The organism is Collinsella vaginalis (genome assembly GCF_900176655.1).
Taxonomy (GTDB): Bacteria; Actinomycetota; Coriobacteriia; order Coriobacteriales; family Coriobacteriaceae; genus Collinsella; species Collinsella vaginalis.
This window is the reverse complement of sequence record NZ_LT838842.1, coordinates 272520-330190: the sequence shown is the minus strand read 5'-3', so window position 1 is coordinate 330190 and position 57671 is coordinate 272520. Positions and strand designations below refer to the sequence as shown.

Annotated in this window: 42 protein-coding genes, 1 tRNA gene and 3 pseudogenes (1 of these 46 only partly in view); 26 read left to right on the top strand and 20 right to left on the bottom strand. The window is 64.2% G+C overall.

Translation table 11 applies throughout. From position 1 onward, the window contains the following. The 3 genes from CAP13_RS01385 to CAP13_RS01375 all read left to right on the top strand — a co-directional run. Positions 1-847, top strand: partial view of an ABC transporter ATP-binding protein gene (locus CAP13_RS01385; RefSeq protein WP_085829881.1) — the 3' end only. It extends 929 nt beyond the left edge of the window; the window shows 847 of its 1776 coding nt (coding positions 930-1776); the start codon falls outside the window, past its left edge; it ends in the stop codon at positions 845-847. Further along, positions 844-2706, top strand: coding sequence for an ABC transporter ATP-binding protein (locus CAP13_RS01380; protein ID WP_085829880.1), 1863 nt, complete (start codon positions 844-846; stop codon positions 2704-2706). The genes CAP13_RS01385 and CAP13_RS01380 overlap by 4 nt, the downstream gene beginning before the upstream one ends. 172 nt (positions 2707-2878) lie before the next feature. After that, on the top strand, positions 2879-3646 hold the full coding sequence (locus tag CAP13_RS01375; protein ID WP_085829879.1) for a tyrosine-protein phosphatase: 768 nt from the start codon (positions 2879-2881) through the stop codon (positions 3644-3646). 243 nt (positions 3647-3889) lie between these two features. Here the strand turns inward: CAP13_RS01375 and CAP13_RS01370 are convergent, their stop codons facing one another. Beyond that, a complete protein-coding gene (locus CAP13_RS01370) occupies positions 3890-4780 on the bottom strand; it encodes an ROK family protein (protein WP_085829878.1) in 891 nt (296 codons plus the stop codon). Between the two features lie 466 nt (positions 4781-5246). Between CAP13_RS01370 and CAP13_RS01365 the strand changes: the two genes are divergently transcribed. Then, positions 5247-7427 (top strand): LTA synthase family protein, encoded by a 2181-nt coding sequence (locus tag CAP13_RS01365; RefSeq protein ID WP_085829877.1) that lies wholly within the window; start codon positions 5247-5249, stop codon positions 7425-7427. A 482-nt stretch (positions 7428-7909) separates the two neighbouring features. On the opposite strand, the gene CAP13_RS01360 is transcribed toward CAP13_RS01365, so the two are convergent. Next, entirely contained in the window at positions 7910-10348 is a 2439-nt protein-coding gene (locus CAP13_RS01360) for a THUMP domain-containing protein (protein WP_085829876.1), read from the bottom strand. Between the two features lie 707 nt (positions 10349-11055). On the opposite strand from CAP13_RS01360, the gene CAP13_RS01355 reads away from it, so the two are divergent. From CAP13_RS01355 to CAP13_RS01340, 4 genes are all read left to right on the top strand, one after another. Beyond that, positions 11056-11907, top strand: coding sequence for an HAD family hydrolase (locus CAP13_RS01355; RefSeq protein ID WP_085829875.1), 852 nt, complete (start codon positions 11056-11058; stop codon positions 11905-11907). Positions 11908-12303: 396 nt separating this feature from the next. Further along, on the top strand, positions 12304-12762 hold the full coding sequence (locus CAP13_RS01350) for a MarR family winged helix-turn-helix transcriptional regulator (RefSeq protein ID WP_085829874.1): 459 nt from the start codon (positions 12304-12306) through the stop codon (positions 12760-12762). Further along, positions 12755-14542 (top strand): ABC transporter ATP-binding protein, encoded by a 1788-nt coding sequence (locus tag CAP13_RS01345; RefSeq protein WP_085829873.1) that lies wholly within the window; start codon positions 12755-12757, stop codon positions 14540-14542. Before CAP13_RS01350 ends, CAP13_RS01345 begins: the two co-directional genes overlap by 8 nt. Continuing rightward, positions 14529-16484 (top strand): ABC transporter ATP-binding protein, encoded by a 1956-nt coding sequence (locus tag CAP13_RS01340; protein ID WP_085829872.1) that lies wholly within the window; start codon positions 14529-14531, stop codon positions 16482-16484. The genes CAP13_RS01345 and CAP13_RS01340 overlap by 14 nt, the downstream gene beginning before the upstream one ends. Before the next feature lie 591 nt (positions 16485-17075). On the opposite strand, the gene CAP13_RS01335 is transcribed toward CAP13_RS01340, so the two are convergent. Continuing rightward, on the bottom strand, positions 17076-17720 hold the full coding sequence (locus CAP13_RS01335) for a GntR family transcriptional regulator (RefSeq protein ID WP_085829871.1): 645 nt from the start codon (positions 17718-17720) through the stop codon (positions 17076-17078). A gap of 177 nt (positions 17721-17897) precedes the next feature. Here CAP13_RS01335 and CAP13_RS01330 point away from each other — a divergent pair, with 177 nt between their 5' ends. The 5 genes from CAP13_RS01330 to CAP13_RS01310 all read left to right on the top strand — a co-directional run bounded on the left by CAP13_RS01330 (position 17898) and on the right by CAP13_RS01310 (position 25161). Further along, positions 17898-18674 (top strand): dimethylarginine dimethylaminohydrolase family protein, encoded by a 777-nt coding sequence (locus tag CAP13_RS01330; RefSeq protein ID WP_085829870.1) that lies wholly within the window; start codon positions 17898-17900, stop codon positions 18672-18674. A gap of 71 nt (positions 18675-18745) precedes the next feature. Beyond that, positions 18746-20230, top strand: a complete 1485-nt coding sequence (locus CAP13_RS01325) for a basic amino acid/polyamine antiporter (protein ID WP_085829869.1) — start codon at positions 18746-18748, stop codon at positions 20228-20230. A 1048-nt stretch (positions 20231-21278) separates the two neighbouring features. Beyond that, the gene (locus CAP13_RS01320) at positions 21279-22136 is read left to right on the top strand and encodes a MurR/RpiR family transcriptional regulator (protein ID WP_085829868.1); all 858 of its coding nucleotides are present in this window, start codon (positions 21279-21281) and stop codon (positions 22134-22136) included. Positions 22137-22324: 188 nt separating this feature from the next. Continuing rightward, positions 22325-23758 carry a 6-phospho-beta-glucosidase gene (locus CAP13_RS01315; RefSeq protein ID WP_281248970.1) on the top strand — a complete coding sequence of 478 codons (1434 nt, stop codon included), beginning with the start codon at positions 22325-22327 and terminating at the stop codon, positions 23756-23758. Between the two features lie 23 nt (positions 23759-23781). After that, on the top strand, positions 23782-25161 hold the full coding sequence (locus tag CAP13_RS01310; protein ID WP_085829866.1) for a PTS transporter subunit EIIC: 1380 nt from the start codon (positions 23782-23784) through the stop codon (positions 25159-25161). Between the two features lie 400 nt (positions 25162-25561). On the opposite strand, the gene CAP13_RS01305 is transcribed toward CAP13_RS01310, so the two are convergent. From CAP13_RS01305 to CAP13_RS01295, 3 genes are all read right to left on the bottom strand, one after another. Continuing rightward, on the bottom strand, positions 25562-26638 hold the full coding sequence (locus CAP13_RS01305) for a YitT family protein (RefSeq protein WP_085829865.1): 1077 nt from the start codon (positions 26636-26638) through the stop codon (positions 25562-25564). A gap of 99 nt (positions 26639-26737) precedes the next feature. After that, complete coding sequence (gene menA / locus CAP13_RS01300) at positions 26738-27862, bottom strand: 1,4-dihydroxy-2-naphthoate octaprenyltransferase (protein ID WP_085829864.1); 1125 nt, start codon at positions 27860-27862, stop codon at positions 26738-26740. Between the two features lie 678 nt (positions 27863-28540). Continuing rightward, positions 28541-28804 (bottom strand): 4Fe-4S dicluster domain-containing protein, encoded by a 264-nt coding sequence (locus CAP13_RS01295; RefSeq protein ID WP_143764862.1) that lies wholly within the window; start codon positions 28802-28804, stop codon positions 28541-28543. A 284-nt stretch (positions 28805-29088) separates the two neighbouring features. Between CAP13_RS01295 and dnaK the strand changes: the two genes are divergently transcribed. From dnaK to CAP13_RS09795, 6 genes are all read left to right on the top strand, one after another. Then, positions 29089-30990, top strand: a complete 1902-nt coding sequence (gene dnaK, locus CAP13_RS01290; protein WP_085829862.1) for a molecular chaperone DnaK — start codon at positions 29089-29091, stop codon at positions 30988-30990. Between the two features lie 2 nt (positions 30991-30992). Further along, positions 30993-31772 (top strand): nucleotide exchange factor GrpE, encoded by a 780-nt coding sequence (locus tag CAP13_RS01285; protein WP_085829861.1) that lies wholly within the window; start codon positions 30993-30995, stop codon positions 31770-31772. Between the two features lie 99 nt (positions 31773-31871). Beyond that, positions 31872-32813 carry a DnaJ C-terminal domain-containing protein gene (locus CAP13_RS01280; protein WP_085829860.1) on the top strand — a complete coding sequence of 314 codons (942 nt, stop codon included), beginning with the start codon at positions 31872-31874 and terminating at the stop codon, positions 32811-32813. A 48-nt stretch (positions 32814-32861) separates the two neighbouring features. Beyond that, positions 32862-33278 (top strand): heat shock protein transcriptional repressor HspR, encoded by a 417-nt coding sequence (locus tag CAP13_RS01275; protein ID WP_085829859.1) that lies wholly within the window; start codon positions 32862-32864, stop codon positions 33276-33278. Between the two features lie 798 nt (positions 33279-34076). Further along, positions 34077-36680: an ATP-dependent chaperone ClpB gene (gene clpB / locus CAP13_RS01270; protein WP_085829858.1), complete on the top strand. Its 2604-nt coding sequence runs from the start codon at positions 34077-34079 to the stop codon at positions 36678-36680. Positions 36681-36780: 100 nt separating this feature from the next. Beyond that, on the top strand, positions 36781-36951 hold the full coding sequence (locus CAP13_RS09795; protein ID WP_179184871.1) for a hypothetical protein: 171 nt from the start codon (positions 36781-36783) through the stop codon (positions 36949-36951). A 159-nt stretch (positions 36952-37110) separates the two neighbouring features. Here CAP13_RS09795 and CAP13_RS01265 read toward each other — a convergent pair whose 3' ends face one another. The 3 genes from CAP13_RS01265 to CAP13_RS01255 all read right to left on the bottom strand — a co-directional run bounded on the left by CAP13_RS01265 (position 37111) and on the right by CAP13_RS01255 (position 39343). Then, positions 37111-37530 (bottom strand): hypothetical protein, encoded by a 420-nt coding sequence (locus tag CAP13_RS01265; RefSeq protein ID WP_085829857.1) that lies wholly within the window; start codon positions 37528-37530, stop codon positions 37111-37113. A gap of 123 nt (positions 37531-37653) precedes the next feature. Continuing rightward, a complete protein-coding gene (locus CAP13_RS01260) occupies positions 37654-38667 on the bottom strand; it encodes a DUF5692 family protein (RefSeq protein WP_085829856.1) in 1014 nt (337 codons plus the stop codon). Between the two features lie 43 nt (positions 38668-38710). Then, the gene (locus CAP13_RS01255; protein WP_085829855.1) at positions 38711-39343 is read right to left on the bottom strand and encodes a TetR/AcrR family transcriptional regulator; all 633 of its coding nucleotides are present in this window, start codon (positions 39341-39343) and stop codon (positions 38711-38713) included. A gap of 81 nt (positions 39344-39424) precedes the next feature. Between CAP13_RS01255 and CAP13_RS01250 the strand changes: the two are divergent. After that, positions 39425-41110: pseudogene (locus CAP13_RS01250) on the top strand (FAD-dependent oxidoreductase); the annotation flags it as partial. 97 nt (positions 41111-41207) lie between these two features. On the opposite strand, the gene CAP13_RS10460 reads toward CAP13_RS01250, so the two are convergent. Further along, positions 41208-41714, bottom strand: a complete 507-nt coding sequence (locus tag CAP13_RS10460; RefSeq protein ID WP_143764861.1) for an ATP-binding cassette domain-containing protein — start codon at positions 41712-41714, stop codon at positions 41208-41210. Next, positions 41704-42333 carry a FecCD family ABC transporter permease gene (locus CAP13_RS10170; protein ID WP_245798857.1) on the bottom strand — a complete coding sequence of 210 codons (630 nt, stop codon included), beginning with the start codon at positions 42331-42333 and terminating at the stop codon, positions 41704-41706. The genes CAP13_RS10460 and CAP13_RS10170 overlap by 11 nt, the downstream gene beginning before the upstream one ends. Positions 42334-42465: 132 nt before the next feature. Between CAP13_RS10170 and CAP13_RS10165 the strand changes: the two genes are divergently transcribed. The 3 genes from CAP13_RS10165 to CAP13_RS01225 all read left to right on the top strand — a co-directional run bounded on the left by CAP13_RS10165 (position 42466) and on the right by CAP13_RS01225 (position 44524). Next, complete coding sequence (locus CAP13_RS10165) at positions 42466-43191, top strand: 4Fe-4S binding protein (protein ID WP_245798850.1); 726 nt, start codon at positions 42466-42468, stop codon at positions 43189-43191. Between the two features lie 113 nt (positions 43192-43304). Next, the gene (locus CAP13_RS01230) at positions 43305-43658 is read left to right on the top strand and encodes a hydrogenase maturation nickel metallochaperone HypA (protein WP_085829851.1); all 354 of its coding nucleotides are present in this window, start codon (positions 43305-43307) and stop codon (positions 43656-43658) included. Positions 43659-44448: 790 nt separating this feature from the next. Then, positions 44449-44524: transfer RNA gene (locus tag CAP13_RS01225), tRNA-Arg, on the top strand. A gap of 202 nt (positions 44525-44726) precedes the next feature. On the opposite strand, the gene CAP13_RS01220 is transcribed toward CAP13_RS01225, so the two are convergent. The 3 genes and pseudogenes from CAP13_RS01220 to CAP13_RS10450 all read right to left on the bottom strand — a co-directional run. Next, positions 44727-44924, bottom strand: coding sequence for an ATP-binding cassette domain-containing protein (locus CAP13_RS01220; RefSeq protein WP_085829850.1), 198 nt, complete (start codon positions 44922-44924; stop codon positions 44727-44729). 129 nt (positions 44925-45053) lie between these two features. Then, positions 45054-45248, bottom strand: a pseudogene (locus tag CAP13_RS10455) (hypothetical protein); the annotation flags it as partial. Further along, positions 45227-45679, bottom strand: a pseudogene (locus CAP13_RS10450) (radical SAM protein); the annotation flags it as partial. The pseudogenes CAP13_RS10450 and CAP13_RS10455, both read right to left, overlap by 22 nt. A 134-nt stretch (positions 45680-45813) precedes the next feature. Between CAP13_RS10450 and CAP13_RS01210 the strand changes: the two are divergent. Further along, positions 45814-46542 (top strand): MerR family transcriptional regulator, encoded by a 729-nt coding sequence (locus CAP13_RS01210; RefSeq protein WP_085829845.1) that lies wholly within the window; start codon positions 45814-45816, stop codon positions 46540-46542. Positions 46543-46632: 90 nt separating this feature from the next. Here CAP13_RS01210 and CAP13_RS01205 read toward each other — a convergent pair whose 3' ends face one another. Genes CAP13_RS01205 through nirJ2 form a run of 3 tightly spaced genes read right to left on the bottom strand, consistent with a single transcriptional unit; the run spans position 46633 to position 49091 of the window. Next, entirely contained in the window at positions 46633-47049 is a 417-nt protein-coding gene (locus CAP13_RS01205) for an LPXTG cell wall anchor domain-containing protein (RefSeq protein WP_179184870.1), read from the bottom strand. Then, positions 47033-48055, bottom strand: coding sequence for an ABC transporter substrate-binding protein (locus CAP13_RS01200; RefSeq protein WP_085829847.1), 1023 nt, complete (start codon positions 48053-48055; stop codon positions 47033-47035). The genes CAP13_RS01205 and CAP13_RS01200 overlap by 17 nt, the downstream gene beginning before the upstream one ends. 34 nt (positions 48056-48089) lie before the next feature. Further along, on the bottom strand, positions 48090-49091 hold the full coding sequence (gene nirJ2 / locus CAP13_RS01195; RefSeq protein ID WP_085829846.1) for a putative heme d1 biosynthesis radical SAM protein NirJ2: 1002 nt from the start codon (positions 49089-49091) through the stop codon (positions 48090-48092). A 119-nt stretch (positions 49092-49210) separates the two neighbouring features. Between nirJ2 and CAP13_RS01190 the strand changes: the two genes are divergently transcribed. Next, on the top strand, positions 49211-49939 hold the full coding sequence (locus tag CAP13_RS01190; protein ID WP_085829845.1) for a MerR family transcriptional regulator: 729 nt from the start codon (positions 49211-49213) through the stop codon (positions 49937-49939). A gap of 90 nt (positions 49940-50029) precedes the next feature. Here CAP13_RS01190 and CAP13_RS01185 read toward each other — a convergent pair whose 3' ends face one another. Then, a complete protein-coding gene (locus CAP13_RS01185; protein ID WP_097677653.1) occupies positions 50030-51379 on the bottom strand; it encodes an LPXTG cell wall anchor domain-containing protein in 1350 nt (449 codons plus the stop codon). Positions 51380-53738: 2359 nt separating this feature from the next. On the opposite strand from CAP13_RS01185, the gene CAP13_RS10445 reads away from it, so the two are divergent. Beyond that, positions 53739-54329 carry an FAD:protein FMN transferase gene (locus CAP13_RS10445; protein ID WP_085829842.1) on the top strand — a complete coding sequence of 197 codons (591 nt, stop codon included), beginning with the start codon at positions 53739-53741 and terminating at the stop codon, positions 54327-54329. Here the strand turns inward: CAP13_RS10445 and pknB are convergent. Both pknB and CAP13_RS01165 read right to left on the bottom strand, forming a co-directional pair. Beyond that, positions 54238-56163, bottom strand: a complete 1926-nt coding sequence (pknB, locus tag CAP13_RS01170) for a Stk1 family PASTA domain-containing Ser/Thr kinase (RefSeq protein ID WP_085829841.1) — start codon at positions 56161-56163, stop codon at positions 54238-54240. The genes CAP13_RS10445 and pknB overlap by 92 nt on opposite strands. Before the next feature lie 11 nt (positions 56164-56174). Further along, positions 56175-57671: peptidoglycan D,D-transpeptidase FtsI family protein (locus CAP13_RS01165; RefSeq protein WP_143764868.1), on the bottom strand; the 1497-nt coding region annotated here is incomplete at its 5' end.

The following is a 57671-nucleotide window of genomic DNA, read 5'->3' as shown; positions in this document are numbered from 1 at the left end:
GCTCGATTGCGAGCCGAGCATCACCTCTCCTGAGGGTGCCGCCGCGCAGGAGATCACCCCTGAGGCGCCGGCGTTTCACCTCGATCATGCCACGTTCGCCTTCGGTGCTGCCGCGAGCCCCGCCGTGGACGGCGTCACGTTCGAGCTGCCGCAAGGAGGGACCTTAGGCGTCATCGGCGGCACGGGATCCGGCAAATCAACCCTGGTGTCATTGCTGCCGCGCCTGTACGACACCACCTCCGGCATCGTTGAGGTGCTGGGGCGGGATGTGCGCTCCTGGCAGCTCGAGGAGCTGCGCCATGTGATCGGTCTGGTACCCCAGGCAGCGGCGCTCGTCTCTGGCACCATCCGATCCAACCTCACCTGGCGGGACGCCGACGCATCCGATGACGCTCTGTGGGCTGCCCTTGACACCGCCCAGGCCGGCGAGTTCGTGCGCAAGTTACCGGAGGGCCTCGATGCCCCCGTCGAGGCAGGCGGCAAGAACTTCTCCGGCGGGCAGCGCCAGCGCCTGACCATCGCCCGTGCGCTGGTGGGCAAGACGCGCATCCTCATCCTCGACGACTCGGCCTCCGCCCTCGACATGCGCACCGATGCGGCGCTCCGCCAGGCGGTGCGTGCCCGGTCGCAGAGCTCGTCAACGCCGCTCACCACGGTCATCGTCTCCCAGCGCATCTCCTCGGTGCGCGACGCGGACCTCATCTGCGTGATGCGCCGCGGCCGCGCCGTTGGCCTGGGGACCCATGACGAGCTGCTCGAGACCTGCGACGTCTATCGCGAGATCTGCCGCTCGCAAGGGTTGGACGCACCAGATGCAGGTCGCGATGCAGGGAGGGATGCCCGATGAACCCCTATGCCTCAACCGGATCCGTCTCAACGGTGACCGCGAGCGCGGCGGACCGCGACCATCGTGATGATGCGAACGGGGGAGGCCCGGGCGGCGCCCCTGAGATGCCAACCGGCGAGGTCACCCGGCGTTTAATCGCCTGCATCCGCCCGCACCTGGCAGCATTCGTCCTCTCGTTCCTCTCGGCGCTCATCTCGGTGGCGCTGCAGCTGTACGTGCCGATTCTGATCGGTCGGGGGATCGACCTCATCATCGCTGCGGGCCATGTGGCCTTCACCGAGCTCTGGCCTCTCCTGGTCGAGCTCGCGGCCGTGGTGGCGGGAGCTGCCCTCACCCAGTGGGCCCAGGGCTACCTCATCAGCCGCCTCGCGTATGTGACCGTGCGCGACCTGCGCGTGCAGGTGAGCGAGAAGATCAGCCGGATGCCGATCTCGTTCATCGACGCGCACCCGCACGGCGACCTCATCTCCCGCGTGGTGAACGACGTCGATCTCGTGGGCGATGGGCTCCTGCAGGGGCTCACCCAGCTCTTCACCGGTGTCGTCACGATCGTCGGCACGCTCATCTTCATGCTCAGCCTGTCGGTGTCGATGGCGGTGGTGGTGGTACTTGTGACACCGCTCTCCATCGCGGCGGCCTCGGCGATCGCGCGGTTCTCAAACCGCAGCTTCACCGCGCAGCAGAGCATCCTGGGCCAGGTGGGCGGCCATATCGAGGAGTATGTGGGCAATCAGCGCCTCGTCTCGGCGCTCGCATACGGCGGCCGTGCCGAGGAGGCGTTCGACAACCTCAACCGCGCTCTCTACACGGCGGGGGAGCGGGCGCAGTTCTTGAGCTCGCTGTCGAACCCCGGGACCCGCTTCATCAACAACATCATCTACGCGGTGGTGGCGGTCATCGGCTGCCTCGCGGTGATCACCGGCTGGCCCTCGACGCTCACCGTGGGCGGCGTCCAGGTTTTCCTTTCCTACGCAAATCAGTACACGAAGCCGTTCAACGAGGTCACCAGCGTGATCGTGCAGATTCAGACGGCTGTGGCGAGTGCGGCACGCGTCTTCTCGCTGCTCGATGAGACCGAGGAGCGCCCCGACGCCGCGGATGCCCTCGCCATCAGGGACCTGCAGGGCGCGGTCAGGTTCGACCGCGTCGCGTTCTCCTATGTGAAGGACCGCCCACTCCTCACCGATATCGAGATCAGCGCAGCTCCCGGTGCGCGCTACGCCCTGGTGGGGCCCACCGGCTGCGGCAAGACGACCCTCATCAACCTGCTCCTGCGCTTCTACGATGTCGATGCGGGCGCGGTCACGCTCGACGGTTACGATATCCGCAGCCTCACACGGGAGAGCCTGCGGCGCAGCTTCGGCATGGTGCTGCAGGACAGCTGGCTCTTCGAGGGGACGATCCACGACAACATCGCCTACGGCAAGCCCGATGCCACGCGCGAGCAGGTGGTGGAGGCGACGCGGCGCGCCCACGCAGACGGCTTTATCGAGACGTTGCCCGACGGGTACGACACGCTCGTCGCGGAGGATGGGGGCTCGCTCTCCCAAGGCCAGCGCCAGCTGCTCTGCATCGCCCGCGTGATGCTCACGGACCCTGCGATCCTGCTGCTCGACGAGGCGACGAGCTCCATCGACACCCGCACCGAGGCGCAGGTGCAGGCCGCCTTCGATGAGCTCATGCGCGGACGGACCAGCTTCGTGGTGGCCCACCGGCTCTCGACCATCCAGGGGGCCGACTGCATCCTCGTGATGCGCGACGGCGCGATCATCGAGCGGGGGACGCACCAGGACCTGCTTGAGCAGCACGGATTCTATGCGAGCCTGTACGAGGCGCAGTTCGCCGGGTCTGAGAGTTGAAGGCGGTTCAGTGCGCTCAATGACCGGTAAACGACATAAATCCATGAAATAACCGTTGATTTGCAAGCCCTTTGTAAGGCGAAAGGTGCAGTCAGAGGTGCATCATATTCAATCGGTATAGTGAAGTGTCGGAAGTCTCAGGGACCGGTTGCCGCCAGGCGTTAGGGGCCGCATGTCGAGAGCTGTTGAGTTTACCCCCGCACAGCTGCCGTTGCGCGGAGCGAGCAACGTGCGCGACCTGGGCGGATATCCCTTTGTCGACGAAGAGGGCCGGGAGGGGAAGACCGCGTTCGGCGCCTTTCTGCGCGGGGCGTCGCTGAGCCGGGTGCGCCGTCGCGGCCGCGCGATGCTTCTCGATTACGGCCTCTCGCGCGTGGTCGACCTCAGAAGCGCGTTCGAGCTGCGCCATTGGCCGAACCCGTTCTCAAAGCGCCCGGCACCCGGTGTCGAGTACGTGAGCGTCCCATTGCTCGATCAGCTGAACTCCAATGGTCTGACCGGGCCGTTCCCCGATCGCATGCATGATGTCTACCGCGATATGCTCGATGAGGACGCGGAGAGCATCGCCCAGGTCATGACCGCGCTCGACAGTCCGGGCTGCACCCTGTTCCACTGTCGTGCGGGAAAAGACCGCACCGGGGTCATCGCGATGCTGCTGCTGGGAATGGCCGGGGTGGATGACGCGCACATCATCGCCGACTACGAGGCGACCAACCGATTCATGGGCCGGAGCCTCGGGGCTCAGCGCGTGGGCGCTTCGATACTCCTGCGCCGGAGGATGCCCCGGTGCCTGTTCGAAGCGGCTCCGGTTGAGATGGAGCAGACCCTCGCGTACCTGAGGGAGCACTACGGTTCGGCGCGCGCCTACCTTGAGGAGCAGGCCGGCTGCGAGCCGCAGCTGCTCGACCGCCTCACCGCGCGTCTTCGGGGTCGCGCATAAACCTGCTCTGTTTGGCTGTTTATGGAAGACGGGTTAACGGATTGCCGAAGGCCTGCAGGCGCTCGCCCCCTGAATGCGTGAGTCTCCGATTGAAAATGAAGAAGAATCAGGTCGACCCTTCACATCGGAGGGTCGACCTGATTTCATCCGCGCTATTCGGAATCTTTGCTGTCCTGCGGATCGGGCGTTCCCGGCACCGGTTTGCGGCGCTGCGTCGCGGCAGTCGAGAAGAGCGTCCTCGGATTACGCGGAGAGCGCCCGGTGGGCGAGCGCCAGGCAGCCCTTGATGCCCTGCTCGCCATCGAGGCTGTTGTTGACGATGTAGGTGTCGATGTCCTCGAGCTCTGGGGTGACGAGATAACCGTTCAGCAGCTCAGCGGCCTTCTTGCGGGCAAGGGGCACGATGGGGGTGTGGTCCGCCACGCCGCCGCCGATGATGATCTTCTTCGGCGAGTAGCAGAGCGTGTAGGTCGTCAGCGCCTGCGCGAGATACCCGGCGAGAAGGTCCATGGCCTCAGGATCGTCGGCGAGCTCGCTGGCCCGCTTGCCTCCCCAGCGCTTCTTCACGCCTGGGCCGGCGATGAGGCCCTCGAGGCAGTTGTCGTGATACGGGCAGCCGCTGTGCTCACCGATGGTGTCGCGGGGGTCGCGGCTCACGAGCACATGGCCGCCCTCGGGATGCAGCATACCGTGCAGGAGCTGGCCGTTCACCATGACGCCGGCGCCCACGCCCGTGCCGATGGTGAGATAGACCACGGAGGAGAGGCCGCGCGCACAACCGAAGGTGGCCTCGCCCAGGCAGGCGGCGTTGACGTCGGTGTCGTAGCCGAAAGGGACGTTCAAGGGGGCGGCGAGGTTCCCGAGCAGGTCGAAATAGCGCCAGGAGGTCTTCGGGGTCTCGAGGATCTTCCCGAAGTGCTTGGAGGCGGGGTCGACGGCGGTGGGGCCGAAGGCGCCCACACCCAGGGCGGCGATGCCCTTGTCCTCGAACCAGGCGACGATCGCGGCCGTCGTCTCCTCCGGCGTGGTGGTGGGGATTTCGGTGCATGCGGCGATACTGCCGTCGGCGTATCCCGTCGCGCACACCATCTTCGTACCGCCGGCCTCAAGGGCTCCCAGCAGCTGTTGATCCATGAGCAGCTCCCTTCCAATGGGGCATACAGGTCATGCTCTCCTGTTAAACATGCCCATCATACGTTGTTTCGAACTGAGATTGACGACAACTGACAAATGCTGTTCAGAGTCATGCTTCGCCGAGGCGCAACGCCCCCGTCGGTGCCCTCTGGCGGTCGCTTGGCGATGACAAGGGCGTTGACGGCGAGGTGTTCTGAGGTCAGGGCGCTCTGGTGCCCCAAGCTGTAGGCCCCACGCCGCAGGCGTCGGCTTCTGGCTGATTTTGGGTGCGGAGCCCCATGGGGCTATGGTCGTTTTCTGTGGCGCGTGCGCGTTCTCGCGCGCTCACCGATCATGTAGATGACCGCTTTGTAAGGTTTTGCAGGTGAAATTGGGATGTGCCTCGGCTACCATAAGCGGGTATTGTCATGAGGACGTTTCTATCCGTAGACGGAAGCGTATATGAATCAACGCATGGGAGTCTAGCATGCTCGTGGCCATCATTTCCCTTGTCGCCTTCGTGGCGACGGTGCTCTGCGCGTGGCGGCTGCGCCGTGCGGGTGCGCATACCGGCGAGCCCGTGCCGACGGTCGGCATGGTATGGGGAGGCGTTTTCGCGGTCATCCAGGCATTCATTGGCGTGTACGCCGCCCTTGGCCTGGTGGCTGATGACCCGGTGGCGGCCGTCATCCTCAATCTCGTGCTCTCCGGCGCCGTATTGCTTAGCGTTTCCCGCCGACGCGTCGCCGCAGCGCTCGCTCGAATTCCGTATCCGTTCGTGATCAGCGTTGTCCTCGTGCTGTTGGCGGCCCTCTTCGCCGTGCTGGCACTCGAGGTTCCCTCCAACCATGAGGTGCAGAACATGTATCCGCTCTGCCTCCTGTTGGAATGGGGGCTCATCGCGGCCCTACTCATGGGGCTGTTCTTCCTGGTGCAACGCCGGGGAGCCGCGCCCGCGGCATTCGTGGTCGTCTTCCTCGCCATCGGTATCGCACAGTACTTCATCATCACCTTCAAGGCCCAGCCCATCCAGCCGGGTGACCTCTCTGCGCTCTCAACCGCTGCAGCCGTGAGCGCAGGGTACCAGTACCTGCTCTCGTCGTACTGCCTCTACGGAGTTGCGTTCGCGGTTGTGGGCATGGTGCTCTGTCAGGTCGCCGGCATCCTACGGCCCGAGCGCGATATGTTCTCCCGGAGGCGCCTGGTGGTGAACCTGCTGGTGGGCGTAGCCTGCCTCGGTGGGCTCACCGCGCATGTCACGCTCATCGACTACTACAACGACCTCGGCATACAGGTGTACACCTGGCGACCCCTCGAGAGCTATTATCGCGAGGGTTTCCTGCCTTGCTTTATCTCGTCGGCCCAAGCCATCGCGCCACGGAAGCCCCACGGCTACACGGTTGAGAAGGCCCAGGAGCTGCTCTCCGAGTACGCGGCGGCCTATGACGCCGACGAGGGGGCGACCTCTGAGCGCGCAGCTGCCACCGCACAGTTCGACGAGGAGAAGCCCACGGTCATCGCCGTCATGAACGAGACCTTCGCGGACCTCTCCATCTACCAGAACATGCATGCCAACTACCAGGGTCCTGAGTATTTCAAGAGCCTGAGCGACACCCTGCAGCGCGGTCGCCTGTACGTCTCGGCCTACGGCGGCGGCACCGCGAACAGCGAGTTTGAGTTCCTGACCGGGAATTCGATGTCGAACCTCGGGTCCGGGGTGTATCCGTACACGATCTACGATCTCTCACGTACGGAGAATCTTGCCCGGCAGTTCAAGGAGATGGGGTACACGACCACGGCCATGCACCCCAACCATGCGACCAACTGGAACCGCGAGAACGTCTACCAGCAGTTCGGGTTCGACTCGTTCCTCTCGATCAACGACTTCCAGGGTTCCGACACGCTGCGCGGCATGGTCACCGATCGCGCCACGTACGACAAGATCGTCGACCTGCTTGATTCAAACGCCGATCCGCAGTTCATCTTCGATGTGACGATGCAGAACCACTCGGGCTATGACACAGGCCTCCTGCCCGCCGACAAGCAGCAGACCTACCCCATCGACGGGATGAGCCGCCCTGATGTGGACGAGTACCTCTCGCTCATCAAGGAGTCCGACGACGCCCTGCGCTACTTCATCAACCGCCTTCGGACGATGAATCGCAAGGTGGTGCTCGTCTTCTTCGGCGACCACCAGCCATTCTTCCCCAACACCTACAACGATGCCTGGTTCACCGGAGAGGATGAAGCGACGCACGCCGAGCGCCTCTGGCAGACGGATTACATCATCTGGGCGAACTACGATATCGCCGGCCGGAGCACGGGTTCAACCGTGGACCTCTCGACAAACTACCTGAGCGCCTCGCTCATGAACCTGATCGGCGCGCCGATGACCGATTACCAGAAGGCCCATATCGAGCTGCAGAAGGTGATCCCGGCGATCAACGCGACAGGCTTCGAGGATGAGAATCAGCGCTGGTACCTGGCCAGTGCTTCAAGCGACGCGACACTCGGTGAATCGCTGCGTACAGCGCGGAGCGACCTCGCGACCTTGCAGTTCCTGGAGCTGTTCGGTGACGGCACGAGTGTGTACGCCAAGGTGCTGCAGCAGGCGGCCAATGAAACGAACCCGAACCTGTCGCCCAACGGGGCGGCGAAGCGCGACTAGCGAGGTTACCTGCAGATCGGCGCATGAGTGCGCGTGCGGCCGCGCCTGCGACATGGTTCGCGGGCGCGGCCGCAGTGTTTTAGGCGGTCTGGAATAAAAATCGGTTGGCGTGGCCAAAAATGCCGCGAAACAGTGATTTGCAGCGTGCGATGCGGGTTGAAGGAGGATCCTGCGCCCCTGTTGCCGCCTATTGAATTATAGATATTGAAATATGACTATAAATTTGAGGGATTGGAGTGGATCTCTTTTTGGATGACAGTTCTACCTGTCTTTCAAATCACTGTTTCGCGGCATTTTTGGCCAGGGCACGGGATTCTTGCGTGAGTCGCCTGGTGCTTTCAGGCCGCCAGCAGCGTATGTGGGCAGGACCCCGCGCACATGTGGGTCTTCATGACCGTATGGGAGGTTTAACCTGCTCTAAGCCCCGACTCTATTCCGGGTTCGGGGAGCAACGGCCGCCTCGGTGGGGCGCAAACGTCTGCTCATCCCTCGATACCGGCTCGCCGCATCGCCTCCTCGGGCGTGTAACGGCGTACCAGGTAGCAACGGTGAATCTTCGGGGTGCGGGCGAAGTCCTCGGGGATCGTCTCGGCGGTGATGTCGGTGAGCACCACGCCGGCTCGAGCGAGGGATTCGATGTCCGGCCGAAAACTGCGCAGGTTACAGGAGAAAATGGCATCCCCCTCGCGCGTGAGGAGGCGAGATAGCCCGATCAGCAGTTCAACATGATCGCGTTGGACATCCCAGGTGCGGCGGCCCATTTTCGCGGAGTTCGAGAACGTGGGTGGGTCGCAGAAGATCAGGTCCCAGCGGTTACGCGTCTGGCGCATATCGGAGATCCACCGCATCACATCCGCACGCACGATATGGTGATCCGGGCCGGTGAAGCCGTTCAGAGCCAGGTTTCGTTCGGTCCAGTCAAGGTAGGTGTTCGAGAGATCGACGGTGACTGTCTCATCAACGCCGGCGTCGGCAGCGTAGCAGGTCGCCGTGCCCGTGTAGGCGAACAGGTTCAGGAAGCGGCGCGCTCCGTTCTCGCGGATGTGCTCACGCAGACGCGCCCGCGTAACGCGATGATCAAGGAAGATGCCGGTGTCGAGGTAGTCGTCGAAGTTCACCTCGAAGGTGAGCCCGCCTTCCTCGATCAAGGGCCGTGGCACGTCGGGGTGTGCGCCGCCGGCCTCGGGGGAGCGTTTCCCGTACTGCGAGCCACCCCGCGACCGCGTGCGCGTGCGGGCAAACACATGGTCAGGATCCACGTCGAGCACGAGGGGTGCGATGGTGAGGATATCGAGCAGGCGAGCCTCGGCGAGGGCCGCCTCCACCGTCTTGGGAGCGGTGTATTCGGCGGCCACGAGCCAGCGGCCGGGTGTGGCGGCGCTCCCCTCGTAGAGGTCGATGGCCGCGGCGTAATCGGGGAGGTCGGCGTCGTAGACGCGGTAGCAGGTAACGCCCTCCCGCTTGGCCCAGCGGCGACGCAGCCGGGCGTTCTTCTTCAGGCGGTTCGCGAATTGGGCTGATTCGGGGATGAGCACCGGCACCGGCGCACCGTGGCTGAGGTCGACGGTGGCGCTGGCCTGTACTGGTGCGGGACCCGTGGAACGGGCACCTTCAGGCGTCGCAGCTCCTTGTGGGGCCGTCGCCGCGTCTGCAGCTCTGGCGCTGGACGCCTTGTCGTCAACATCGGCTTCTGAAGAAGCGTCGCCTGTAGGCACGTGAGCCGGTGGAAACGTGAGGATGAAAGCCTCCTCGTTGCCGGGCATCACGCGAAGGCGGTACGGCCTGGCGTTTACGCTGCGAGTGAGCAGATCGTCGCGGGTGAGGGCCGCGAGGCTGAGGGTGGGGAGTGCGTCGCGCAGGCCCGTGGCGACCTTGAGCGTCCGACCCATCTTGGTGAGGGGGACCTCGACGGTGTCGAGAACGATGGCCCCGACTGCCCGCTCACGTTCCCCATGGGGAAGGGCGAGCTTGGAGATGATCTTGCTGGCATCAGGCTGTGTGAAGGTTACATATCCAGCGAGGCCGGCGGCCTTGAGGACGCGGCGGGCGAACGAGACGGCGGCGCTATCCGTGTCGGTGGCGATGATGCGACCGCGGTGCGCGTCGGTGCACCCACTGTCTCGTGCCTGCTTAAGAAGGGTCTGCCAGGCTTCCTCGTCGTGCGCGCCCCAAGCGCTGAATCCCCAGTGCTCGCGGTCGATGCCAGGCGCCCGCCCGGCGAGGATCGAAGCGGCCTCAAGGGTGATGCCGCCACCGGCGCAGCAGGCGTCGATGAGGATCGGGGCCGCGCCATCCGTGCACGCCTTTTGCCAGCCGGCCTGCGCGAGAACGAGGGCGGCGTAATCGGGTCTAAGCACATGTGGGGCATCGGCCGATTGCGCGGCGAGATGGGGGAGGCGCCAGAACAGCGGCCCGCCGGAGAGGTCGAGCTGGATGGTCACGCGCGTGTCGCGGAGCGACACGGCAATGCGCGCGTCGGCATTCTCGGTGTCTACGGTTGGCCGCGATCCGCGTTCGTCGACCATGCGGTCGCAGAGGGCGTCTTTCACCTTGAGGGCGGTGAAGTGGGAATTTCTCAGTTCGGCGCTGGTGCCGCGGGCGCTCACGACGATACTGGCACCGGGTGCGAGGACGGTCTCCCACGCGATGGCATAGGCTCCTTCATACAGCTCATCGGCGTCGGCCGCCTCAAAGCGCGCGACGACCACGAGGATACGGCTTGCCAGCCGAGACCAAAGGCAGACCCGCTCGCCGTCGAGCGCTGAGCCCGCGAACGAGACCCGGCCTTTGAGGGGGCGAACCCGCCGGACGCCGATGGAGCGGAGCTCGTCGGCGAGGTCACGTTCGAAACCCTCTGGGCAGGTTGCGAAGAATTCGAAGGCGGGTTGCTCCTGCGGGTGACGTGTGCGCTGTCTGGTCATGGGGTCCTCTGCTCTCGTTGGTGGGCCCCATTATCCCATGTGCAGGGTCCGGCAGGCGGTGCAGGAGGCTGGCCGCATCATCTCGAGATCGAGCTCGATATTTGAGTCGGTTTGAGGCGGGGGCTGCGGGTCGGTTCGCTGTTCTGTACACAAACGATTTGAACTAGTATTCGAATATCAGAATTTTCAGAATTAAAATCCCATATTTTCGTATGGTGTTTTTTGGCGCTTTGCGTGTGGTAGTAGAAAATGTCAGATCTGCGTCACCGAAGGACTCTACTCGGTCGTTCGCTCCAAGATAAGAGACAGAAAACGAATAATGAACTCAGCACTTCCTAGCGCTCGTTGCAAAAGGGGTGGAAATAGTCCCAAGCGAGGTGTCTGAGTGTCGTGAATAGACTCAGATCTGACATTTTCTACTAGCGCTGTCTTGCGAAGGGCTCATCGAATCGCAAAATACGTCGGACCCAAGCCGAACAGGGTAGGGAGAGCGTGAATCGAGCGCAGCCCGCGCGGGTCGCGCGCCTGCACAAGTGGACGGCGCAGCCATCCTGGGAGGCCGCATACATTGATGGGAGCGACTAGGCCGGTGCAGGCGCCGTCGCACCGGTGGCCAAAGATCTTTGTTAAGTCCGCCGGGCACCCCAAGTCGTGGTGTGCGATGCTATAGCGCAAGCACTCTCGAACACTTCAGCGAAAGGATCCCCATGGCAGATAGGTCAACAGCCCCCGATACCTTCAGATGCAATCGACCTGCCGCACTGTTCTTCGACGTCGACGGCACATTGGTGGACAGCAAGAACTCGATCGAATCGGATGGCGATCTCACAGAGTGCGGGCCCAGTCCGGCCATTGTCGACGCGTTTCGTCGCATGCGCGATCGTGGGCACAAGACCTTTATCTGCACGGGCCGCACGCTGAACCTCGTCCCCGCGTCCCTGTATGAGCTGGGATCAACGGGCATCATCAGCGGCGCCGGTGCAACGGTGAGCATCGATGACGAGATTCGTTTCAGGAAGCAGATCCCCGTCGAGGTTGTACGCGAGGCCATGTCGCGCCTGCGCTCCGCCGGTGTTGAGTTCATCCTGGAAGGAGATGCCGTGTGCGTCGCCATCATGAACTACGGCGCGACGTACACCGCAATCAAAGGCATCCTCACAGCTCACTCCTGGGAGGAGCTTTCAGGCCTCGTTCCCGACCTGGGATTCGCGAAGCTCACGCTCAGCAACGAGCATGTGTCGCTCTTGAAGCGAGAGGGCGATTTCTTCTTCGAGTATTTCGACAGCGCCGACCTGGGGATGGGCATCACGGAGCTGACCATGCGGGGAGTTACCAAAGGGACGGGCATCCGTCACGCGCTTGAGCTCCTGGGACCGGGGCGTTGGCTCACCTTCGGTTTCGGAGACTCCGAGAACGACCTCCCCATGCTCGACGAGGTGGACATCCCCGTGGCCATGGGCAACGCCCTGACGTCAGTGCGGGATCGGTCCATGTTCGTGACCGTGCCGGTGGAAGAGGATGGCGTGGTCGTCGCCTTGGAGCGCTTCGGGCTCATATAGATGGGCGGGATATCGAGCGTGCCCCATCGGATTTGAGCCGTATCGCGCGCATACGCTGAACAACGAGGATGCGGACCCGCTTTGCGACGGGCGCCTCCTGTCGGCTGGCGACTGGGGCGTCCGTCGCCGCAAGGGGTGCCCGGTAGCCGGGGTCCTATGGTTTCCGGCGTCAAAGCTGACGCGCGGGCTAAGTGTCATTGCACCCCTCGGAACCGGTGTGATTACCAGGCACGGGCCTAGCTATCCGGGTATATAAGATCGTGCTGTACAGACCCCTGCCGTCCGCATCTCCGCAGAATTGCCTCGCAACATCTCCATAAAAAGTTCGGCACCTTATCATAAGATTGTGTGGTACCTTACTATATCTTCGCCACTATAGAGGAGGGCAAAATCTGTATGAGAAACCAGGAGGAGACGTCTAATCCGGAAGACACCCCTGAGGAGGCGCGTGCCCGCGCGATCCTGGAGCTCCTAGGATTCTGCGGCCATTACCTGCATTTCCACGGGGGAGGACGCTCGGGCAAGGCATCGCTTCTCTGCACGATCGCCAAATCGGGTGGCGTGATGTCACAGCAGGAGCTCCGCATGCGGTTCGAGCTCAAGCCGGGATCGCTCTCTGAGATCCTTGCGAAGATGGAGGCGGCGGGGATGATCGAGCGCACGCGCAGTCCGGAGGACCGACGCCAGCTGTTCGTGAAGCTCACGCCGCAGGGGACTGAGCTCGCTGCTCGTGAGCAGGAGGAGCGCAGCGCCTTCCGCCATGAGGCATTCGCCACTCTTTCCGCGGAAGAGCAGGAACAGCTCCTCGGGATGCTGCAGAAGATTCGCGTTAGTTGGGAGGAGCGCCGTGATTAAAACCCTTGCTCGAAGTATCCGCCAATACAAGCGTGCCACCATCGCAACCCCGCTTCTGGTGACCGGTGAGGTCCTGTTTGAGGTGCTGATCCCCTTCGGCACCGCCTCGCTGATCGACCAGGTCAAAGCGGGGGCGCCGTTGCCCGCGCTCCTCACCTCCGGCGCCCTGCTCGCGCTCATGGCCCTGATCTCGCTCGCCTTCGGCGCGGCGGCGGGCCTTGCGTGCTCGAAGGCGTCTGTCGGCTTCTCGCGCAACCTTCGCATCGACATGTTCCACGCGATCCAGACCTTCGACTTCGCGACCATCGACCGGTTCTCCAACTCATCGCTGGTCACGCGTCTCACCACGGATGTCCAGAACGTGCAGATGGCCTTCATGATGATCATCCGCACCGCGATCCGCGCCCCGCTGATGATCATCTTCTCGTTCACTATGGCCTACATCATGGGCGGCTGGCTGTCGTTCATCTTCCTCGCGGTCACCCCGATCCTGGGCATCTCGCTGTTCGCCATCATTCGGTACGTGCATCCGATCTTCAAGCGCATCTTCCATCGGTACGACCGCCTGAACGAGTCGGCCGGTGAGAACCTGGCCGCCATCCGCGTGGTCAAGAGCTACGTCCGCGAGGACTACGAGATCCAGAAGTTCGAAACGGCGGCCGAGGAGGTGCGCCGCGACTTCACCCGAGTCGAGCGCGTCATGGCGCTGAACGCCCCCATCATGAACTTCTGCTGGTATGCGGTCATGGTCTTCGTGATCGGCGTCGGCTCCTATGCGATCATCGACACCCGCGGCGCCCTCATCGACGTCGGGCAGTTCTCGAGCCTCATCTCCTACGGCATCCAGATCCTCATGAGCCTGATGATGCTCTCGATGGTCTTCGCCCTGGTGACGATCGCCGAGGAGGGTGCGAACCGCATTGCTGAGGTCCTGACCACCGACTCCGAGATCAAGAGTCCGGAGAACGCCCGCACTGAGGTGCCCGACGGCTCCATCGACTTCGAGGATGTCGGCTTCTGCTACGGCGAGGACGGCGAGCGCGAGGCCCTGTCCGATATCGATCTGCACATCAAGAGCGGCGAGACCATCGGGATCATCGGATCCACGGGTTCGGCGAAGTCGAGCCTTGTGCAGCTGATTCCGCGCCTGTATGATGCGTCCCGCGGCACCGTGCGCGTGGGTGGCGTCGACGTGCGTGACTATGATGTCGAGGCCCTGCGCGACGGCGTGGCCATGGTGCTCCAGAAGAACGTGCTCTTCTCCGGCACCATCGCCGAGAACCTGCGGTGGGGCAATGCCAATGCCACCGATGAGGAGGTTCGCGAGGCGGCGCGCCTGGCCCAGGCCGACGAGTTCATCCAGGGCTTCGCCGATGGGTACGACCACTACATTGAGCAGGGCGGCACCAATGTGTCCGGCGGCCAGAAGCAGCGCCTCTGCATCGCCCGCGCCCTGCTCAAGCGGCCGAAGATCCTGATCCTCGACGACTCGACGAGCGCGGTCGACACCAAGACCGACAAGCTTATCCGCATGGGCCTCAAGGACTTCCTGCCCGAGACCACCAAGATCATCATCGCCCAGCGCACCAGCTCCGTTGAGGATGCCGAGCGCATCATCGTGATGGACGGCGGTCGCATCTCGGGTATCGGAACGCACGACGAGTTGCTTCGCGACAACGAGATCTACCGCGAAGTGTACCTATCTCAGAACAAGCAGAGCCACGACGAGCACGCCGACGGGCTCAATGACCAGGAGGTGAGCGCTGATGGCCGCAACTGATTCCACTCAGACGAGCGCGACCGAGACGACGCAGGGCGCGCCCGCCGCCCGCCGGCGATCCGGAGGCGGTTTGAAGACAGCCGCACGCGTGCTCAAGATGCTGCTCGGGTTCTATCCCGTGCTCCTGCCCGCCGTGATCGTCGCCATCGTGTTCAACGCGATCGTGCAGGCCGTACCGAACATCTTCATGGAACGCGTCCTCACCATCGTGCAGGACAACTGGCAGCTGGGTGAATGGGATCCGGTTGCCGCAGCGGTGCTCGGCAACGTCACCTTGCTCGTGATCTTCTACGTGCTGGGCCTCGCTTCCAACGCGTTCTGGCAGCAGGCCATGGCCATCATCACCCAGGGCTCGCTGAAGAAGTTCCGCACCGCCATGTTCGACCACATGCAGACGCTGCCGGTGCGCTACTTCGACACACACCTGCACGGCGACATTATGAGCTACTACACCAACGACATCGACGCCATGCGCCAGATGATCTCCCAGAGCTTGCCGATGCTTCTCCTGACCGGTCTCATCATGTCGTCCGTCGTGGGCATCATGTTGTTCTACAGCATCCCGATGGCGATCGTGGTCATCCTCGGTGCCGTGGTGATGGCTTGGGCAACGCGCGTGCTCGGCGGCCGCTCGGCGAGCAACTTCATGCGACAGCAGAAGGCCGTCGCTGCGCTCGAGGGCCATGTCGCCGAGGCCATGGATGGCGAGAAGGTCATCAAGGTCTTCAACCATGAGCGCGAGGCCGAGATCGACTTCGACCGTATCAACGCCGAATGGGAGACGGCCGCGCGCATCGCGAACAGCTATGCGAACACCCTGATGCCGATTCTCTTGAACATGGGCAACCTGTTGTACGTGATCGTGGCGGTTGCCGCGGGCATCTTCCTCACGCTCGGTGTGCCGAACCTCTCCATCTCGGGTCTGCCGCTCACAATCGCGGTGGCGGTGCCCTTCCTCAATATGACGAAGCAGTTCGCCGGCCAGATCGGCCAGATCTCGAACCAGATCAACGCGATGGTCATGGGCCTCGCCGGTGCCGGGCGCATCTTCGAGCTGCTCGATGAGGAGCCCGAGCAGGATTCGGGCTATGTGACGTTGGTGAACATGGCCGTCGAGGATGGAGAGCTCGTCGAGAGCGAGGAGCGCACGGGCCTCTGGGCGTGGAAGCACGTGCATCAGGCCGACGGAAGCGTTGACTACGTGCCGCTCCGGGGCGATGTGCGCATGGAGCACGTCGACTTCGGCTATGTGCCCGACCACATGGTGCTGCACGATGTATCGGTGTACGCGAAGCCGGGCCAGAAGATCGCGTTCGTGGGCGCCACGGGTGCGGGCAAGACGACGATCACCAATCTCATCAACCGGTTCTACGACATCGAGGACGGCAAGATCCGCTACGACGGCATCAACATCAACAAGATCCGCAAGAGCGACCTCAGGCGCTCGCTCGGCGTCGTGCTGCAGGATGTGAGCCTGTTCACGGGCACCGTGATGGACAACATCCGCTACGGCAAGCTCGACGCCACCGATGACGAGTGCATCCGCGCGGCGAAACTCACGGGCGCGGACGAGTTCATCCAGCGCCTGCCGGAGGGCTACAACACGCTGCTGACCGACAACGGGACCCAGATCAGCCAGGGGCAGCGCCAGCTGATCTCCATCGCGCGCGCCGCGGTGGCCGACCCACCGGCGATGATCCTCGACGAGGCGACCTCGAGTATCGACACGCGTACCGAGGCGATCGTGCAGAAGGGCATGGACGCGCTCATGCAGGGGCGGACGACCTTTGTGATCGCACACCGGCTCTCGACCGTGCGCAACGCCGATGCGATCATCGTGCTCGACCACGGCCGCGTGATCGAACGCGGCACCCACGACGAGCTGATTGCCCAGCGCGGGTACTACTACCAGCTATACACGGGCGCATTCGAGCTCGAGTAGGGAGGTTGCGGGGCGCAGGCGGGTCGGTGCGCGGTGCTGCGCATCGGCCTGCAGCGCGCCGCTTGACGTGTGTCCAGAGCGGGATTGGCGCGTCCGTCGTGCTATCAAACAAGGGTCCTCTGAATGCCTTTCTCGGAGGTCGCGCCTGCAGAATGTCCCCTGAATGCATCGAAAATAGGGAGTTAATTTCAAGCTGTCCTCTGGATGCTCGGGCATACAGAGGGCATCCTGCGTTGAGATGCCTAAGCGATCAAGAGGCCGCAGGCTGAGAGCTTGTCGGAAACACCTGCACCCCATCTGAGCCCGCGCCCGCCTTGAAAACCGTGCACCCAGGGGGCAAGTCGCATTTCGGCATAGAGATTCGTACGCCCAGGGGGCATCCTGCAGCTCTTCCATCGCTCTCGCGTTCCTTGGGATCATGTGTTCCGAGATCGAGTGCAGGTTCAATCAGAGCGGCCAAGCTTTTGCGCTGACGACGCGCGCCGCATTCCGACGCTGAAGCCCGCACATCCAGAGGTCGTCCTACATCTCGACCGCACGAGCTGTGGTTCCCAAGGCCCTCCCGCTCGCGCGCACCGGATCGGCGCGCCCTCACCAGACCGTGAACTGCGCGTTCTCGATATTCCAATGCACGTCTCGGATGTAGCGGCGAACACCCGTCGCGTCCCCGTGCTCGAAGAGCCTGAGGATTTCACGGTGCTCGTCATTCGCCTTACGCAGCAGCTCGCAGGCGGCTGCGCGGTCGACCGTCTCGTACTCTTTCTTGATGAAACACCGTGAGGACTGCGCGATCAGCGACTTCAAGCGCTCGTTGCCGCAGCTCTCCACATAGGTGTTGTGGAAATCGCGCTGGATATCGTCGTATCGGCGCACGAGACCGTTTTCAAGGGCGAGGTCCATGGAGCCAACGAGGAACCGCATCTGGTTCAAGGTGTCATCATCGAGGCGCGGACAGGCGAGGAAGGCGGCCTGCCCGTCGAGGGCGCCCATGATCTCAAAGACCTCCTCGGCATTCTGTCGATCGAACCCACGAACGCGAAACCCCTTGTTGGGCTCGTTATCAAGGTAGCCTTCCGCCGCAAGTTGGATGAGGGCCTCCCGCACCGGCGTGCGGGACACGTCCATCTCGCTGCAGATAGCCTGCTCGCTCACGCGGTCCCCTGCAGAGAGCTCGTTGCGATCAATCAGGCTTGATATATAGGCGTATACATTATCTTTGAGCGAGCTTCTGGGCATAGAGACTCCCTAGATTCCTTTTCAACACGTATTCAATCTTAGCAAAGAGGGGATTCCGTTCACCGACAGAACACTACCGTTCAAGATTGTATACAGTATACAATCGAGCATGCGAACCATATAGTGAACGTACGGAATGGACAGCGGGCCGTCGGCCCCAGTGCAAAGGAGTTTCCCATGACCGCATTCAGCCACGTCATCATCCGCCGCCCGGGCAAGTCGCTCAGCAGCGGCATCACGAGCGCGCCAGAGCTCGGCCAGCCCATTTACGAGCGCGCCATCGAGGAGCACTACGACTACGAGCACGCGCTTGAGCAGTGCGGTGTCGACGTCACGGTCCTGCCCGCGCTCGAGGAGTACCCCGACAGCTGCTTCGTCGAGGACCCGGCCGTCATCACGCGGTGCGGCGCGATCATCACCAACCCCGGCGCAGCGAGCAGGAACGGTGAGAAGGATGAGATCGAACCGGTCATTCGCCGCTTCTTCGACGACGAGCACGTGCGCCACATCGAGGCTCCGGGCACACTCGACGGCGGCGACGTCATGATGGTGGGCGACCATTTCTACGTGGGTCGCTCCGCGCGCACCAACGAGGAGGGAATCCGTCAGTTCATCGAGATCCTCGAAGGGTGGGGGCTCAGCGGCTCCGAGGTCCCGCTCGAGGAGGTTCTGCACCTCAAGACCGGTGTGAACTACATCGAGGACAACAACATGCTGGTCTCCGGCGAGTTCATCGACAAGCCTGACTTCGCCGACTACAACAAGGTCATCGTGCCCGAGGATGAGGCCTACGGCGCCAACTGCATCTGGGTGAACGGGACCGTGATCGTGGCCGAGGGCTATCCGACCGTGCTCAAAGCGGTCCAGGATCTCGGCTACAAGACCCTGGTCGTCGACACCTCCGAGTACCGCAAGGTCGACGGCGGGCTCTCCTGCCTGTCACTGCGTTTCTAGCGTTTGTCCCGTCGCTCCGGCCGTCCCGTGCGCGGGGAGGCCGGAGCTGTGTCGTTTGAGAAGGAGGCGTCATGGCGGAGTCAACCGTTCTGACCTCAACCGCGGATCCCCGCGACGATATCATCGACCCCAACGGACTCAACTTGTTCAGGCTCACCATGATGGTGGTGACGGCGAGCATCTGCGGCGGCATCTTCTCCCTCTCAGGTGACATGGCCGCCGGTGGCGCCGGAGCCGAAGCGGTGCTCGTCTCCTGGGTCATCTGTTTCGTGGGCGTGTTCGCCCTGATGATGGTGTTCAACGGGCTCTCGCAGGCCCGCCCCGACCTCACGGGCGGTATCTACGCCTACGCGGCCGCGGGCTTTGGCGACTACGTGGGGTTCAATTCGGCATGGGGCTACTGGATCAGCGCCTGCCTCTCCAACGTTGGTTTCGCGATCCTGCTTTTCGGCGCCCTTGGGTACTTCTTCCCGGTGTTTGGCGCCGGCAACAACGTCGTCTCCATCGTCTGCGCCTCGGTCTTCCTCTGGGCGCTGACGTACCTGGTCACGCGTGGCGTGAAGGAGGCCACGGCGATCAACACGATTGTGACGCTGGCCAAGCTGGTGCCCCTGGGGATGTTCATCCTCGCGATCGCCCTGCTTGGGAAATTCGATGTCAACGTCTTCCTCGAGAACTTCTGGGGTGAGCCGGGCGGACCCGACCTCGGCACGCAGATCACGTCGACGATGGTCGCGCTCGTGTGGGTCTTCACGGGCATCGAGGGCGCGGTGGTCATCTCGGGCCGCGCCAAGTACGTGCGGGATGTGGGCCGCGCGACGGCACTGGGGTTCATCGCGGTGTTCGTCCTCTATCTCTTCATCTCGGTGCTCGCGCTCGGGGTCATGCCGCGCGCTGAAATGGCCGAGCTCGCCACCCCGTCCATGGCGGGAATCCTGGAGCATGCGATCGGCCCCATCGGCGCGGCCGTGGTCAACCTCGGCGTGGTGCTCTCGCTCGTTGGTGCGATGCTCGGCTACGTGATCATCTCGTCGGAGACGCCGTATGAGGCGGCGCGGCGCGGGTCGTTCCCCAAGCTGTTCGCGAAGACGAATAGCCACGGCGCCCCCATCGTCACCATCTTGGTGAGCTCAGCGATCATGCAGGTGTTTCTCATCCTCTCCGTGGTGGCTGAGAGCACCTACCAGTTCTTCTACGCGTGCGCGGTCTCGACGATCCTGATCCCCTATGTGTGCTCGGCGGCGTATTACATGGTGATCGCCTGGCGCAACGAGCATCTGGACGGGAGGCACGCGCCGAAGCGCAGCGTGGCCCGGGTGTTCGGGACGTTGGGATTCGTGTACAGCCTGTTCCTGGTGTGGTCATGCGGGCTACAGGGTGTGATGGTGACGACGATTCTGTTCGCACCGGGCATCGTGGTGTATGCGATGGGAGAGCAGAGCCATGGGAAACCGGTGCTGCCGCTCCTGCACGATAAGCTGATCGCCGCGGTTGTCATTGTGGTTGCGATCGTGTCGCTGTACCTGCATTTCACCGGAATCGCGCCGATTGTCTGAGCCATGGGACTGGGCACGCTGCCAGAGTTGTGAGGCGCTTGGGCTGGGAGTGGTTGCGGTAGCCGCTTGGGCCGAGCGTGTTTGCGGGAGGTGCTCGGCCCTGGCCGGTTTTGCGGCGTTGCGGCCGCAAGGACCGTGTAGACCGAATGTGCCCGTTGTGGCGCTTTGCTCGGGAGGCTTATGCAGAGCGTTTGGCTCGAGGCGGGCGGTGAAGGCTCGCGAGGATGCAAGGGCGTGGAGCCTTGAGTTGCAGGCCGTTGTGCCTGTTCAAGGCATGTGCGAGGGCTAGGCGCCGTGCGTGCGGCCAATGTGCGTGCGGGAAGCCCCGCGACCGCAGGCTCATCCGGTGAGATCAAGCTGATCACCTGTGTGTGCAAGAAGCCCCCTGAATGCACGGTTTGGGGCTTGAGTCCGCAGGATGTCCCCTGAATGCATGGAAAATAGGGAGTTAATTGCAAGATGTCCTCTGGATGCTCGGGCATACGGGGGGACATCCTGCGTTGAGATGCCTAGCCGTCAAAGAAATAGCTGGTCGAGAGCTCGTCGGGAAACGTCTGCACCCTATCTGGGTCCGCGCCCGCCTTGAAAGCCGTGCATCCAGGGGGCAAGTCGCACTTCAGCTGCAAAAACCGTGCATACAGGGGGTAAGCAGCATCCCGTCCTCGAAAGTCTGTGCATCCGGAAGACATGCTGTAGAGCCCTCATCAAGACCATGCGCTAGAGCCAACCGTGCGCCTCAGCGTTAAAAACCGTGTATCGAGGGTTGCCCCAAAATCGGCCAGCTACCATGCACCCAGGGATCATCCTTCAGCTCCCGGAAATCGCGCACATAGAGGTCGAGGGCCTAAACTCTATCTTTGTTGAGACATCCGATTGAGGAGCTGGGCAAACATCGCTTGTCAGGAGATCCTGCCTTAATATCCTGGGTATACCGCAGCGTGCCAGTGGGACGAATCGTAAAAACCCTCGGTCTCCATCGGAGTGCGTCTGTGAAGAGGTCGGCTATCATGAGAGCATCTCTTTTCAGCATGCGAAGGGATCCGAGGGCATGGGAACGCTTGATCACCTTGACGAGAATCGTGGCCTGAGCGCAACAGAGCGCGTCATCGCACGCTATGTGATGGAGCATCCTGAAGAATGCTCACGCATCTCGTCTCGCGAGTTGGCACGTCGAACATACACCTCAGCCACGGCGGTACTTCGCTTCTGCCGAAAACTGGGCTATGCGAATTACGGCGATTTCAAGGTCAATATCGTGTTTGCGCTTAAGAGCGTGAGCTTTACCAACACGATGATTGTTGACGGTGAAAGTGCTCTCGGTGCGATGAGCAAAATCGCATCTTTGGAAACCCAGATCATTGAGGAGACGCGTCGAGCGGTGTCGCCTGCGGTGCTCGAGGCTGTTTCAGATGCGCTCGCAGCCTGTCGGTATGTGGATATGATTGCCAACGATGCGAATGCGGAGATGGCGCGATATGCCTCGCACAATCTCTTCTATATGGGCAAGATCTGCACCATTTACGATGATCTCGACAAGATGACCTTTCTCGCCCTTAATCCTCCTGATATGCATATGGCATTCGTTATCAGTAAATCGGGGCGTGACCGATCAATACTCACGGCAGCGCGACTGTTGCGCTCTTCCGGGGTGGAGGTGGTCGCGCTCACAGCCGATACGGATTCGCCTCTTGCGCAGGAGTCGAGTCATGTGCTCGAAGGCTTCTACTATCCTGAACTTGATAAATTCGGAGATCTCGTATTCGGTGCTGCAGCGAAATACCTTTTCGATGTCCTGTTTGTCATGCAATACGCTCGTGACACCAAGCGCGTCCAGGCTCTCAATGATGCATACGATGAGTTGTATTACCGAGAGCTTAACCGCGACACAGGAGAAAACGAGCGATGACTCTTATTGAGCTGCTATGGTTCTCTGCCCCGGCTGTCAATCAATGAATGGCGCATTGTTACCGTAGTGATTGCGCTGGGCGCTTTGATTGCGTGACAATGCGCCAGAGTCTTCATCCTCATGGAGCCCTGTTTGTTCTATCGGCATAATGCCCGGTAATAAACATGGATTCAATGAGAGGCGAGGCGATGTTCAGGGACAACTTCCTCTGGGGAGGGGCCATTGCGGCTCATCAGGTTGAGGGCTCCTATGACCAAGACGGAAAAGGGCTTTCGGTCTCCGATGTCATGACGTCAGGTGCCCATGGCGTCCCGCGCCGCATTACAGACGGTGTCATCCCCGGTGAAAACTATCCAAATCACGGGGCGATTGATCATTATCGCCGCTATGAAGAGGATATATCGCTCTTTGCAGAGATGGGTTTCAAGGCATTGCGCATCTCCATCGATTGGAGCCGAATCTATCCAAATGGCGACGATATGGCTCCCAACGAGCGGGGCCTTGCGCACTATGACAACGTTTTTGACTGCATGCTCAAGCACGGTATTGAACCGGTTGTAACCTTGCAGCATTTTGAAATCCCCCTGCACCTTGCAGAGGAATATGGAGGCTGGGCCAACCGCGCACTCATAGACATGTTCGAACGCTATGCCACCACCTGCTTTGAACGCTTTCGCGACAAGGTCAGGTACTGGATGACGTTCAATGAGATCAACAATCAGTTCAACACCAAAAACGACCTGTATGGATGGACCAATTCTGGGGTGAGATTCTCTCAACACCCCGACCCCGAACGGCTCATGTACCAAGCGGCACACTATCAGTTTGTTGCATCAGCCCGGGCCGTTTCAGCGGCTCATCGCATTGATCCTGACATAAAGGTGGGCTGCATGGTGGCGGCCACCCCTGTATATCCAGCATCCTGCCATCCCGAGGACATGCTGCTTTCTCTGGATGCGATGCATGAGACGCTCTTTTTCACCGATGTCCAATGCAATGGTGCATATCCTTCCTATGCGCGTCGGCATTTCGAGCGCTGTGGTTGGACGCTCGACATTACAGAGGAGGACCTTCGGGAGCTACGCTTGGGAACGGTGGACTACCTTGGTTTTTCGTACTACTACAGCAGCGTGATCGATCATGCTGCGCATATCGAGCTCGGGGATGAGATCACTCGATCTGATTCTCGTATGGTTGATAATCCGTTCGTTCCAGAGACGGCTTGGGATTGGCGTATCGATCCTGAAGGGCTTCGGACAACCCTCAAAATTTTTGACGAGCGCTACCGTCTCCCTCAGTTCATCGTTGAATGCGGCGTTGGATTGGTTGAGGAACTCAATGAAAGCGCAACAGTCGAGGATGACGAGCGAATCGAGTATTTGCGGGCTCACATCGAGCAAGCATCCTGTGCCGTTGAGATGGACGGAGTCGACCTCATGGGTTTCCTGGTATGGGGATGCATCGATCCTGTTTCTTTTACCACCGGTGAGATGAGAAAGCGTTACGGCCTGATCTACGTCGATGTCAATGATGATGGCAGCGGGACAGGTGACCGGTTTAAAAAGAAGAGCTTTCAGTGGTACAGAAGGGTTATTGAGAGCAACGGTGGGGTGTTAGCCTAAACATCAAAGAAAGGAACAATCTCATGGCATACGAGGCTGAGGCGAGGGAGATCTTAGAGCATGTTGGCGGGGCCGAGAATGTGCAGGATCTCACACACTGCGTTACTAGGTTACGGTTCGTATTGCGCGACGAAGAAAAGGCGGAGACGAAAGAGCTAGAATCCCTGCCTTATGTTCTGAGCATCATACAAAGCGGCGGGCAGTACCAGGTGGTGGTTGGACCTGCCGTGGGCGACTATTTTGCTGCTGTTGTAGCTTTGCTGCCAGGAAAGCAGCCCGATGATGCCAGCGCCGATGGTGCTGCGGATGCGACGTCGGATCGTCGGAGTCTGTTGGACGTTGTTCTCCGTGTGGTGAGCGGCTCCTTCTCTCCGATCATCCCGCTCATGGCCGGATCGGGAATGATCAAAGCCCTTCTTACCCTGCTTACAACAATTGGCTGGCTCTCAGACTCAAGCTCAACCTATCTAGTGCTCTCAGCTGCAGGGAACGCCTGCTTCTATTTTCTGCCTGTGTTCTTAGGCTATACCGTTTCAAAACAGCTTGGAGCAGAGCCTTTTGTTGGAGCTGCGATTGGGGCTGCGCTGCTTGAGCCAAACTTCACAGGGCTGGTTGGCAATGAGAACGCAGACTTCCTTGGAATCGGGTTACAGGCCGTGAGTTATGGGTCGACCGTCTTTCCGATCTTCATCGCGGTTCTTGTTTACAGCCAACTTGAGCGCGTCCTCAGGAGATTTGTCCAGAAGGACTTGCAGTATTTCGTAGTTCCAATGGTCTGCCTTCTCGTGATGGTTCCCATTACCGCGCTCGTCTTTGGGCCCTTTGGAAATGGGATCGGAGCGATGGTGGCATCCGGGGTTGCTTGGCTGTTCCAGACCTCTCGGTTTGTTGCGGGCTTTGTGCTCGGCGCTGCATATCCTTGGCTTACCATCCTTGGCCTTCATTGGGGATTCACGCCGATTACCCTGCAGAACCTCGAGATGTTTGGCGGCGATTATATCGAGGGTGTTGCGGTTTGCGCCGTCTGGGCCCAGATTGGTGTTGCGCTCGGTTGTGTTCTGAGGGCCCGCACCCACAGCCAGGTGCGCGATATCGCCTTGCCAACTCTTGTAACCGGATTCTTTGCTGGGGTTACTGAGCCGATCTTGTACGGCCTCGTCACGCGGTATCGCCGCCTCATGCCCATTGTCGCCATTGCGGGCGGTTTGGGTGGGGCATGGAGTGCCGTCATCGGGGCGACGATGGATTCGTATGTCTTCCACAACATTTTCTCTGTCGCCATGCTGTGCTACTCACCGATGCCACTTTTCCTCGTCGGCATTTTGACCTCGCTGATTTCCGGGGCCCTACTTACCTATTTTTGGGGCGTATCTGCAGGTGAAAAGGGCGACTTTGAAGCCTGATATACACCCCTATGTAATGATGGGCGTTGCAGCCGAAGCGGGCAGGCGCAAGCAAGTTATTCCATAGGGACTTTCACCTGGGTTGACTGTTCAAGAAGCCCCCCCCTGAATGCACGGTTGAGGCCCGAGCCCGCAAGACGCCCTCTGGATGCATGGAAAATAGGGGGTTAATTACAGGATGTCCCCTGGATGCTCGCATACAGGGGAAATCCTGCGTTGAGATGCCTAGCCGACAACGAAATAGCTGGTCGAGAGCTCGTCGGGAAACGCCCGCACCCCATCTGAGCCCGCGCCCGCCTTGAAAACCGTGCACCGAGGGGGCATCCCGCATTGGGGACCACCTGGTTCAGGTTGAGCAGCCGAGAACCGTGCACCCAGGGGACATCCTGCGGGGCAGGCCTCACTTCCGCGCCCGCTCCCCCGCGCTCGCACCCCCATCGACCGCCTGCCCGCCAGATCCCCGTTTCCCGCGCGGTCGCAGCATGCGCGGCTCGAATCCCGCCCCGCGGCGCATCCGGGCGACGGCGGCGAGCAACGGGTCGACCTCAGGAGTCGCCCGCACCTTCGTGGGAAGCGGCTCGTCGATGCCCGCATGTCGGAAGTTCCCCACAAAGCTCTCGTTCGGCACCACGCTGATCACGGCGCGGGGGTCCACAGCGCGCACGAGCTTGGTCGCATCGCTGACCTCGTAGGTTGAGAGCACCGCATGGATGATGCCAACCGGCTCGCCGGTGAACGCCCCCGTCGCGTTGATGATGCTCGCGCCATGGTCCATCTCCTGCGTGTAGGCGCGGGCCACGTCAGTCGGTCGCTTCGTCGTGATGAACATGGCCGACCGCTGGTAGCGGTGGTAGAACTCGTCGACCGTTTTCGTCGCGATGAACTGGAACACGATGGAGTAGGCCGCCGGTCTCCAGCCGAAGATGGCGCCGAACACGAGCAGCATGAGGCAGTTGCCCACGAAGACCGCCGTCCAGATCGTGCGTCCGGTGCGGTTCGACACGTAGAGCGCGATGAAGTCGGTCCCGGCGGTTGAGGCGCCCCCCTTGAGCGCCAGCACCGTTGAGAGGCCTATCAGCACGCCGCCGAAGAGGACCTCGAGCACGGTGTCACCGGGGAGAATGGCGGGAAACTCGAAGATGTTCAGAAAGAGGCTTAGCAGCGCCACCTGCAGCATCGAGAACAGGACGAAGCGCTTGGAGATGCTTCGCCAGCAGGCGATTGCGACCGGGATGTTCAGCACGAGCACGCCAACCGAGGTGTGGAAGGAGAGGCCCATGAGCGACGCGATGCGATCGAGGAGCAGGGCGATGCCCGTGAACCCGCCCGCCAGCAAGTTAGCTGGATCGATGAAGGCCTCGATCACGTACGCCTGCATGAGCGCCGAGACCACGACGCAGATCGTCGTGACGATGCGCCGCACACTGGCGAAGCGCCCCAGGGAGAGGGCGCGCTCATAGAGCTCGAACGCGGTCATGTAGATGCCTCCTCAGATGGACGGACGGGTTTGAAAGGCTGCTATTCTCGCCGATTTCCGAGGGTAATCCAAGGGCTTCACGAGCGTGTCAGAACTTCGTTAGATGAGTGCGCAGGCGAGCGTCCAGACAATCGCCACGAGTACTGTTCCCATGCTTGTGGGGGCCATGAACCGGTCGAGCTTGGTGTGGTCGAGCTCATGGGTCACGCCCGAGAGCGCCTGGAAGAGCGGCATGGCGGCGAGGCACACGGCCGCCGCGCCCAGGCAGGTGGCAAACGAGGCGCCGCGAGCGAGGAAGAGGCCGGCGCAGAACAGGATGAGCGCCGCGTAGATGAGCGCGGCGTGGTAGATGCGCATGTAGCGCTCGCCGGTGAGGGCGGCGAGGCGTGTGGTGGCGCCAGTCATTTCACCGGGGGCGACCGCGGCTTCTGAGCGCGGGCCGTGTTCGACGACGGCTACCATGGCTGCGATCTGCTCATCGGTGCGGCCGGCGGCGAGGGCGCGGCCCCGACGCTCGCCGGCGGCGTAGAGCCGGTTCGCGACCGTGCGCTTGCCCTTCGCCGCATCATCTGTGGCATCGCGCATGTTGTTGATGTTCATCACCGCGGCCACCGGCATGCCGAGGGCGACACCCATCACCATGGCGTCAAGTCCAAGCGTATGCGTGTGGAGGAAGCTCCCGGCGACCACCGCCACCAGGCCGAAAAAGATGAAGCTCATGAGGTCGCCCAGGCCCTGGTAGCCATACGGGTGCGGCCCGACGGTGTAGAGGACGGCGGCCGCGATGGCAGCGACGCCGAGGACGAGGAGGATGGCCCCCACGATCATCGTGTCCTCGCCCAGCGCCGGTCCCGCGGAAAGTGACACATATATAAGGAGGACACCGAGGACAAGCGCGCACGCACAGGCCACGATGAGCGCCACACGCATCTGGGCTGGTGTGATTATGCCGCGCTGCATCCCGCGCTTCGGTCCCACGCGGGTCTCATCGTCCAGGCCGTGGGAGAGGTCGCCGTAGTCGTCGGCGAAGTTCGCGATCACCTGGAGCAGGATGGAGACGAGGAGCATGAGCACCAGGATTTCGGGCCTGAAGGACCCTGCTGCCGCAGCGACCCCGGCAGCGACGACGGAACCACTTGCAGCCAGGGGCAGCGTGCGCGGTCGCGCTGCCTCGATCCATGCGGCGCGGACCTCCAAGTTGCTGGGCTGGGTCGCCTCGTCCATTCCCTCTCCTTTCGACAAGCGTTCATGCTATACGGTAGCCGCCCCGCGGTGCGGGACAGCTGAGAAAACTGCGCCCGATCCGGCTTTCGGCGGGCGCGGAGGCCCGCATGCGGGATGAACGGCGCCCGACACCCGCGCGTCATCGGTTTGATTGCGAGGATAAGGCCCCATGTCGGTGCGACAGCGCGTAAGAAGGAAAACTTCGTGCCGTTGGTATAGGTTCTGCCGACATAGGTGCAAACCTCCTCAGTTTGGTACAGGTTTTGGGGCGCAGGCCAAGTAGACCAGCCGCACGCGTGACGAAACCACGAGGCAAACGCGGCGCAGTTTTATGATCTACATGCGCGTATGGCGTAGACCTGTACCAAACTGAGGAGGTTTAACCGCGTGCCCAGAAAACCTGTACCAACGACGTGAGATTTGCTCACGACGCGTGCGGAGGTGAGGGCGGGGAGGGGCACGTCTAGGGCTGCACGGAAAAGTTGAACCGCCGGGTCGGGCTGCCCGCAGCACGCGCCAAGGGGTGCCGATGCCGGTGGCCGCGCCGGGGAGGAGGGGGCACACCAATACCGGTTTCCATGCCAGAGCAGAGGGCGACGGCACAAAAAAGCGCCGGCATCGGATCCGATGCCGGCGCTCCAGGTCCCGCGGCGACGGGGCCACATGCTTCTTGCGAAGCTACTCCTCGACGATCTCGGTGATCGCGCCGGTGGGGCAGGCGTCCTGACAGGCCGCGCAGGCGATGCAGGAGTCCTCGTCGGCAACGACGGCGACGTCGTTGAGCTCGAGCACACCGGTGGGGCAGGCGTCGACGCAGGCACCGCAGGCGATGCACTCCTCGGCCTCAATGACTGGATGAGACATGTTGCTTCCTCTCCTCTGTTCGTTTCGGCCCCCGGCTTTCAGGACCGAACCCTTCGCGTTAACATAGCACGCCCCCATCGCTTTGCAAGACCGTAGCGACATCTTCCACTGACCGTTCGCCGAGTCATCCATGGCTAACTACCTGCGGTTCTTCCGCTGCGATACCCAGGCGGCCTTGTGCGGCCCGCATACGCTGCGGCGCTCGTGCCCTGCTTTGAACCTCACATAGCAGATAATAAGAAATCTTATATGTATTGACTTAGATTTTGTATACCAAGGTGCTTCAAGGGATATAGTAGAGCCTGAGCAAGAAAAGCGGGCCGGGCATGCCGTCCGTCCCCATCAAAGGAAGGACCATTTCAATGAGCAAGATTCTCGGAATCGACCTCGGAACCACCAACTCGGCCATGGCCGTGCTCGAGGGCGGCGCCCCCACCACGATCGTGAACGCCGAGGGCGATCGCACGACCCCGTCTGTCGTGGGCTTCCGCTCCGAGGGCGACCGCATCGTCGGCAAGGCGGCCAAGAACCAGGCCGTCACCAACCCCAAGAACACCGTCTTCTCCATCAAGCGCTTCATGGGCCGCAAGTTCTCCGAGGTGCAGGACGAGCTCAAGACCGTGCCCTACGAGGTCAAGGAGGGATCCAACGGCCGCTGCGTCGTCGTGATCAACGGCGAGGAGTACACGCCTGAGCAGATCAGCGCCATGACGCTGTCCAAGATGAAGGCCGACGCCGAGAAGTACCTCGGTGAGACCATCTCCGACGCCGTCATCACCGTCCCGGCCTATTTCAACGACGCCCAGCGCCAGGCCACCAAGGACGCCGGCCGCATCGCGGGCCTGAACGTCAAGCGCATCGTCAACGAGCCCACCGCCTCGGCCCTCGCCTACGGCCTCGACAAGAAGGACAAGGAGCAGAAGATCCTCGTCTTCGACCTCGGCGGCGGCACCTTCGACGTCTCCCTGCTCGACCTCGCCGACGGCGTCTTCGAGGTCCTCGCCACCAACGGTGACAACCACCTCGGCGGCGACGACTGGGATCAGCGCGTCATCGACTGGATGGCCGACAAGTTCCAGCAGGACAACGGCATCGACCTGCGTCAGGACCCCATGGCCCTGCAGCGCCTGAAGGAGGCCGCTGAGAACGCCAAGAAGGAGCTCTCCGCCGCCCAGCAGGCCCAGATCAACCTGCCCTTCATCACCGCTGACGCCACCGGCCCCAAGCACCTCGACTACACGCTCACCCGCGCCGAGTTCGAGAAGATCACCCGCGACCTCCTCGAGCGCTGCAAGGCCCCGGTGACCAAGGCGCTTTCCGACGCCCACGTGAGCCTCTCCGAGGTTGACGAGGTCATCCTCGTCGGCGGCTCCACGCGCATGCCCGCCGTGCAGGATCTCGTCAAGAGCATGACCGGTAAGCAGCCCAACATGTCCGTCAACCCCGATGAGGTCGTGGCCGACGGCGCCGCCGTCCAGGGCGGCGTGCTCACCGGTGACGTCGAGGGCATCCTGCTGCTCGACGTGACCCCGCTGTCGCTCGGCGTCGAGACCATGGGCGGCATCATGACGAAGATGATCGACCGCAACACCACGATCCCGACGAGCAAGACCGAGGTCTACTCAACGGCCGCCGACAACCAGACGAGCGTTGAGATCAACGTCCTCCAGGGCGAGCGCGAGCTGGCCCGCGACAACAAGAGCCTGGGCAAGTTCCAGCTCACCGGCATCCCGGCCGCCCGCCGCGGCGTGCCTCAGATCGAGGTCACCTTCGACATCGACGCCAACGGCATCGTGAAGGTCTCCGCCAAGGACAAGGGCACGGGCAAGGAGCAGTCCATCACCATCTCCGGCTCCACGGCCCTCTCCGACGAGGAAGTTGACCGCATGGTCAAGGATGCCGAGTCCCACGCCGAGGAGGACAAGCGCCAGAAGGAGGAGGTCGAGGTCCGCAACCAGACCGACTCGCTCGCCTACAGCACCGAGCAGACCCTCGCCGACCTCGGCGACAAGGTCTCCGGCGATGTGAAGTCCGAGGCCGAGTCCGCGATCGCCGATGCCAAGACCGCCCTCGAGGGCACCGACGTGGACGCCATCAAGGCGGCCGGCGAGAAGCTGCAGGAGGTCTCCTACAAGCTCGCGCAGCTCGTCTACGCCGATGCGCAGCAGGCCTCCGGCGCCGAGGGCGCCGATGCCCCCGCGTCCGATGACGATGTGGTCGACGCTGACTACGAGGTCGTCGACGACGACACGGACGAGAAGTAATCATGTCCGACCGCAATGAACGCACGGAGGCGGCCGCGACTCCCGCCTCCGCCGACTCAGAGGAGAAGGACGTGAAGACCACCGTGGAGGGCGTTGACGAGGCGCCCGATACCGGGGACGAGGCCGCGGAGGCCCCGGCGATGACCGAGGAGGAGATGGTCGAGGCGGCCATCCGCGCCGGCGAGCAGGCGGCTGACGAGGATTTCAAGCTGAAGCTCGAGAAGACCCAGGCCGACCTCGCCGCCCTGCAGGAGGAGCTCACGGCCGCTCAGGAGGCACGTGAGGCCGCCGATGAACGGGCCCGTGACGCCCAGGATCGCGTGGGGCGCCTGCAGGCCGACTGGGACAACTTCCGTCGGCGCACGGCGAAGGAGCGCATCGAAGAGCGCGATCGGGCGACCGAGAAGCTCATCTGCGCCCTCTTCCCGGTCGTGGACGACATGGAGCGCGCCATCGAGCACGCCCGCGCCCAGGAGATGGACGAGTCCCTCAGCCAGTTCGTCGAGGGCGTGGACGCCGTTCGCACCAAGCTGCTCGGCGTGTTCTCGCACGAGGGCGTCGAGCCCATCGAGCCGGCCGGCGAGCCGTTCGATCCCAACGTTCACCAGGCAGTGGGCCGCGTCGAGGACGCCAGCCAGTTCGACGAGACGGTCAACGACGTCTACCAGAAGGGGTACCGCATGGCCGGCAAGGTCCTGCGCCCCGCGATGGTGACCGTCACCTACGGCGGCGCCAAGCGTCCGGCGCCCGAGCCCGAGGAGCCGGAGGGTTCCGAGGAGTAACGCGACCACTAGGGCTCCGGAGCCGCAACGGCTGCGGGGCCCTCTTTGACGCGGCCTCCGGAAACGGGTGCCGCGTCTTGTTGGAAAGGAGGCAGGCATATGCCACAGGCAAAGAACTTCTATGACGTCCTCGGCGTATCAAAAGACGCCTCCGACGATGAGATCAAGAAGGCATTCCGAAAGCTCGCCGTGAAGTACCACCCCGACAGCGGCGGTGACGAGCAGAAGTTCAAGGAGATCAGCGAGGCTTACGAGACGCTGTCCCACCCGGACAAGCGCCGTGAGTACGACCAGATGCTTATGTTCGGGGGAGTTCCCGGCCAGGGCGCGCCGGGCGGCTACACCTACGCCGGGGGAGCCCCGGGCGGTGCCGCATGGGGCGACATCTTCGGCAACATCTTCCGCGGCGAGGGCGCCTTCAACGCCGATTGGGGCCAGGGCTTCGGCGGCGCGCGCAACCGGGCCCGGCGGGGGAGCGATCTCTCGCTCTCCGTCGACGTGACCGCCGAGGACGCCTTTCGCGGCGTGACGCACAAGGTCACCTACCGGATCCCGTCAACGGGCGAGCAGCAGACCATCTCGGTCTCGGTGCCGGCCGGTGCGGTCAACGGTGGCAAGCTCCGCTACAAGCGCCGTGGCGAGTACGGCCAGAACGGCGGCGAGCGCGGTGACCTCGTGGTGACCACGCGCGTGGCCAAGCACCCGCTGTTCAAGCGCAAGGGCGCCGACGTCACGATGGAGCTGCCGGTCTCGGTCTACGAGGCGGCGCTCGGCTGCTCGATCGAGGTCCCCACACCAGGTGGCGCCACCGTGCGCCTCAAGGTACCGGCGGGCACGCAGACCGGCAAGACCTTCCGGTTCAAGGAGATGGGTGCGCCCGACGTGAAGCACCGCGGACGCACCGGTGCCCTGTTGGTGAAGGTCGTCGTCAAAGTGCCAACCGCCCTCACCGACGAGGAACGCGAGGCGCTCACGGCTCTGCGCGACGCCGACACCCGCGATTACCGCGAGAAGGTCGAGCGGTTCCGCGCTACGATGTAGGAGAGGGCGCCAACTCCGGCGCACCGATGAGAAAGGCAGGCGGGTGACATGGCGCAGGAGGGACGGGACAAACCGCTGTACATGATCAGCGTGGCAGCGGAGCTCACGGGCATGCACCCGCAGACCCTCCGCGTGTACGAGTCCAAGGGGCTTGTGAACCCCAAGCGCTCGGGAGGCAACACCCGCCTGTACTCGCAGAGCGACATTGAGCGCTTAGAGCTCATCAACCAGCTCACCGACGAGGGGATCAACCTCGCGGGCGTGGTGCGCATCCTCGATATGAAGGAGCGGGCCGACGAGCGCGAGCGCGAGATGAACCGCCTGCGCGAGCGCCTGCGCCGCGCCGAGGACGAACTGCATGAGCTGCGCATGCAGAAGAAGATCACGGCGCTCGCCCCGCGCGACAGCGTGGGCGACCCGCAGCAGTTCCTGCGGGGCCTGCTCGGCAACGGGGACAAGATCTAAGCAAATCGAGGTGGTTGATTAGGACGGCGGACGCAGGTACGCATCCACATAGCCTCTGTGAATCGCTCGTGGCGAGTCCGCGCGTTGCATGGTTGGGCACTGGCTAAGATTGCGTATTGGGTTATAGTGACACGTCGATTGCGCGACCCATGCGGCCTTGAGTGGGAGAGGGACTGCAGCTGCGTGCCGAGGCGGGTGGCGACATCCCGTGTTCCGACGCTCGCCGCTTTGCACCGCTGGCCCATATGGGTTCGAGAACGTACTTTCAACTGCGCTCTCTGGCAAATCGGCCTTTGGACCGCCTCGAGATGACGTTTTGCTCCCAGTTGACCCACATGAGCTCGAGAACGTACTTTCGACCGCGTCCTCAGGCAGATCGCCCCTGAAGCTGCTTTGAGATGACGTTTTCCTCGTCCGCGTGCGTGGTCGCGCACTGGCCGTACCCCGGTGTCTGGTCCGCGGCCCGCCGGTCCACACAGGCTCGATAACCTACTTTTGACAGCGCTCTCAGGCAGAATGCCCTCGTAACTGCCTTGAGATGACGTTTTTCTCCCAATCCCGGCATGCATCCGCTCCATGCACTGCACGCGCCCGCTCCACATGCCGTGCGCTCGATATACCCGCATCGCGCAACCATCACCTTCCATTCAACCGCTCATAAAATCTTATATGGAGAGACTTAGATTCTGAATAGAACCGCTGTCCGGGGCAACAATAGAACTCGAACGGATATGCCGCTGGCAGCAGCGGCGGCGCTAGGGCCTTCGGGTATCCGGCGCACAGCGGAAAGGTGAGCATATGAGAATCGACAAGTTGGCGATGACCTCGAAGCAGGCGCTTCAGACGGCCATCGGCATCGCGGGGGATGCCTCCGCCGGCGCGGTTGAGCCCGTGCATCTGCTCGCAGCCCTTCTTGAGAGCGGCGAGCGCAACATCGCGGTGATCATCGAGCGCATCGGCGCCGATCCCCGGCGGCTGGCAACGGCCGCCCAGCAGGCCATTGAGGCCGCGCCTAAGGTCCAGGGCGCGCAGATCGGGCTCTCCAACGAGCTCACGCGCGTGCTCGACCGCGCGGAGAAGCGGGCCTCCAAGATGGGGGACAGCTTCGTTGTGACTGAGCACCTGCTCATGGCCCTCGCTGAGGACAAGGGAACCGCGGGCCGGATCCTCGCGGACGCCGGCGTCACGCGTGAGCGCATCGAGGAGACCTACACGGAGTTGCGTGGTGACGACCGGGTCACCAGCGAGGACGACCACCTGCAATTCGACGCACTCAACCAGTACGGGCGCAACATCTGCGACCTGGCCCGCTCGGGCAAGCTCGACCCGGTCATTGGCCGCACCGACGAGATCCGCCGCACCATCCAGGTGCTCTCGCGGCGCACGAAGAACAACCCGGTGCTCATCGGCGAGCCTGGCGTGGGTAAGACCGCCATCGTCGAGGGTATCGCCCAGCGCATCGTCGCCGGCGACGTGCCGAGCACCCTGCGCGACCGCGACCTCATCGAGCTTGACATGTCAGCCCTTGTGGCAGGTGCCAAGTACCGCGGCGAGTTCGAGGATCGCCTGAAGGCCGTGTTGAAAGAGGTCGAGCAGGCCGACGGCCGCGTGATCCTCTTCATCGACGAGCTTCACACCATCGTGGGCGCGGGCGCCACCGAGGGCTCCATGGACGCCGGCAACATCCTGAAGCCGGCGCTCGCTCGCGGCGACCTGCACGCCATCGGCGCCACCACGCTCGATGAGTACCGCAAGTACATCGAGAAGGACGCGGCCCTGGCCCGCCGCTTCCAGACGGTGCTCGTGTCTGAGCCGAGCGTCGAGGACACGATCTCGATTCTGCGCGGCCTCAAGGAGAAGTACGAGATCTTCCACGGTGTGCATATCACGGACAGCGCCCTCGTGGCCGCAGCCGACCTCTCGGACCGCTACATCGCCGATCGCTTCCTGCCCGACAAGGCCATCGACCTGGTGGACGAGGCGGCGAGCCGCCTGCGCATGGAGCTCGACTCCATGCCGGTCGCGATCGACGCGCTGACCCGCCAGCTCACGCAGATGCAGATCGAGGAGGAGGCGCTCAAGAAGGAGAGCGACGCGGCTTCGGCCGAGCGGCTCTCCACGCTGCAGCAGGAGATTGCCGAGCTGCAGGAGCGCCTGAACGTTGAGAAGGCCGGCTGGCTCAACCAGAAGAACGCCATCGATAAGGTACGTCAGCTCAAAAGCGATCTCGACGAGGCCAAGGGCGAGCTCGACCGCGTGACGCGCGAGGGCGACCTGGCACGCGCAGGCGAGCTCCGCTTCTCGGTGATACCGAGCCTCGAGCAACAGATCGCGAACGGCGAGGCCGAGCTGGCCGAGCGCAAGGACAACGGGGACGGCGGCCTGAACGAGCAGGTGACCTCGGATGAGATCGCCGAGGTGGTGAGCGCGTGGACCGGCGTGCCGGTGTCCAAGATGATGCAGGGCGAGCTCGAGAAGCTGAAGACGCTCGAGGCCGAGCTCCACAAGCGCGTGATCGGCCAGGACGAGGCCGTCTCCGCGGTCGCTGCCGCCGTGCGTCGCTCGCGCGCCGGCCTCTCCGACCCGGATCGGCCCATCGGCAGCTTCTTCTTCCTCGGCCCCACCGGCGTGGGCAAGACCGAGCTCGCCAAGGCACTCGCCGCGAGCCTCTTCGACGACGAGCGGGCTCTCGTGCGCATCGACATGTCGGAGTACATGGAGAAGTTCAGCGTCCAGCGACTCATCGGTGCGCCTCCGGGATACGTGGGCTACGACGAGGGCGGTCAGCTGACCGAGGCAGTTCGCCGTCGCCCGTACTCCGTCATCTTGCTCGACGAGATGGAGAAGGCACATCCCGATGTGTTCAACGTGCTCCTACAGGTGCTTGACGACGGCCGCCTGACGGACGGCCAGGGGCGGCAGGTGAGCTTCAAGAACACGATCATCATCATGACCTCGAACGTGGGGTCGGGTGTGATCGCCGAGCTCGCGGGCACGGACGACGAGGAGATGCGGCGTCAGGTTGACGAGATCATGAATCGCACGTTCAGGCCGGAGTTCCTCAACCGCATCGACGACATCGTGGTCTTCCATCCGCTCGGGATGGCCCAGATCGAGAAGATCGTGGACATCCAGCTCGCCGATGTGCGCGCCCGCCTGGCGAAGGACCGTATGACGGTCAGTGTCTCGCCGGCAGTCCAGCAAATGCTCGCCGTGGGCGGCCTGGACCCCGTGTTCGGTGCCCGTCCGCTGAAGCGCCTGATCCAGCGCGAGGTGGTAGACGCCATCGCGAGCGCGATCATCGACGGCCGCGTGCACGAGGGCGACGCCATCGTGCTCGACGTGGGCACGGATGGCGCCTTCAGCGTGAACGTGGCCGCGGGAGCGGCGGCGCAGGCGTAAACACGGGCGAACGCAGACGCGACCAAGAGGGCACCGCGCGCGCCGCGGTGCCCAATCGCGTATCCTGAGATGCCGAGACTCGTGGGCGGGAGGAGCGCATATGAGCGATGGATCTGAGAAGACGGGTCGAGCAGGTCGTATGGACCGGCGAGCGGAGAGTGAGCCCGATCCCTGCATCCGCGCCGAGAACGAGGACGATGACGGATACGATCCGTATTCGGACCGCCGGCCGGACCCGGAACCGCTCTTCGAACGCGACCCCTGGGATTAAGGCTCGGCATCAGATGTAGGCGCGCTGCGCAGCGGGCGGCACTAGGATGCACGTGGCCCCCGGAGCATCTGTCTTTGGGGCCACGTTTTCGTCGCACAGGTCGATGTTGTGAGCCTCACTCTACGTGTGAGGCTCAGATCGGGAAAGGTGAGCCGCTGCCTACCGGTCGAGCTCGTGGCGCACGCGCCCGTCGTAGATGAACGAGGCGATCCCCAGGATGCATGCCACAGCCGCCAGAACCGTTATGACGAGGGCACCGGTGGCCGCAAGGATAACGAGGAGGACGCTGAGGATCGTGCTGAGGAGCGCGAGCGTCCGATGCGACCCCAAGGCGCGCGGGCGGTTCGATCCGCGGATCCCCAGCACGGCTGCTGCGAGCGCGAGCAGCCCGGCCACAAGAGCTCCGATGCCGCTGATCAGGCGGAACACGCTCGCTTCAACGGGGTTGCCGAGCATCTGGGGATCGGCGGCCATGCCGACGCCGCCCGCGAGGGCGAGCACACCGAGTATGATCAGCGCCAACCCGAGTGGCGCCTGAATGAGGCTGACGATCTTGAGGAGCTTGCGGTTCTCTGACATGGCGGTCTCCTTGCATGAGCCGGATGCGTGCTGACAAAAGGGCCGGATGCCCGCTGCACCCGGCCCTTTCATGATACCCGCACGCCCTGTTTCAAAGCGCGGACGGTTGGCGGTCAAGAAACGTTATGCCGTCAGCGCGGGGTCGTCCGCCACGGCGCCGCGACGCGCCTCGGCTTGCTCCCAATCGCGTGTGCCGCGGAAGACATCCTGCGTGTACGGGTTCACCTTGAGCTTGCGCGCACGGTAGACCACATAGCAGATCGCCGCGATGTTGACGGCGAGCGCGATCGCGGCGACGGTGTTCGCCGTCGCGGGGTTCAGCGTCGAGCGCACGGCGAAGGCGCTCTCCTCCTGGAAGGCGGGGAACACCTGGGCGAACATGCACCAGATGGCCAGCGTGAAGGCGCGGTTCTGGATCCAGCCGCCCTTGTTCCAGAGGGCGTTCGCAATCGTGGGCGCGAGCAGCAGGGCGAATCCGCAGTACCACGCGTGGTGCGGCAGGCAGTTGTAGGTGTAGCAGAAGTTCCAGACGTCGTAGGCGATGATGAAGACCCAGGTCATGTCGGGCCAGAGCATGTCGCGCTCGTCCTTGGAGGAGTAGACACTCCACCAGGCCGTCATGCAGAAGATGTTGATCAGGCCCGCGAGCCCGTTGAACACGTTGTTCCAGCCTGCGAGCTGCGTGGCGCCCTCCGAGGTCACCCAGGTGGTCTCGCCGAGCACGAAGAAGTGGTACGCGCTCTCAAAGTCGGACACGACCGCGATCAGGATGTTGATGGCCACGATCACGAACGGCCAGGCGCGGAACCAGTGGGCGCGGCCGAGCCGGCCCCACTTGTACTTGATGATCATGAAGCCGATGCAACCGGCGAGGGCCGCGTAGACCTTCGCATAGTGGAACCAGCTGTTCTGGTAGATGTGCGTGGGGTTCGTGAGCGCCCACTCCTGCCCCTGGGCGACCCCCACGCCGATGGCGATGCAGTAGACGGTCATGGCTGCGGGCAGGGCCCCGAACATGATGAGACCGCCCACCTTGGACCTGCGCGCGAACTCATTGGCGAGTATCAGCCCGACGAACACAATCGCCCATCCGAGCCATTGCCATATGGCATGCTCCCCATAGACCTCGAACAGCATCTCCTTCTCCTTTCCTCGATCGCCAGCGAGGACCCCGCGGCACTCAGCTGCGGTCCGCGTGCTTCGCGGTGTACTTCTCAATATGAAGCGTGCTGGCGATGATGTCCTTGATCGTGGCCTCGGGGGCCTCGGGGTGCGTGCGCATGAACATGACGAGACCGGTGATGAGCACGTAGAACGTCTCGTACACGTGGTCGATGCGCACCGAGTGGAAGCGGGAGAAATCACGGACCGTCGAGTCGAGCACATAGCGCGCGGCGTGGTCGGCCACGCGGTGCACGAACCCGGTGTAGAGGGTCGCGTCGCCTGTGGAGGTCAGGGAGAGGGGCAGGTCGTTCTGATCGACGATGAGGCGCTTGAGCAGTACGACGACGGAGTCGAGGGCCCCGTCTATATCGCCCTGCACGCGCGAGGCGTTCCACGCGCCGATCTGCTCGATCACGTCCTCGATCATGTCGTCAAGGGTGGCGTCGATGGCGGCCTGCTTATCGGGGAAGTAATGGTAGAAGAGGGAGCGGGTGCAGCCCACGCGCTCGGTGATGCTCGACACGGAGAGCGAGCCCACACCCTGTTCGGCGCAGAGGTCGCGCACGGCGGAGAGGATATCGCGGCGCCGATCGTCTGCCGACAGGCGCTCGCGGTGCGAGGATTCCTGCTTGGTCTCGCCCTCTTTCATCACTCCCCCTTTGCCGACGCGTTCTGCACCTGGCCGAATACAGTCTTGTTTGTTATTGACATTCCGTCAATATGTAAATCGATGAGTTGCAGGCATTTTTGGCGAACGGCATCTCGCGACGGGGATGACATCCGGCGGGACGCCCCAGGGAGGGGAGAAGCCATGATCTTGAACGGACCCGGCATCAGCTATCTCGAGCCGGACATCGGCGCGGAGTTCGTGCCGCCCATCCCGGAGAACCCGCGGTCGTCCATCGTGTCGCTCTGCCGGCACTGCACGAACCGGCTCATCGGCAAGAAGAACATCCTGCCGTACGAGTACTGGGCCTTCGATGCGGCCTGCACCGACGAGCAGGCCGACATGCTCTGCCGCCTCAAGGTGCGCGTCCCCTATACGCTCGACGCCGCGGTGCGGGCCACGGGACTTCCCGCCGAGCGTCTGGAGCCGATGCTCGACGACCTCTCGTATATCGGCATGCTCGAGTACAACTGGGAGAACCCGAGCCGCACCAAGCAGTGGATGCTGCCCATGCTCGTTCCCGGATCGGCCGAGTTCCTCAACATGCGCATCGAGCAGCTGGAGGCGCATCCGGCGCTCGCCAAGTTCTTCGAGCAGGCGAGCAAGGGCCCGCTCACCCGCGCCACGCCCATGGTGCCTCCCGGTGGCGGTGGCATCGGCATGCACGTCATTCCCGTTGAGAAGGCCATCGAGCAGGAGAACCAGTCCATCTCCATCGAGCACATCGAGCACTGGCTCGACAAGTACGACGGCAAGTACGCCGCTTCTGCGTGCAGCTGCCGCATGAGCCGCAAGGTGCTCGGTGAAGCGTGCGGTGACGACTTCAATGACTGGTGCATCGCCGTGGGGGATATGGCCGATTACATCGTCGAGACCGCTCGCGGCCGCTACATCGACCGCGAGGAGGCACGTGCGATCTTCCGGCAGGCCGAGGACAACGGCTTCGTGCACCAGATCACCAACATCGACGGTGAGGACAAGATCTTCGCGATCTGCAACTGCAACGTGAACGTCTGCTACGCCCTGCGCACGAGCCAGCTGTTCAACACCCCGAACCTCTCGCGCTCCGCCTACGTTGCCCGCACGAAGACCGAGAACTGCGTGGCCTGCGGCCGCTGCGTCGAGGTGTGCCCGGCCGGTGCCGTGAAGCTCGGGCAGAAGCTCTGCGCCAAGGACACCGGGCGCGTGCCCGAGTACCCCAAGCAGGAGCTTCCCGATGCCGTGAAGTGGGGCCCGGAGAAGTGGAGCCCCGATTACCGCAACAAGAACCGCATTGAGACCTACGACACCGGCACGGCGCCGTGCAAGACCGCCTGCCCGGCGCACATCGGTGTCCAGGGCTACCTCAAGCTTGCCGCCCAGGGGCGCTACACCGACGCGCTCGCCCTCATCAAGCGCGAGAACCCGCTGCCTGCCGTCTGCGGCCGCGTGTGCAACCGCCGGTGCGAAGACGCCTGCACCCGCGGCGCCGTCGACCGCGCCGTCGCGATTGACGAGGTCAAGAAGTTCATCGCCGATCAGGACCTCGACGCCGCAACGCGCTACATCCCGAAGAAGGTGCGGCCCCGCGTGCAGGGCGACTTCGAGGAGAAGGTCGCCATCATCGGCGCGGGGCCCGCAGGTCTGTCCTGCGCGTTCTACCTGGCCGAGAAGGGCTACCACCCGGTGGTGTTCGAGCGGAACGCCCGACCGGGAGGTATGCTCACGTACGGCATCCCCAGCTACAAGCTGGAGAAGGACGTGGTCCAGGCCGAGGTGGACGTGATCGAGGCCATGGGCGCCGAGTTCCGCTACGGCGTCGAGGTCGGGCGCGACGTGACCCTCGCCGAGCTGCGCGATCAGGGCTTCAAGGCGTTCTACGTCGCCATCGGCTGCCNCCGAGCGCTCGCCCAACGGCCTCCCCATCGTTTGCTGCCTCCTCCGCTCCTCGATACGGAAAACGCCCAAGGGCTACGAAGTCCCGCACGCGCATGGCCGGCGCCGGACCCCCTTGTGTGAGGATCGCGAGCGCGCGGGCCCGTTCGCGCGCATCGATCGCGCCGAGGCTGCGGCCGAAGAGCCGCATGTCCCCCGAGCGTGGCCGCAGCATGCCGCCGGCGAGTCCGAGCAGCGTCGACTTCCCGCAGCCGTTGCATCCCACCAGGCAGGTGACCTTACCGCAGCTCACTTGGTAAGTGAGGCCGTCGATCACCGTATGGGATCCGCGCGCGAAGGTGAGATCTTGGAAGGAGAGGGACGCCGCGGCACCAGGGGCCGCACCGGTCGCATCGCCCGCCCGGACGTGCGCAGCACGGTGGGAAGTGCCCTCGGAAAGGAACTCTGCACGTTCCGTCCCGCTTTCCTCACACCGCATCGTCCTCACCCCGCCTCCTGCTCCGCACGATCAGCACCACGAAGAACGGCCCACCGAGGAAGGCCATGATGATCCCCACCGGCACCTCAAACGGGGCGAACGCCACGCGCGCGAACAGGTCGCAGGCGCAGGCGAAGGCGGCCCCGAGGAGGGCGGAGAGCATGAGCTGGGCCCGCGAGCCGCTCCGGATGATCGCTCGCGCCACATGCGGCACGATGAGCCCCACAAAGCCCAGGAGTCCGGCGAAGCTCACGGCGGCGCCGGCCAGCAGGGCCGCGCAGGCGAGCATCGCGAGGCGGAACCGGCGCACCGGCAAGCCGAGCCCGTGGGCCGCGGCATCGCCGAGCTGGATCACGTCGAGCCCGCGTCCGCACAGGCAGGCAACACCAAGCCCCGCAGCTATCAGCGCCGCGGGTCCCGCGAGGTCGCGCATGAGCACCCCGTTGAGCCCGCCCACGATGAAGCGTGCGGAGCCCACGTACGCGTCGGGGTTCACGATGAGGATGAGGTTGATGCCGGCGGTGAAGACCGCGGTGAGCGCCATGCCCGTGAGGATGATGGCGAGCCGCCCGGCCCCGGCCCCGAAGGCCAGGGTGAATACCGTGAGCGCCGCCGCCAGTGCCCCGACGAAGGCGGCCAGGGGGGAGAGCCAGNGCCGGCGAGCGAGGAGGAGCGCCGGGAGGCCGCCGCGGACGGGGTCGCCATCGCCTGCGGCTGGGGTCCGCGCGAGGTGCTCGTCGAGGACGGGCGCGTGAGTGGGATCGCATTCAAGCGCTGCCTGCGGGTTTTCGATGACGAGGGTCGGTTCGCGCCGGAGTACGACGAGGAGGACGTGCGCGTCGTGGAGGCCGATCGCGTGGTCTTCTCCATCGGCCAGAGTATTGAGTGGGGTGATCTGCTCGCGGACAGCGCCGTCGAGCTCGGGCGCGGCCGGGGCGCGGTGGCAGACCCGGTGACCTACCAGACTGCAGAGCCTGACATCTTCGTGGGCGGGGACGTCTACACCGGGCCCAAGTTCGCGATCGACGCGATCGCGGCAGGCCATGAGGCGGCCGTCTCGATCCACCGGTTCGTGCAGGACGCTACGCTCACCATTGGGCGCAATCCCCGGATGTACCGCCAGATCGACCGTGAGCAGGTCGATCCGGGCAGCTATGACACGGGGAGCCGCGGCGTCCCGACGGTCGACCATGCGATCGAGCGCGAGCATCCATTCAGCGAGTATGTGCGCACCTTTACGGAGGAGCAGGTCAAGGCTGAGACGGCTCGCTGTCTCGGATGCGGCGCCTCGGTGGTTGACGAGAACAAGTGCATCGGCTGCGGCCTCTGCACCACGAAGTGCGATTTCGACGCGATCCACCTGTATCGCGAGCGACCGGAGTGCAGCCGGATGGTGAAGGCCGAGAAGAAGATCGGCGGGTTGCTGAAGTACGCCGTCAAGCGGGAGATCAAGATCCGCTTCGGGGCTAAGAAGTAGGACGTGTTGCGTGTGCCCGGGCGGTGAGCTGCCGCTCGGGCACGCATCTGGATGTGAGGGATGCCGTCATGAGCCGCACGGGATCTCCGTGCGGTGCGGCTGAGGGGAACACCATGCACGAGCTGGGAATCGTGTTCAACATCATCGAGAGCGTCGAGCAGGTGGCCGCTGAGAACGGCATCGCCCGCGTGTCGACGGTGACGCTGGAGCTCGGCGAGGTCTCGGGAATCGTTCCGGAGTACCTCGCCGACTGCTGGCGCTGGGCGTGCTCGAAGAAGCCGCTCATGGACGGTTGCGAGCTCGTGTTGGAGCAGGTGGATGCCCTGACGTTCTGCGAGGGTTGCGGCGAGACCTATGCGACGGTTGCGCATGGGAAGACCTGCCCGCACTGCGGGAGTGGGAAGACGTACCTGGTACAGGGTCAGGAAGCCGTCATCAAGGAGATCGCCACTGCGGAGGCCGGCTAGGGGCCGGGTTTGTTTCGGCCCTCTATGCCGCCGCAACGCCGCCGTGCCATTCGGTCTCGCTGGTGTGAGGTCCATGAGCATGCGCTGCGGTGTGCCAGGGCGGAGAACGTGTGCCGGAGCGGAGAAAACCGGTTTGGTGTGGGTTTTGGAATTTGCCTTTGAATTCTCGTCGGTTTGGTGTGGGTTTTGACCGGGAGCCGTGGTAGATCGCTTCTATTCAGGACAAAACCCACAGGTCAAGAGCTTGCATAAATTGGTGCTACCTACGTCAAGCTAGTAAACCCACACCAAACCGACGAAAAAAGACGCGTCGAAATCAAAACCCACACCAAACCGTTGAAAACCGGTCATGTGCCGAAACCCGGCATAGGATGGGGCGGAGGCCGCGGGCCCCAGGGGGACGACCGTGCACCACTTTCGGGACGCGATACGCTCCGGCGCCCATGCCCGCGCCGCCTGCTCACATGGGCCTGAAAACATACTCGCGACCGTGCTTTCAGGCAGAATGCCCGTGAAGATGCCTCGAGATGACGTTTTGCCCTCATCCCATGCATGCAGTCGCGCTCTGTGCGGCGCTGCGGTCAGACTGATGGGGGCGTGAGCTGACGCCAACGCTTGGCAGGCAGCTTAAAAAACGGTACGGAGAACCCTAGATTTTTACTGAGTTGCCGTTGCGAGGAAGATGCTCGTGTATTTAGGAGTACGAGGGTCTTTTGCCGAATCAGCGCGGGCTGAACTAACCAACCACGTAAGCGACGCTGCGGCTTTTTGCTACACTGTGTAGACGCGCGCCTCCGTAGCTCAGGGGATAGAGCACCGCTCTCCTAAAGCGGGTGTCGGCCGTTCGAATCGGCCCGGGGGCACCAGGGAAACCAGCAGGTCGGAGGCGGTAAAAGCTTCTGACCTGTTTTTTTGCGTCGAATATCCCCGTGTTTGAAAACAAATGTAGAGCATCGACGCAACGGTGCCAGAAATAAGAACCAGACCTCTGCTTCCAAAAACGATCATGCAAACCGATAGACACATGGTGTTTTGGGGCGGGCATAGCTCCTCCGGTCACGCACGCTCTCACCTTGGGAACAGCAGGTACCCGCGGCCCTCTTCATCCTCCACGGCGCGGATGCGCACGTTGAAGACGCGCTGCAGAACGCCCTGATCAAGCACGTCTTCCGGTGTCCCGGCGCAGACGATGCGTCCCCCGTCCATCACGGCGATCTCGTCGGCGTAGCGGAGCGCCAGGTCCAGGTCGTGGATCACCGTGAGCACGGTACGGCCCTCGTGTGCCAACGCGCGTGCGAGCGCGAGGACCTCGTGGCACCCGGCAGCGTCGAGGTAGGTGGTCGGCTCATCCATGAGGAGCACCGGCGTCTCCTGGGCTGCGACGAGTGCGATCCGCGCCCGTTGCCGCTGCCCACCCGAGAGGCGGTCCACCCAGGCATCCGCGAGGTCAGTGAGGCCAACCAGACCGAGCGCTCGCCCAACGGCCTCCCCATCGTTTGCTGCNCGGGGATCAGGAAGAAGATGTAGTGCGCCCGCGCGCCGAGGCGCTCGGCCTCGCGGGTGATCTCGCAGACCTCGTCGCGGTTCCACTGCAGGACGGTGGTGTGGATCTGGAACGGCAGGCCCGCGCGCCGGCAGGCCTCGATGCCGGCCATGGTGCGGTCGAAGGCGCCGGGCAGGCCGCGGAACTGGTCGTGGCGGTCGCGGTCGAGGCTGTCGACCGAGATGCCCATGGCCGCCGCACCGGCCTCCTTCAGCTTGGCGGCGACGGCGTCGGTGATGAGGGTGCCGTTCGTTCCGAAGACGGGGCGGAGCCCGCGGCCGGCGGCGTAGGACACCAGCTCGTAGATATCGGGGCGCATGAGCGGCTCGCCGCCCGAGAAGATCATGACACGGAAGCCCGCTCGCGCGATCCCGTCGATCATCTCCTTCGCCTCGGCGGTCGAGAGCTCGCGGTCGGTGCGCTCCGCGGCGTCTTGATAGCAGTGTTCGCACCGCAGGTTGCAGCGGTTCGTCGTCATCCACGACACGATCATGGTGTTGTCCCCTCTATTCGGCGGCTCCATGGTAGCGGATAACGTAACGTCGCGGTCAAGGGAGGGGGTTGGCGGACGCGCTACAATAGTGAGCATTGGCGGTTTGAGAGGGAGGTGCCGTGGACGGCAGCGGACTCATGACGGTCGGCGCGCTCGCCCGGCGTGCAGGCGTGACGGTGCGCACGATCCAGTTCTACGATCAGAAGGGCCTTCTCGCCCCAACCTCCCTCAGCCCTTCCCACCAGCGCCTCTACTCCGCGGAGGATGAGGCGAAGCTCTATCGGATCCTCACGCTCAAGCGCCTGGGCCTGACCCTGTCCGAGATTCGCGCGGCCTCGGTTGAATCGGGCGAGGATCTGCGGCAGGTTATCGCGCGGAGCCGGGGAGCGCTCGACGACGAATGGCTGAGGCTGGTGAAGGACCTCTCTGTCCTGCGCATCCTCGAAGGGGAGCTCGCCGGTGGCGACGAGGTCGATTGGCGTCGCATCGCGCAGGCGATCGACGCCGCCGACGCCGGTGTCGAGGAGCGCTGGGAGGCGGGCTTTCGCACCGAGGGCGGTGCGGTCTCGTTCCCGCGCGAGGAGCTCATGGCCTGGCACGTGCTCATGGGCGACACGATTTCCGCGCTGAACGAGGGTGAGCCCGTCGACGGGCCCCGGGCGCGCGATCTCGCCCGGCGCTACCTCTGCCTCGGCGGTGCCGAGCGGGCCGCGGCAGGTCTCGAGCAGATGGAGCAGGCGTTCGAGGCCTCGGGACGCGCGCGCTCGAACAGGACGGATTACCGTGTGCTGCAGGACCGGGTGATGGGTTTCCTGCAGGAGGCGGTGGATGCCGCGTTCTCAGACTGATCCCACGTAACGCAGCGGGGTAACGCAGCGGGGCCGCGCTTCCGGGAGCGCGGCCCCGCCTTGTGCGTTCCGGGTATGCGGTCCGTCGGCCTAGCGCCGGCGACGCAGGTGGATGACGCCGGTCGCTGTGGCGATCACACCGCCCAGCCCAGCGACGATCCCGGCGATGAGGCCGCCGTCGCCCGTTTTCGGAAGCGTCGCGCGTGCGCCCTTGGGAGCGGCTTTGCCCTTCTTGGCCTGCTGCACGGCCTGTGAGGCGTTGCCCGCGCCCTGGCCTGCGCTCGCATCAGATCCCTGGCTGGACCCATNGGCGGCAGCCACCCGCGGCAGGCGCACGTGCGTGAGGATCGCCGCTACCTCGCCGCTCACGCCCCGTCCGGAGACCCAGGCCAGCAGGTCGCCCGCGCTCACCGAGGTGGAGCCGAGCGAGAGGGCGAGGGCCGCGACGAGTACTAGCGCCCCCGCGACCCCCGCTATCGCGCAGATGCTCCTACGCGTACAGCGCATCGTAGATGACCTGGTAGGCCTCATCCCAGCGCTCGCAGGGCTTATGCAGGAAAAGCGCGGGGTCGAGCGCCTGGTAGCGGTTGTTCCGCACCGCTGAGAGCTCGGCCCATGCGGGGTTCTCGGCCGTGGACGCCTCGAGGTGCTTGCGCGCGGCGTCGTCCGTGTTCCCCATGGGCACGATGAGGATGCAGCCCGGGTTGTCCTTGATCACGGCCTCCGTGCTGTACTCCCGAAGCAGGCTCTGATCGGTGTCGGCGACGTTCACGCCGCCGAGCTCGGTCACGATGGATCCCACGGCGGTGTCGGAGCCCTGCACCCGCGTGCCGCCCGAGTAGGTGACGGCGGCGAGCACGCTCGGGTGCGTGTCGGCGGGAACCTTTGCCTTGATGGCGTCGACGCGGTCGGCCACATCCTGGCCGTTCTCCTGGTAGAGATCGTCGCGGCCGGTGATCTCGGTGCAGGTCTTCAGCATCGCGAGGTAGTCTTCGAAGGTCGTGACCTTGAAACAGGCCGCGGTGATGCCGGCGTCCTCGAGGGACTGGGCGAGCTCGACCTGCGAGGTGTTGCCCCCGCGGCCGCCCGAACCGCTGGTCAGGATCACGAAGTCGGGCTTGAGCGCGATGATCGCCTCAAGGTCAGGGGAGGAAAAATCTCCCACGTCGGTCGCCTGCGAGGAGATGCTGTAATCTTTTGCCGCATCGCTCGACGCACCCACGAGGGTTCCGCCGGCGAGCTCCCAGATATGCGCGAAGCTGCCCATGCAGGCCACCACGCGCTCGGGGCTCTCAACCGTGACCTCCTTGCCGCGGGCGTCGGTGAACGTCACCGCCTGAGCCGTGGCGGCAGCCGTTGTTTCGCTTCCCGTCGCGTCTGAGCCCGCCGACCCCGTGGGTGTCGCGGCGCAGCCGGCACCTGTCGCCAGGACGAGGGCGCAGGCCCCCACCAGCGCGGCCCGCAAAGCCGATCTCCGCGCGTCCTTTATCGTCACGTTCTCATACCAAGCCATGATGCATCCTTCCCGCTGCTGGCTTACCCGCCGCCTACGATGCGCAGGCGAGCCCCATACCGTGGGCGCAGTAATCGTCCTGCGCCATGACGTCTCCTTGGTGGTAGTAGGCCGCACGGGCGCGGCATCCGCCGCAGCCCTCGGCGAACTCGCAGCTGCCGCAGGCGCCGGAGTAGGCGCGGGTGCGCAGGCGCTTGAAGATCGGCGACGAGGCCCAGATCTCATCGAAGGGCTGCTCGCGCACGTCGCCCGCCTCGTCGACCATGTAGGCGCAGGGCCTCACGATGCCCTCGCTGCCCACCACGCAGTAGGTGAGGCCGGCCAGGCAGCCGCGGCTGAAGCGCGTCTCGACGCCCAGCTGCTTGGCCACGCGGGTGAACTGCGGGGCGCAGGTGGGCTTGACCTCGATGGAGACCTCCGTCGAGGTGTGCATGATCTGGCAGAGGAGATCCTCGTTGGCAACCACGTCGAGGGCCTCGGGCTGCACGTTCACGCCGCGGCCCACGGGGATCAGGAAGAAGATGTAGTGCGCCCGCGCGCCGAGGCGCTCGGCCTCGCGGGTGATCTCGCAGACCTCGTCGCGGTTCCACTGCAGGACGGTGGTGTGGATCTGGAACGGCAGGCCCGCGCGCCGGCAGGCCTCGATGCCGGCCATGGTGCGGTCGAAGGCGCCGGGCAGGCCGCGGAACTGGTCGTGGCGGTCGCGGTCGAGGCTGTCGACCGAGATGCCCATGGCCGCCGCACCGGCCTCCTTCAGCTTGGCGGCGACGGCGTCGGTGATGAGGGTGCCGTTCGTTCCGAAGACGGGGCGGAGCCCGCGGCCGGCGGCGTAGGACACCAGCTCGTAGATATCGGGGCGCATGAGCGGCTCGCCGCCCGAGAAGATCATGACACGGAAGCCCGCTCGCGCGATCCCGTCGATCATCTCCTTCGCCTCGGCGGTCGAGAGCTCGCGGTCGGTGCGCTCCGCGGCGTCTTGATAGCAGTGTTCGCACCGCAGGTTGCAGCGGTTCGTCGTCATCCACGACACGATCATGGTGTTGTCCCCTCTATTCGGCGGCTCCATGGTAGCGGATAACGTAACGTCGCGGTCAAGGGAGGGGGTTGGCGGACGCGCTACAATAGTGAGCATTGGCGGTTTGAGAGGGAGGTGCCGTGGACGGCAGCGGACTCATGACGGTCGGCGCGCTCGCCCGGCGTGCAGGCGTGACGGTGCGCACGATCCAGTTCTACGATCAGAAGGGCCTTCTCGCCCCAACCTCCCTCAGCCCTTCCCACCAGCGCCTCTACTCCGCGGAGGATGAGGCGAAGCTCTATCGGATCCTCACGCTCAAGCGCCTGGGCCTGACCCTGTCCGAGATTCGCGCGGCCTCGGTTGAATCGGGCGAGGATCTGCGGCAGGTTATCGCGCGGAGCCGGGGAGCGCTCGACGACGAATGGCTGAGGCTGGTGAAGGACCTCTCTGTCCTGCGCATCCTCGAAGGGGAGCTCGCCGGTGGCGACGAGGTCGATTGGCGTCGCATCGCGCAGGCGATCGACGCCGCCGACGCCGGTGTCGAGGAGCGCTGGGAGGCGGGCTTTCGCACCGAGGGCGGTGCGGTCTCGTTCCCGCGCGAGGAGCTCATGGCCTGGCACGTGCTCATGGGCGACACGATTTCCGCGCTGAACGAGGGTGAGCCCGTCGACGGGCCCCGGGCGCGCGATCTCGCCCGGCGCTACCTCTGCCTCGGCGGTGCCGAGCGGGCCGCGGCAGGTCTCGAGCAGATGGAGCAGGCGTTCGAGGCCTCGGGACGCGCGCGCTCGAACAGGACGGATTACCGTGTGCTGCAGGACCGGGTGATGGGTTTCCTGCAGGAGGCGGTGGATGCCGCGTTCTCAGACTGATCCCACGTAACGCAGCGGGGTAACGCAGCGGGGCCGCGCTTCCGGGAGCGCGGCCCCGCCTTGTGCGTTCCGGGTATGCGGTCCGTCGGCCTAGCGCCGGCGACGCAGGTGGATGACGCCGGTCGCTGTGGCGATCACACCGCCCAGCCCAGCGACGATCCCGGCGATGAGGCCGCCGTCGCCCGTTTTCGGAAGCGTCGCGCGTGCGCCCTTGGGAGCGGCTTTGCCCTTCTTGGCCTGCTGCACGGCCTGTGAGGCGTTGCCCGCGCCCTGGCCTGCGCTCGCATCAGATCCCTGGCTGGACCCATTGCCGGAGCCGTTGCCTGAACCGTTCTGGTCCTCCGCCTTCGGGGTGTAGGGCGTGACCGCGTTCGACCCGGGGTTCTCGCCCGCGCCGCCCGTGGCGTTGAGCACCTTCGCCCGCACGAGCACGGTCGAGGATACGGCGTCGCCGCCCGTGCCGTGGCGCCCGCTCGTCGTGGGGAAGCCCTCGGGCGCGCTGTCGCCGCCCGTAGCCGTGAGCTCGTTCACGTCCACGACACCGGATCCGCTGATGCCGTTGCCGGCCTTGCCCTGGTAGGACTCGCCGCCCTGGGCGACCAGGGTGCCGGGGCCGCTGATCTTCGAACCCTCGCCCATGACGATGCCGTGCCCGCCGTTCGACGGGTACACGTAATCGACCTTGCCGCCCGTGGCCGCGAGGGAGGATCCCTCGGCCAGGGTGAGTGCGCTGCCGGGCTTCATCTCGATGGCGTTCTGGCCGGCGAGGCTCGCGGCGCCCACGTCGCCCGCCACGATGTTGGTGCCGCGCACGGTCACCGCGCCCTCGACGGCCACCGGGCTCGTGGGGGTCGGCGCGTCGACGGAGCCGTCGGTCAGGTAGTGCGCGTGGCTGTTGAGGTCGAGATCCTCCATCGTCGCCCCGTCGTGCAGGGTGACGGTGTTCGTCGTCGTGGCGTCCTTGCCCGAGATGGTCCCGTACACGTCGACCGGGCCGAAGGCCACGGAGTCCACGAGCGTGAGCTTGGCACCTTTCGCCACGACCACGCGAACGCTCGAGTTGATCTTCATGTTGTGGATGGTCACATCGGCGCCAGCGGGGATGGTCAGGGTCTCGCTGTCGTAGGCCTTCGCGCCGCTGCCTATCTGGCCGTACACGCCGCTCTCATGGCTGCCGTAGATGTTCTTGAGGTGCGTCGGAACGGTCGCGTTGCCGGTGTTCGGAATCTCGTAGGGCTCCATATCCCAGTCCGCGGTTTCGGTGTCGAGCTGGGAGAAGCGCTCGGCGAGGGTCTCGAGGCCGCTGTAGATGCGGAAGGGGACCGCGTTGGTGGTCGCGCTGCGGACGCCGTCGGTCACGGTGGCGCTCACGTAGTAGGTGCCCGGCGTATCGGGCGCCCCGCCAACCAGGACCGAGTCGTAGAGCAGCGATGCCGACATGCCGCTGCCGGCCGGCGTCACCGAGAAGCTCANCCTTGCGCCGCCCGGGCTTGTGCCCGGGGGGCGCCGGGTTCCCGCCGATCTTGGGGCCATGGCCCCGGTTCCCGTGTTCCGCTGCCGATGAGGGGAGCGGGCCGGGGCGCGCGACCCTGGTCTCGCGTTCGCTGTCCCACTGTTCGCTTTTATGCTCCAGCTGATGTCTACACGCGGGCGGACGGCGGTGACCGCGGGCGAGTCCGGCGCCCTCGGGTGGGCGGATGGTGCCTGCAAGCATGGCAAACGAATGCTTGCGGGCACTGCGTTTGCAGGCGGGTGACGGTGCCCGGCGAGCGACCCCGGCGCCTACGGGCGGATTTGGTTTCTGAGAGTAGATGCCGGCGACCTCAAATTGCATTTTTTCGAGCTATGCATAGTCGTTTGCTGACAGGCTGAGTACGAATCGAAAAAGTCCTGGTCACAGCTGGTGCATTTTTTTGAGTTCTGCATAGAGAGGGTCATAGCGAGGCCTATTCGCAGGGAAATCTATTCATAGCTCAAGAAAATGCAATACGGCCCGGCGGTCCACAGAGGCTCGAATCCGCAATATAGCCCAACGGCCCATTGAGGTCCGAATCTGCAACACAACCAGGTGCCCATCGCAGCCCGAATCTGCAACACAACCCGGACCATCGAGGTCCAAATCCTCATTACAACTCAGCTCATTGAGGATCAAATCGCTTTCGGCTTCGATCGTGTGCCAAGCCTTGGCTCATGTAACAAGCCCCGGCGTCGGCAACCGTGCTTCGACGCTTGCCGTTCCCCATCGCGGCTCCGTATGGACCAGAAAACATACTCGCGACCGCCTTCTCAGGCAAAACGCCTTTTGAGCTGCCCCGAGAAGGCGTTCTGCTCCCATTCCATGTGCGCGGCCACGTCACGACACCCTGCGTCCGCCCGGTGTCCGCCACGCAATCCTGCCCCACACCGCCGCCTGGTGTGCCAACCTGATCACGCCGCAACACCCGACACGCCGACCTGCTGGCTCCACGTTGACGGGTGGCACGCCACACACTCCGGCCCGCTGGCAATCCCCGTCCGTGCACAGCGCATAGCAACCGGATAAAGATTGGCGCCCCGCGATGCACGGNGCCTCGCCGTCCCCCTCGGTGACCGTGAGGCCGAGCTTGTTGGTGGGGGTGTTGTTGAGCCCGCCGCCTCCGCCGGAGCTCGCCGACGCGCGGGCGGCGAAGGGCTGAGCGGAGCTCGCGGCCGTGGGCGTCCCGGTCTTGCCGGTTGTCGAGACGAAGGCCTGCAGCTCACCGGTGAGCGCGGCGCTGATGGGCTTGACCACGGTCACGGGGAAGGTCATCGAGGCGGTGTCCTCCGTGCCGTCCGTCTTTGTGGCTCGCGCGGTGAGGGTGACGGTGTAGGTGCCGGGGGTCTCAGCCGTGCCCGCGAGGGCGAGCTTGCCGTTCGCGACCGAGGCGGTGAGGCCCGAGGCCGCGTCCACGGTGGCGCTGAGCGTTGCCTCGGCCGCCTTGGTGCCCTTGACCTCGACGTCTATGGCCTCGGAGGCAGCGCTCCCCTGTACGAGCGAGGTGAAGGACCGCTGGACCGCGCTGAGGGCCAGCGGCGCGTAGGCGCTCTCAGAGGGCGTGCCGATGTTCTCCGGCTCGACGGTGGTGCCGGTGTAGGTGGCCGATCCGTTGTTCTCGATCTTCCCCGTGGCGAACGTGCAGTTCTCGAAGATCGCCGTGCCGTTGATGACGGGCGTGTTGGAGAAGTTCACATTCGAGAAGGTGACGGTGGCGCCCTGCTCGACCGTGACCGTCGATCCCACCCAGTCGCTGCGCCGGGTGGAGCGGAAGAAATCGATGTGGTCGACGGTTATGTTCGAGCCGGCGGGGAAGACCACCTTGAGATCGTTCGCATAGCCGATCTGGTGCGTCTTGGGTCCCTCACCGGAGAAGAAGCTGCTTTCCCAGCCGCGCAAAAGCGTGAACGAGCTCGGGATGGTGACCGTCCCGCCGGAGGTCACATCGGTTCCGAGGCGGAATTCGTTGGCGCCCTGGCTCACCGCGGTGGCGATCTGATCGGAGAAGTTCGGGTAGGTGTCCCGCATGAAGTACACCGTGTTCTCGGCGGCGGTTCGTTCAATTGGCGCAGCGGCCGTGCTGGCCTCATCTGCGAGGGCGGGGTGGGCGAGCGGGAGCCCGAGCCCGGCGACGATGGCGGCAGCGGCCACGGCGCCTCTGAAGGATAGGGACGCGCGCATGATTCCTCCTGTCTGAGGGCCTGACACCTCCATAGCAGTTGTGCAACTCTGTTATAGTAAACCATGTCTAACATAAAGTGCTCTAAGAGTTAGCAGATTCTAACTATGAAATTCGATACACGGTCATTCTTCGCCTTTGACGTGCCCTGCACCCTGGTTGCAGCAGGTGAGGAGTCGGAGGCCGCCCTCGCCTCCGCCGAGGCGCAGTGCGCGCGCTACGAGGATCTCTTCAGCCACACGCGCGCTGATTCCGATATCGGGCGCCTCAACCGCGCGGGCGGTGCCCCGGTGGCCGTTGATCCCGAGACGGCGGAGCTCGTGCGACTGTCACTCTCATACTGCGCGCGTTCGGGCGGCCGTTTCGACATCACGGCCGGTGNACCGGATAAAGATTGGCGCCCCGCGATGCACGGGGCGCCATTCAAGGCATGCTATCAAATTCACGCTGTCGATGCGGCCCGAGAGGTGATTCCGCGGGCGATCGCCGTTCTGCCAGGAAGGCGGCCAAACGCGCTACCGCCACCGACCCCACGGACAACCCTCGAGCTCGCGACGGCGCCGCAGGCGAGCGCCCCGCCGCTCGGTCCCCTGCGGGGCAACCCCGCTAGTTCCCGCCGCCCGTGCCCGAGCCGGTTGAGATCACAAGCGAGATCGTGGCGCCCGCCTCCTGCTCGCCGCCGGGGGAGTAGGAGATGACGCTGCCGCTCGGCACCGTGCTGCTGCTCTCGTTGCTCGAGACATAGTACTTGAGGCCCGCAGCCGCGAGCGTGCGCTGCGCCCGCTGCTGCGTCATGCCGACGAGCCCCAGGTTGTCGACGTTCACGGTCAGGGTCTTCGGGCCCTTCGAGACCACAAGGGTCACCTCGGTGCCCTTCTTGGCGCTGCCCGTCACGCTCTGGCTCATGACCTGGCCCTCGGCGTAGTCGTCGCTGTAGTCGCTGCCGCCGTTCACAACCTTGAAGCCGGCGGTCGACAGCGCGTTCGAGGCCTCGGTGTAGCTCTTGCCGAGCACGCCGGGGACGTTCACGGTCTCGGACGCCTTGGCCACCTGGTACTCGATCTCGGTGCCCTCGTCCACCGTGGTGCCGGCGTCCTGGCTCTGCCAGAAGACCGTGCCGGCGTCCACATCGTCGTTCTCCACCTCGGTGGCCTTGCCGGTGAGGTTCGCCGCCTTGAGCGCTGCCTCGGCCTCCGACTGCGTCATGCCGTCGAGGTCGGGCACCGAGACGGTCTTCACGGGCTCCGCGCCCTGGGAGATCACGACGGTCACCGCGGACCCCTTGTCGGCGGTGGTGCCGCCCTTCGGCGTCTGGTCTATGACCTTGCCCTTGTCGTTATCCGTGGAGTACTGCTCTTCAACCTTGACCGTGAAGCCGGACTCCTCGAGCTGGGATTGCGCCTCGTCCTGCGTCATACCCATCACGTTCGGCACGTTCACGCCGGCGGCGCTGTTGCCGATGAGGTTCGTGATGGCGAAGGCCGCGGCGGCGATGAGCACGATCGCGGCGATCACGATCGCGGCGACCTTGCCCTTGCCCATGCCGCGCTTCTCCTCGCCGGTGCCGGCGTAGGAGTCCGACAGGCCGACCCGCGCCGCCGCAGCCGTCTGCCCGGGGGCGGCGGCCTTGGCCATGACCTGCGTGTGGCTGTTCAGAAGGTTGGTGGGCGCCGCACCCGGGATGACGCGCGTGGGCTCCGGCACGTCGACCGCGCGCCCGGCGATGTAGGAGTTCAGCACCTCGCGGAGCTCGTCGGCCGACTGGAAGCGGTTTGCCGGATCCTTCTCCATGCACTTCAGGATGATCCGCTCGAGCGCCGGGTCCACACCGGGGTTCATCTGGCTCGGCGGGACGGGGATCTCGCTCACCTGCTTCATGGCGACGGAGATGGCGTCGTCGCCGTCGAAGGGCACCTGGCCCGTGGCGCACTCGTACATGACGACGCCGAGGGAGTAGATGTCGGACGTGGGGCCAAGCTCCTGGCCGCGCGTCTGCTCGGGGGAGACGTAGTGCGCGGTGCCGAGCACGTTGTTGTCCTGCGTGAGGTGGCTGTTCTTGGCGCGCGCGATGCCGAAGTCCATCACCTTGATGTTGCCGTCGGGCAGCACCATGATGTTCTGCGGCTTGATGTCGCGGTGGATTATCTCGTGCTTGTGGGCCACGGAGAGGGCGCCGCAGATCTGGGAGCCGATCTGGGCGACCTTCTGGGGATCGAGGGCACCGTGGCTGCGCACGCCGCTCTTGAGGTCGGTTCCGCGCAGGTACTCCATGACGATGTAGTAGGTGTCCCCGTCCTTGCCCCAGTCGTAGACCCCCACGATATAGGGACTGGAGAGGCCGGCCGCCGCCTTCGCCTCCTGTTTGAAGCGGGCGGCGAAGGTCGCGTCCCCCGCGTACTGAGGCAACATGATCTTGACCGCGACGGTGCGGTCGAGAACCTGGTCCTGAGCCCGGTAGACGGAGGCCATGCCACCGGCGCCGACCCTGTCCTTCAGGACGTAGCGCCCTCCGAGTACGTGCTGCTCTTCCATCAGTCGACTCCTTACAGTCCCTGCGCCTCGAGCGCCGCTGCAATCACCTTGGAGGCGAGGGCGGCGGCGGAGACGCCATGTTGATCGTAGTTCTCAACCATGACGGAGATCGCCACGGTGGGGTTATCGAAGGGGGCGAAACCCACGAATGCCGAGTTGACGTTCGTCGAGGAGGTCTCGGCGGTACCGGTCTTGCCGGCCACCTTGACGCCCGAGACGGAGGCGGCGTCGCCGGATCCGTCCTCGACGACGGCGAGCATGGCGTCCTTGAGCTCGGACGCCGACCCGGCGGAAAGAGCCTGACCGAGTGAGCGCGGCTGTGTCGTCTTCACGACGGTCCCCTCGGGAGAGAGGGTCTGTGCCACGACGTAGGGGTTCATGACGACGCCGTTGTTGGCGACGGCGGCGGCCATCACGGCCCCCTGCATTACCGTCGTCTGCGGACCGGGGGTGTGCCCCTGCCCGACCGGCTGCCCCGCGCCCGCCCAGGCGAGCTCCCACTCGGTCATGAGGCTCGGGTCGGGCATGATCGAGGCCGCGGTGGTGAAGTTGGAGCCGAGGCTCTGGCCGTACCCGAAGGCGCGGGCGAACTGCACGAGCTGATCGGCGCCCACCTCGTTGGCGACCTGGCCGAACACGGTGTTCGCCGAGTAGGCGAAGGCCGTGCGCAGCGAGATACGGCCGAAGTTGGTGCCGCGGATGTTGGTGACGTCGGCGCCGCCGATCTCCATGGAGCCCGGGGCGTCGTAGGTGCTCGTGAGCGTCGCGGTCCCCGTCTCCAGGGCGGCGGCGAGGGTCACGACCTTGAAGGTCGAGCCCGGGGTGTAGAGGGCCTGCGTGGCGCGGTCGTACATGCCCGACCCGCCTGACTGGGCGTCGGCGAGGGCGGACTGCACGTCGTCGTTGTTGTAGCTCGGCGAGCTCGCCCAGGCGAGGACCGCGCCGGTCTTCGGGTCGAGGACCACGATGGCGCCGGTGTAGCCGGAGAGCGTCTCCTCGGCGGCCTTCTGGATGCGCGAGTCGATCGTCAGCTTCACGGAGTTGCCGGGCTGCGTGGCGCCGGCGAGCGAGTTCAAGGCATTCTGCCAGCTTGAATAGTCCTTGGAGCCGGTCAAGGTGTCGTTCTGCGAGGCCTCGATGCCCGTTGACCCATACTGCATGGAGTAATAGCCCACGGCGTGCGCGGCGAGGTTGCCGTTGGGGTGCGAGCGCACGTAGGTGCCGTCCGACTGCTGGATCGACTCGGCGAGCGTGACGCCGTCGGAGGTGATGATGGAGCCGCGTTTCACGTAGGCGGCCTTCGCGATGGTATGGTTGTTGCTCGGCATGCTCTGGTACTCGCCGGCCTTGATGACCATCACATAGGTGAGGTTGCCGATGAGGGCGGCGAACAGCAAGGTGAAGAGCAGGACCTCGCGCGTCAGGCGGTTGGCCAGGGCGACGCGCCCGAGCACGCCGGACTCGGGGGTGTCGAGGACGCGGCGACGCAGGCGCGAGCCGGGGCGGGC

What these genes read in the sequence shown, in the direction of transcription:
- CAP13_RS01200 (WP_085829847.1), bottom strand. Translation starts at nt 48,055, where the DNA reads ATGGCTTGGTATGAGAACGTGACGATAAAGGACGCGCGGAGATCGGCT.
- CAP13_RS01365 (WP_085829877.1), top strand. Translation starts at nt 5,247, where the DNA reads ATGCTCGTGGCCATCATTTCCCTTGTCGCCTTCGTGGCGACGGTGCTC.
- menA (WP_085829864.1), bottom strand. Translation starts at nt 27,862, where the DNA reads ATGGACGAGGCGACCCAGCCCAGCAACTTGGAGGTCCGCGCCGCATGG.
- dnaK (WP_085829862.1), top strand. Translation starts at nt 29,089, where the DNA reads ATGAGCAAGATTCTCGGAATCGACCTCGGAACCACCAACTCGGCCATG.
- CAP13_RS01260 (WP_085829856.1), bottom strand. Translation starts at nt 38,667, where the DNA reads ATGCTGTTCGAGGTCTATGGGGAGCATGCCATATGGCAATGGCTCGGA.
- CAP13_RS01380 (WP_085829880.1), top strand. Translation starts at nt 844, where the DNA reads ATGAACCCCTATGCCTCAACCGGATCCGTCTCAACGGTGACCGCGAGC.
- CAP13_RS01370 (WP_085829878.1), bottom strand. Translation starts at nt 4,780, where the DNA reads ATGGATCAACAGCTGCTGGGAGCCCTTGAGGCCGGCGGTACGAAGATG.
- CAP13_RS01355 (WP_085829875.1), top strand. Translation starts at nt 11,056, where the DNA reads ATGGCAGATAGGTCAACAGCCCCCGATACCTTCAGATGCAATCGACCT.
- clpB (WP_085829858.1), top strand. Translation starts at nt 34,077, where the DNA reads ATGAGAATCGACAAGTTGGCGATGACCTCGAAGCAGGCGCTTCAGACG.
- CAP13_RS01340 (WP_085829872.1), top strand. Translation starts at nt 14,529, where the DNA reads ATGGCCGCAACTGATTCCACTCAGACGAGCGCGACCGAGACGACGCAG.
- CAP13_RS09795 (WP_179184871.1), top strand. Translation starts at nt 36,781, where the DNA reads ATGAGCGATGGATCTGAGAAGACGGGTCGAGCAGGTCGTATGGACCGG.
- CAP13_RS01350 (WP_085829874.1), top strand. Translation starts at nt 12,304, where the DNA reads ATGAGAAACCAGGAGGAGACGTCTAATCCGGAAGACACCCCTGAGGAG.
- nirJ2 (WP_085829846.1), bottom strand. Translation starts at nt 49,091, where the DNA reads ATGATCGTGTCGTGGATGACGACGAACCGCTGCAACCTGCGGTGCGAA.
- CAP13_RS01375 (WP_085829879.1), top strand. Translation starts at nt 2,879, where the DNA reads ATGTCGAGAGCTGTTGAGTTTACCCCCGCACAGCTGCCGTTGCGCGGA.
- CAP13_RS01305 (WP_085829865.1), bottom strand. Translation starts at nt 26,638, where the DNA reads ATGACCGCGTTCGAGCTCTATGAGCGCGCCCTCTCCCTGGGGCGCTTC.
- CAP13_RS01325 (WP_085829869.1), top strand. Translation starts at nt 18,746, where the DNA reads ATGGCGGAGTCAACCGTTCTGACCTCAACCGCGGATCCCCGCGACGAT.
- CAP13_RS01185 (WP_097677653.1), bottom strand. Translation starts at nt 51,379, where the DNA reads ATGTCGGCATCGCTGCTCTACGACTCGGTCCTGGTTGGCGGGGCGCCC.
- CAP13_RS01230 (WP_085829851.1), top strand. Translation starts at nt 43,305, where the DNA reads ATGCACGAGCTGGGAATCGTGTTCAACATCATCGAGAGCGTCGAGCAG.
- CAP13_RS01280 (WP_085829860.1), top strand. Translation starts at nt 31,872, where the DNA reads ATGCCACAGGCAAAGAACTTCTATGACGTCCTCGGCGTATCAAAAGAC.
- CAP13_RS01295 (WP_143764862.1), bottom strand. Translation starts at nt 28,804, where the DNA reads ATGGGGGCGTGCTATGTTAACGCGAAGGGTTCGGTCCTGAAAGCCGGG.
- CAP13_RS01255 (WP_085829855.1), bottom strand. Translation starts at nt 39,343, where the DNA reads ATGAAAGAGGGCGAGACCAAGCAGGAATCCTCGCACCGCGAGCGCCTG.
- CAP13_RS01335 (WP_085829871.1), bottom strand. Translation starts at nt 17,720, where the DNA reads ATGCCCAGAAGCTCGCTCAAAGATAATGTATACGCCTATATATCAAGC.
- CAP13_RS01275 (WP_085829859.1), top strand. Translation starts at nt 32,862, where the DNA reads ATGGCGCAGGAGGGACGGGACAAACCGCTGTACATGATCAGCGTGGCA.
- CAP13_RS01320 (WP_085829868.1), top strand. Translation starts at nt 21,279, where the DNA reads ATGGGAACGCTTGATCACCTTGACGAGAATCGTGGCCTGAGCGCAACA.
- CAP13_RS01360 (WP_085829876.1), bottom strand. Translation starts at nt 10,348, where the DNA reads ATGACCAGACAGCGCACACGTCACCCGCAGGAGCAACCCGCCTTCGAA.
- CAP13_RS01265 (WP_085829857.1), bottom strand. Translation starts at nt 37,530, where the DNA reads ATGTCAGAGAACCGCAAGCTCCTCAAGATCGTCAGCCTCATTCAGGCG.
- pknB (WP_085829841.1), bottom strand. Translation starts at nt 56,163, where the DNA reads ATGGAAGAGCAGCACGTACTCGGAGGGCGCTACGTCCTGAAGGACAGG.
- CAP13_RS01315 (WP_281248970.1), top strand. Translation starts at nt 22,325, where the DNA reads ATGTTCAGGGACAACTTCCTCTGGGGAGGGGCCATTGCGGCTCATCAG.
- CAP13_RS01285 (WP_085829861.1), top strand. Translation starts at nt 30,993, where the DNA reads ATGTCCGACCGCAATGAACGCACGGAGGCGGCCGCGACTCCCGCCTCC.
- CAP13_RS01330 (WP_085829870.1), top strand. Translation starts at nt 17,898, where the DNA reads ATGACCGCATTCAGCCACGTCATCATCCGCCGCCCGGGCAAGTCGCTC.
- CAP13_RS01310 (WP_085829866.1), top strand. Translation starts at nt 23,782, where the DNA reads ATGGCATACGAGGCTGAGGCGAGGGAGATCTTAGAGCATGTTGGCGGG.